General features: G+C 38.6%; 65 protein-coding genes and 1 riboswitch. Of the genes, 49 read left to right on the top strand and 16 right to left on the bottom strand.

Annotation, left to right across the window (positions count from 1 at the left end):
• Positions 1 to 420 precede the first annotated feature (420 nt).
• The 4 genes from ACOZIR_RS18860 (at position 421) to ACOZIR_RS18875 (ending at position 5,013) form a co-directional block, all read left to right on the top strand.
• Positions 421 to 771 carry an ArsR/SmtB family transcription factor gene (locus tag ACOZIR_RS18860; RefSeq protein WP_045289429.1) on the top strand — a complete coding sequence of 117 codons (351 nt, stop codon included), beginning with the start codon at positions 421 to 423 and terminating at the stop codon, positions 769 to 771.
• Positions 772 to 786: 15 nt separating this feature from the next.
• Positions 787 to 2,085, top strand: coding sequence for an arsenical efflux pump membrane protein ArsB (locus ACOZIR_RS18865; RefSeq protein ID WP_045289427.1), 1,299 nt, complete (start codon positions 787 to 789; stop codon positions 2,083 to 2,085).
• A gap of 264 nt (positions 2,086 to 2,349) precedes the next feature.
• Positions 2,350 to 4,503: a DNA topoisomerase III gene (locus ACOZIR_RS18870; RefSeq protein WP_045289425.1), complete on the top strand. Its 2,154-nt coding sequence runs from the start codon at positions 2,350 to 2,352 to the stop codon at positions 4,501 to 4,503.
• A gap of 111 nt (positions 4,504 to 4,614) precedes the next feature.
• Positions 4,615 to 5,013 (top strand): PaaI family thioesterase, encoded by a 399-nt coding sequence (locus ACOZIR_RS18875; RefSeq protein ID WP_028413673.1) that lies wholly within the window; start codon positions 4,615 to 4,617, stop codon positions 5,011 to 5,013.
• A 4-nt stretch (positions 5,014 to 5,017) separates the two neighbouring features.
• Here ACOZIR_RS18875 and ACOZIR_RS18880 read toward each other — a convergent pair whose 3' ends face one another.
• Positions 5,018 to 5,647 (bottom strand): NUDIX hydrolase, encoded by a 630-nt coding sequence (locus ACOZIR_RS18880; RefSeq protein ID WP_052942361.1) that lies wholly within the window; start codon positions 5,645 to 5,647, stop codon positions 5,018 to 5,020.
• Between the two features lie 136 nt (positions 5,648 to 5,783).
• Between ACOZIR_RS18880 and ACOZIR_RS18885 the strand changes: the two genes are divergently transcribed.
• On the top strand, positions 5,784 to 6,473 hold the full coding sequence (locus ACOZIR_RS18885) for a DUF421 domain-containing protein (RefSeq protein ID WP_237758366.1): 690 nt from the start codon (positions 5,784 to 5,786) through the stop codon (positions 6,471 to 6,473).
• A gap of 145 nt (positions 6,474 to 6,618) precedes the next feature.
• On the opposite strand, the gene ACOZIR_RS18890 is transcribed toward ACOZIR_RS18885, so the two are convergent.
• Positions 6,619 to 6,753, bottom strand: coding sequence for a hypothetical protein (locus ACOZIR_RS18890; RefSeq protein WP_421535750.1), 135 nt, complete (start codon positions 6,751 to 6,753; stop codon positions 6,619 to 6,621).
• Between the two features lie 42 nt (positions 6,754 to 6,795).
• Positions 6,796 to 8,313, bottom strand: coding sequence for an alpha/beta hydrolase (locus ACOZIR_RS18895; protein ID WP_328120734.1), 1,518 nt, complete (start codon positions 8,311 to 8,313; stop codon positions 6,796 to 6,798).
• Positions 8,314 to 8,569: 256 nt separating this feature from the next.
• Here ACOZIR_RS18895 and ACOZIR_RS18900 point away from each other — a divergent pair, with 256 nt between their 5' ends.
• Complete coding sequence (locus ACOZIR_RS18900; RefSeq protein WP_045289416.1) at positions 8,570 to 9,481, top strand: AEC family transporter; 912 nt, start codon at positions 8,570 to 8,572, stop codon at positions 9,479 to 9,481.
• Positions 9,482 to 9,606: 125 nt separating this feature from the next.
• On the top strand, positions 9,607 to 11,106 hold the full coding sequence (zwf, locus tag ACOZIR_RS18905) for a glucose-6-phosphate dehydrogenase (protein ID WP_045289415.1): 1,500 nt from the start codon (positions 9,607 to 9,609) through the stop codon (positions 11,104 to 11,106).
• 12 nt (positions 11,107 to 11,118) lie between these two features.
• On the opposite strand, the gene ACOZIR_RS18910 is transcribed toward zwf, so the two are convergent.
• Positions 11,119 to 11,796 carry a GntR family transcriptional regulator gene (locus tag ACOZIR_RS18910; protein WP_340141388.1) on the bottom strand — a complete coding sequence of 226 codons (678 nt, stop codon included), beginning with the start codon at positions 11,794 to 11,796 and terminating at the stop codon, positions 11,119 to 11,121.
• Positions 11,797 to 12,003: 207 nt separating this feature from the next.
• On the opposite strand from ACOZIR_RS18910, the gene ACOZIR_RS18915 reads away from it, so the two are divergent.
• Positions 12,004 to 13,059: a tartrate dehydrogenase gene (locus tag ACOZIR_RS18915; RefSeq protein ID WP_421535751.1), complete on the top strand. Its 1,056-nt coding sequence runs from the start codon at positions 12,004 to 12,006 to the stop codon at positions 13,057 to 13,059.
• 399 nt (positions 13,060 to 13,458) lie between these two features.
• On the top strand, positions 13,459 to 14,667 hold the full coding sequence (locus ACOZIR_RS18920; RefSeq protein ID WP_045289411.1) for an MFS transporter: 1,209 nt from the start codon (positions 13,459 to 13,461) through the stop codon (positions 14,665 to 14,667).
• A 117-nt stretch (positions 14,668 to 14,784) separates the two neighbouring features.
• Here ACOZIR_RS18920 and ACOZIR_RS18925 read toward each other — a convergent pair whose 3' ends face one another.
• The gene (locus ACOZIR_RS18925; protein ID WP_045294609.1) at positions 14,785 to 15,108 is read right to left on the bottom strand and encodes a winged helix-turn-helix transcriptional regulator; all 324 of its coding nucleotides are present in this window, start codon (positions 15,106 to 15,108) and stop codon (positions 14,785 to 14,787) included.
• A 356-nt stretch (positions 15,109 to 15,464) separates the two neighbouring features.
• Here ACOZIR_RS18925 and ACOZIR_RS18930 point away from each other — a divergent pair, with 356 nt between their 5' ends.
• The 4 genes from ACOZIR_RS18930 to ACOZIR_RS18945 all read left to right on the top strand — a co-directional run bounded on the left by ACOZIR_RS18930 (position 15,465) and on the right by ACOZIR_RS18945 (position 18,591).
• The gene (locus ACOZIR_RS18930; RefSeq protein ID WP_045294607.1) at positions 15,465 to 16,214 is read left to right on the top strand and encodes a GTP cyclohydrolase II; all 750 of its coding nucleotides are present in this window, start codon (positions 15,465 to 15,467) and stop codon (positions 16,212 to 16,214) included.
• On the top strand, positions 16,211 to 17,302 hold the full coding sequence (gene ribD, locus ACOZIR_RS18935) for a bifunctional diaminohydroxyphosphoribosylaminopyrimidine deaminase/5-amino-6-(5-phosphoribosylamino)uracil reductase RibD (RefSeq protein WP_045294605.1): 1,092 nt from the start codon (positions 16,211 to 16,213) through the stop codon (positions 17,300 to 17,302). The genes ACOZIR_RS18930 and ribD overlap by 4 nt, the downstream gene beginning before the upstream one ends.
• Positions 17,303 to 17,366: 64 nt before the next feature.
• Positions 17,367 to 17,555: a hypothetical protein gene (locus ACOZIR_RS18940; RefSeq protein WP_340141387.1), complete on the top strand. Its 189-nt coding sequence runs from the start codon at positions 17,367 to 17,369 to the stop codon at positions 17,553 to 17,555.
• Positions 17,556 to 17,715: 160 nt separating this feature from the next.
• On the top strand, positions 17,716 to 18,591 hold the full coding sequence (locus ACOZIR_RS18945; protein ID WP_014460489.1) for a helix-turn-helix domain-containing protein: 876 nt from the start codon (positions 17,716 to 17,718) through the stop codon (positions 18,589 to 18,591).
• A gap of 303 nt (positions 18,592 to 18,894) precedes the next feature.
• Here ACOZIR_RS18945 and ACOZIR_RS18950 read toward each other — a convergent pair whose 3' ends face one another.
• Together ACOZIR_RS18950 and ACOZIR_RS18955 are read right to left on the bottom strand one after the other, a co-directional pair.
• A complete protein-coding gene (locus ACOZIR_RS18950) occupies positions 18,895 to 19,041 on the bottom strand; it encodes a hypothetical protein (protein ID WP_013056671.1) in 147 nt (48 codons plus the stop codon).
• A 12-nt stretch (positions 19,042 to 19,053) separates the two neighbouring features.
• The gene (locus tag ACOZIR_RS18955) at positions 19,054 to 19,278 is read right to left on the bottom strand and encodes a DUF3892 domain-containing protein (RefSeq protein ID WP_013056672.1); all 225 of its coding nucleotides are present in this window, start codon (positions 19,276 to 19,278) and stop codon (positions 19,054 to 19,056) included.
• Between the two features lie 104 nt (positions 19,279 to 19,382).
• Here ACOZIR_RS18955 and ACOZIR_RS18960 point away from each other — a divergent pair, with 104 nt between their 5' ends.
• The 4 genes from ACOZIR_RS18960 (at position 19,383) to ACOZIR_RS18975 (ending at position 21,684) form a co-directional block, all read left to right on the top strand.
• A complete protein-coding gene (locus tag ACOZIR_RS18960; RefSeq protein ID WP_029714870.1) occupies positions 19,383 to 20,063 on the top strand; it encodes a class I SAM-dependent methyltransferase in 681 nt (226 codons plus the stop codon).
• A 65-nt stretch (positions 20,064 to 20,128) separates the two neighbouring features.
• Positions 20,129 to 20,257 carry a YuzL family protein gene (locus ACOZIR_RS18965; RefSeq protein WP_013056674.1) on the top strand — a complete coding sequence of 43 codons (129 nt, stop codon included), beginning with the start codon at positions 20,129 to 20,131 and terminating at the stop codon, positions 20,255 to 20,257.
• A 368-nt stretch (positions 20,258 to 20,625) separates the two neighbouring features.
• Entirely contained in the window at positions 20,626 to 20,904 is a 279-nt protein-coding gene (locus tag ACOZIR_RS18970; RefSeq protein WP_285843091.1) for a CD3324 family protein, read from the top strand.
• Between the two features lie 135 nt (positions 20,905 to 21,039).
• Positions 21,040 to 21,684 (top strand): FusB/FusC family EF-G-binding protein, encoded by a 645-nt coding sequence (locus tag ACOZIR_RS18975; protein ID WP_045294601.1) that lies wholly within the window; start codon positions 21,040 to 21,042, stop codon positions 21,682 to 21,684.
• Positions 21,685 to 21,759: 75 nt separating this feature from the next.
• Here ACOZIR_RS18975 and ACOZIR_RS18980 read toward each other — a convergent pair whose 3' ends face one another.
• Positions 21,760 to 22,602, bottom strand: coding sequence for a sulfurtransferase (locus ACOZIR_RS18980; protein ID WP_328120401.1), 843 nt, complete (start codon positions 22,600 to 22,602; stop codon positions 21,760 to 21,762).
• 245 nt (positions 22,603 to 22,847) lie between these two features.
• On the opposite strand from ACOZIR_RS18980, the gene ACOZIR_RS18985 reads away from it, so the two are divergent.
• Together ACOZIR_RS18985 and ACOZIR_RS18990 are read left to right on the top strand one after the other, a co-directional pair.
• Positions 22,848 to 23,597 (top strand): Cof-type HAD-IIB family hydrolase, encoded by a 750-nt coding sequence (locus ACOZIR_RS18985; protein WP_045294597.1) that lies wholly within the window; start codon positions 22,848 to 22,850, stop codon positions 23,595 to 23,597.
• A gap of 135 nt (positions 23,598 to 23,732) precedes the next feature.
• On the top strand, positions 23,733 to 24,428 hold the full coding sequence (locus tag ACOZIR_RS18990) for a peptidoglycan-binding protein (protein WP_045294595.1): 696 nt from the start codon (positions 23,733 to 23,735) through the stop codon (positions 24,426 to 24,428).
• 124 nt (positions 24,429 to 24,552) lie between these two features.
• On the opposite strand, the gene ACOZIR_RS18995 is transcribed toward ACOZIR_RS18990, so the two are convergent.
• Entirely contained in the window at positions 24,553 to 24,717 is a 165-nt protein-coding gene (locus tag ACOZIR_RS18995) for a hypothetical protein (protein ID WP_013056680.1), read from the bottom strand.
• A gap of 465 nt (positions 24,718 to 25,182) precedes the next feature.
• Positions 25,183 to 25,914 carry a polysaccharide deacetylase family protein gene (locus ACOZIR_RS19000; protein WP_045294593.1) on the bottom strand — a complete coding sequence of 244 codons (732 nt, stop codon included), beginning with the start codon at positions 25,912 to 25,914 and terminating at the stop codon, positions 25,183 to 25,185.
• Between the two features lie 159 nt (positions 25,915 to 26,073).
• Between ACOZIR_RS19000 and ACOZIR_RS19005 the strand changes: the two genes are divergently transcribed.
• Together ACOZIR_RS19005 and ACOZIR_RS19010 are read left to right on the top strand one after the other, a co-directional pair.
• Positions 26,074 to 26,484: a hypothetical protein gene (locus tag ACOZIR_RS19005; RefSeq protein ID WP_045294591.1), complete on the top strand. Its 411-nt coding sequence runs from the start codon at positions 26,074 to 26,076 to the stop codon at positions 26,482 to 26,484.
• Positions 26,485 to 26,568: 84 nt separating this feature from the next.
• Positions 26,569 to 26,757 (top strand): hypothetical protein, encoded by a 189-nt coding sequence (locus ACOZIR_RS19010; protein ID WP_080890228.1) that lies wholly within the window; start codon positions 26,569 to 26,571, stop codon positions 26,755 to 26,757.
• 257 nt (positions 26,758 to 27,014) lie between these two features.
• On the opposite strand, the gene metA is transcribed toward ACOZIR_RS19010, so the two are convergent.
• On the bottom strand, positions 27,015 to 27,926 hold the full coding sequence (gene metA, locus ACOZIR_RS19015) for a homoserine O-acetyltransferase MetA (protein ID WP_045294589.1): 912 nt from the start codon (positions 27,924 to 27,926) through the stop codon (positions 27,015 to 27,017).
• Between the two features lie 351 nt (positions 27,927 to 28,277).
• On the opposite strand from metA, the gene ACOZIR_RS19020 reads away from it, so the two are divergent.
• From ACOZIR_RS19020 to ACOZIR_RS19045, 6 genes are all read left to right on the top strand, one after another.
• Positions 28,278 to 29,966: a formate--tetrahydrofolate ligase gene (locus ACOZIR_RS19020; protein WP_340141385.1), complete on the top strand. Its 1,689-nt coding sequence runs from the start codon at positions 28,278 to 28,280 to the stop codon at positions 29,964 to 29,966.
• 279 nt (positions 29,967 to 30,245) lie between these two features.
• Positions 30,246 to 30,764 (top strand): hypothetical protein, encoded by a 519-nt coding sequence (locus ACOZIR_RS19025; RefSeq protein ID WP_045294584.1) that lies wholly within the window; start codon positions 30,246 to 30,248, stop codon positions 30,762 to 30,764.
• Between the two features lie 61 nt (positions 30,765 to 30,825).
• Positions 30,826 to 31,302, top strand: a complete 477-nt coding sequence (locus ACOZIR_RS19030) for a glutathione peroxidase (RefSeq protein WP_014460472.1) — start codon at positions 30,826 to 30,828, stop codon at positions 31,300 to 31,302.
• A 124-nt stretch (positions 31,303 to 31,426) separates the two neighbouring features.
• Positions 31,427 to 32,080: an HD domain-containing protein gene (locus ACOZIR_RS19035; protein ID WP_045294580.1), complete on the top strand. Its 654-nt coding sequence runs from the start codon at positions 31,427 to 31,429 to the stop codon at positions 32,078 to 32,080.
• Complete coding sequence (locus tag ACOZIR_RS19040) at positions 32,061 to 33,959, top strand: ABC-F family ATP-binding cassette domain-containing protein (protein WP_045294579.1); 1,899 nt, start codon at positions 32,061 to 32,063, stop codon at positions 33,957 to 33,959. Before ACOZIR_RS19035 ends, ACOZIR_RS19040 begins: the two co-directional genes overlap by 20 nt.
• Positions 33,960 to 34,022: 63 nt before the next feature.
• Positions 34,023 to 35,147 (top strand): conserved virulence factor C family protein, encoded by a 1,125-nt coding sequence (locus ACOZIR_RS19045; protein WP_421535752.1) that lies wholly within the window; start codon positions 34,023 to 34,025, stop codon positions 35,145 to 35,147.
• Between the two features lie 31 nt (positions 35,148 to 35,178).
• On the opposite strand, the gene ACOZIR_RS19050 is transcribed toward ACOZIR_RS19045, so the two are convergent.
• A complete protein-coding gene (locus ACOZIR_RS19050; protein WP_310878673.1) occupies positions 35,179 to 36,045 on the bottom strand; it encodes a polysaccharide deacetylase family protein in 867 nt (288 codons plus the stop codon).
• 241 nt (positions 36,046 to 36,286) lie between these two features.
• On the opposite strand from ACOZIR_RS19050, the gene ACOZIR_RS19055 reads away from it, so the two are divergent.
• The 15 genes from ACOZIR_RS19055 (at position 36,287) to rarD (ending at position 47,212) form a co-directional block, all read left to right on the top strand.
• Complete coding sequence (locus ACOZIR_RS19055) at positions 36,287 to 36,724, top strand: BrxA/BrxB family bacilliredoxin (protein ID WP_013056693.1); 438 nt, start codon at positions 36,287 to 36,289, stop codon at positions 36,722 to 36,724.
• A gap of 134 nt (positions 36,725 to 36,858) precedes the next feature.
• Positions 36,859 to 37,638, top strand: coding sequence for a class I SAM-dependent methyltransferase (locus ACOZIR_RS19060; protein ID WP_045294615.1), 780 nt, complete (start codon positions 36,859 to 36,861; stop codon positions 37,636 to 37,638).
• Between the two features lie 380 nt (positions 37,639 to 38,018).
• Positions 38,019 to 38,621 (top strand): YpjP family protein, encoded by a 603-nt coding sequence (locus ACOZIR_RS19065; protein ID WP_025752035.1) that lies wholly within the window; start codon positions 38,019 to 38,021, stop codon positions 38,619 to 38,621.
• A 188-nt stretch (positions 38,622 to 38,809) separates the two neighbouring features.
• Positions 38,810 to 39,124 (top strand): thioredoxin family protein, encoded by a 315-nt coding sequence (locus ACOZIR_RS19070; RefSeq protein WP_045294573.1) that lies wholly within the window; start codon positions 38,810 to 38,812, stop codon positions 39,122 to 39,124.
• A 90-nt stretch (positions 39,125 to 39,214) separates the two neighbouring features.
• A riboswitch (cobalamin riboswitch) is annotated at positions 39,215 to 39,347 on the top strand.
• 27 nt (positions 39,348 to 39,374) lie between these two features.
• Positions 39,375 to 39,539 (top strand): hypothetical protein, encoded by a 165-nt coding sequence (locus ACOZIR_RS19075; protein ID WP_310878674.1) that lies wholly within the window; start codon positions 39,375 to 39,377, stop codon positions 39,537 to 39,539.
• Positions 39,540 to 39,607: 68 nt separating this feature from the next.
• On the top strand, positions 39,608 to 40,567 hold the full coding sequence (locus ACOZIR_RS19080; protein ID WP_045294571.1) for an ABC transporter substrate-binding protein: 960 nt from the start codon (positions 39,608 to 39,610) through the stop codon (positions 40,565 to 40,567).
• An 88-nt stretch (positions 40,568 to 40,655) separates the two neighbouring features.
• Positions 40,656 to 41,264: an adenosylcobinamide amidohydrolase gene (locus ACOZIR_RS19085; protein WP_421535753.1), complete on the top strand. Its 609-nt coding sequence runs from the start codon at positions 40,656 to 40,658 to the stop codon at positions 41,262 to 41,264.
• A 4-nt stretch (positions 41,265 to 41,268) separates the two neighbouring features.
• Positions 41,269 to 42,255, top strand: a complete 987-nt coding sequence (gene cbiB / locus ACOZIR_RS19090; protein WP_045294567.1) for an adenosylcobinamide-phosphate synthase CbiB — start codon at positions 41,269 to 41,271, stop codon at positions 42,253 to 42,255.
• The gene (gene cobD, locus ACOZIR_RS19095) at positions 42,230 to 43,309 is read left to right on the top strand and encodes a threonine-phosphate decarboxylase CobD (protein WP_421535754.1); all 1,080 of its coding nucleotides are present in this window, start codon (positions 42,230 to 42,232) and stop codon (positions 43,307 to 43,309) included. The genes cbiB and cobD overlap by 26 nt, the downstream gene beginning before the upstream one ends.
• Positions 43,306 to 43,866, top strand: a complete 561-nt coding sequence (locus tag ACOZIR_RS19100; RefSeq protein ID WP_310878676.1) for a bifunctional adenosylcobinamide kinase/adenosylcobinamide-phosphate guanylyltransferase — start codon at positions 43,306 to 43,308, stop codon at positions 43,864 to 43,866. The genes cobD and ACOZIR_RS19100 overlap by 4 nt, the downstream gene beginning before the upstream one ends.
• Positions 43,863 to 44,636, top strand: coding sequence for an adenosylcobinamide-GDP ribazoletransferase (cobS, locus tag ACOZIR_RS19105; RefSeq protein WP_045294563.1), 774 nt, complete (start codon positions 43,863 to 43,865; stop codon positions 44,634 to 44,636). Before ACOZIR_RS19100 ends, cobS begins: the two co-directional genes overlap by 4 nt.
• The gene (locus ACOZIR_RS19110) at positions 44,594 to 45,208 is read left to right on the top strand and encodes a histidine phosphatase family protein (RefSeq protein ID WP_045294561.1); all 615 of its coding nucleotides are present in this window, start codon (positions 44,594 to 44,596) and stop codon (positions 45,206 to 45,208) included. Before cobS ends, ACOZIR_RS19110 begins: the two co-directional genes overlap by 43 nt.
• Positions 45,160 to 45,585, top strand: coding sequence for a bifunctional adenosylcobinamide kinase/adenosylcobinamide-phosphate guanylyltransferase (locus tag ACOZIR_RS19115; protein ID WP_045294559.1), 426 nt, complete (start codon positions 45,160 to 45,162; stop codon positions 45,583 to 45,585). Before ACOZIR_RS19110 ends, ACOZIR_RS19115 begins: the two co-directional genes overlap by 49 nt.
• Positions 45,582 to 46,151: a cob(I)yrinic acid a,c-diamide adenosyltransferase gene (locus tag ACOZIR_RS19120; protein WP_025752044.1), complete on the top strand. Its 570-nt coding sequence runs from the start codon at positions 45,582 to 45,584 to the stop codon at positions 46,149 to 46,151. The genes ACOZIR_RS19115 and ACOZIR_RS19120 overlap by 4 nt, the downstream gene beginning before the upstream one ends.
• 134 nt (positions 46,152 to 46,285) lie before the next feature.
• Positions 46,286 to 47,212, top strand: a complete 927-nt coding sequence (gene rarD / locus ACOZIR_RS19125; RefSeq protein WP_310878677.1) for an EamA family transporter RarD — start codon at positions 46,286 to 46,288, stop codon at positions 47,210 to 47,212.
• A 91-nt stretch (positions 47,213 to 47,303) separates the two neighbouring features.
• On the opposite strand, the gene ACOZIR_RS19130 is transcribed toward rarD, so the two are convergent.
• Entirely contained in the window at positions 47,304 to 47,630 is a 327-nt protein-coding gene (locus ACOZIR_RS19130; RefSeq protein ID WP_013082852.1) for a MerR family transcriptional regulator, read from the bottom strand.
• A gap of 297 nt (positions 47,631 to 47,927) precedes the next feature.
• Here ACOZIR_RS19130 and ACOZIR_RS19135 point away from each other — a divergent pair, with 297 nt between their 5' ends.
• Positions 47,928 to 48,086, top strand: a complete 159-nt coding sequence (locus ACOZIR_RS19135) for a hypothetical protein (protein ID WP_013056708.1) — start codon at positions 47,928 to 47,930, stop codon at positions 48,084 to 48,086.
• Positions 48,087 to 48,118: 32 nt separating this feature from the next.
• On the opposite strand, the gene ACOZIR_RS19140 is transcribed toward ACOZIR_RS19135, so the two are convergent.
• The gene (locus ACOZIR_RS19140; RefSeq protein WP_310878678.1) at positions 48,119 to 49,039 is read right to left on the bottom strand and encodes a CobW family GTP-binding protein; all 921 of its coding nucleotides are present in this window, start codon (positions 49,037 to 49,039) and stop codon (positions 48,119 to 48,121) included.
• Positions 49,040 to 49,290: 251 nt separating this feature from the next.
• Here ACOZIR_RS19140 and panE point away from each other — a divergent pair, with 251 nt between their 5' ends.
• The gene (gene panE, locus ACOZIR_RS19145) at positions 49,291 to 50,220 is read left to right on the top strand and encodes a 2-dehydropantoate 2-reductase (protein ID WP_045294555.1); all 930 of its coding nucleotides are present in this window, start codon (positions 49,291 to 49,293) and stop codon (positions 50,218 to 50,220) included.
• On the top strand, positions 50,220 to 51,020 hold the full coding sequence (locus tag ACOZIR_RS19150) for a GIY-YIG nuclease family protein (RefSeq protein WP_045294553.1): 801 nt from the start codon (positions 50,220 to 50,222) through the stop codon (positions 51,018 to 51,020). Before panE ends, ACOZIR_RS19150 begins: the two co-directional genes overlap by 1 nt.
• A gap of 43 nt (positions 51,021 to 51,063) precedes the next feature.
• Here the strand turns inward: ACOZIR_RS19150 and ACOZIR_RS19155 are convergent, their stop codons facing one another.
• A complete protein-coding gene (locus ACOZIR_RS19155) occupies positions 51,064 to 51,375 on the bottom strand; it encodes a hypothetical protein (RefSeq protein WP_016763842.1) in 312 nt (103 codons plus the stop codon).
• A 243-nt stretch (positions 51,376 to 51,618) separates the two neighbouring features.
• On the opposite strand from ACOZIR_RS19155, the gene ACOZIR_RS19160 reads away from it, so the two are divergent.
• The 4 genes from ACOZIR_RS19160 to proC are packed head-to-tail and all read left to right on the top strand — an operon-like array spanning position 51,619 to position 54,393.
• Positions 51,619 to 52,506 carry a 5'-3' exonuclease gene (locus ACOZIR_RS19160; RefSeq protein WP_045294551.1) on the top strand — a complete coding sequence of 296 codons (888 nt, stop codon included), beginning with the start codon at positions 51,619 to 51,621 and terminating at the stop codon, positions 52,504 to 52,506.
• Positions 52,507 to 52,552: 46 nt separating this feature from the next.
• Positions 52,553 to 52,900, top strand: a complete 348-nt coding sequence (locus ACOZIR_RS19165) for a YojF family protein (protein WP_013056714.1) — start codon at positions 52,553 to 52,555, stop codon at positions 52,898 to 52,900.
• Between the two features lie 23 nt (positions 52,901 to 52,923).
• Positions 52,924 to 53,586, top strand: a complete 663-nt coding sequence (gene bshB2 / locus ACOZIR_RS19170; protein WP_310878679.1) for a bacillithiol biosynthesis deacetylase BshB2 — start codon at positions 52,924 to 52,926, stop codon at positions 53,584 to 53,586.
• Between the two features lie 3 nt (positions 53,587 to 53,589).
• Positions 53,590 to 54,393: a pyrroline-5-carboxylate reductase gene (gene proC, locus ACOZIR_RS19175; protein WP_328120396.1), complete on the top strand. Its 804-nt coding sequence runs from the start codon at positions 53,590 to 53,592 to the stop codon at positions 54,391 to 54,393.
• Between the two features lie 158 nt (positions 54,394 to 54,551).
• On the opposite strand, the gene ACOZIR_RS19180 is transcribed toward proC, so the two are convergent.
• Positions 54,552 to 54,950, bottom strand: a complete 399-nt coding sequence (locus ACOZIR_RS19180; protein WP_045294544.1) for a thiol-disulfide oxidoreductase DCC family protein — start codon at positions 54,948 to 54,950, stop codon at positions 54,552 to 54,554.
• Between the last annotated feature and the right edge of the window lie 13 nt (positions 54,951 to 54,963).

A 54,963-nucleotide genomic window follows, 5' to 3' on the forward strand; every position in this document is an offset into this window, starting at 1 on the left:
TTTTAAAGGGATTTTAGGGGAAGCAGAGGGGGATACTTTATTGTCTCTAAGAGAGTAAGGCTTGTCTACATAATATTTACCATCTTGCGGATTATAATAGGAATAATGTTTTTTAATCGTAATCATCCTTTCTTATTTTTCTCTATATTTTATTCAAATAGACAAAATAAGTATGTATGTTTGTCCAAGGACATTAGTAGCATTTTTACGAGAAAACATACCTATATTATCGTATGCTAGATTTGACTTAAATTAGTAGGAAAAAATAATTTCTTTAAATCAAATCCTTAAACAACTACTAAATCACTTTTTGTTCACTAAAAAATTGTAAATCAGTTAGAAATCAATTATAGTAATGAAGCATTAATACATAAGCCCATTATTATACATCAGCTGAAAGGGAGTAGGAGGTGTTCATTAATGAGTACAAAATCTATAGATAGTATTGAAAAGGCAGCCCACATCCTAAAATTATTGGGGGATAAAACAAGGCTTTCGATGGTGAAATTAATAGAGAACAATGAATGCTGTGTGTGTGAGTTCGTAGGTATCTATCAAGCTAGCCAACCTTCAATTAGTCAACATTTACGAAAATTAAGAGATGCTGAGCTTGTGAAGGAAAGAAGAAAAGGGCAATGGGTTTTTTATTCTCTTAATAAAGAAAGCCAGCACTATGAATTTGTTCTGGGCATACTTGAATCTGTACCAAGTCAGGACAAACGTTTAAAAGAGCTAGAAAAACAAGGACTGCGTATTAGTTGTTGTGAATAATTGGAGGTTTAAAAAGTGGCATCAGTTGTACTAGCATCATTGATTTTTTTAGTAACATTAATTTTTGTCATTTGGCAGCCGAAGAATTTATCAATCGGCTGGTCGGCTTGCGGGGGAGCTATTCTTGCTTTACTGGCAGGCGTTGTTGATTTTCAAGACGTGCTTGAGGTAACCAGCATTGTGTGGAATGCGACTCTTACGTTTATTGCTATTATTATTATTTCTTTAATTTTAGATGAAATTGGTTTCTTTGAATGGGCAGCGCTTCATATGGCTAGAGCTGCAGGAGGGAACGGTGGGCGTATGTTTGTTTACGTGTCTCTTCTTGGAGCCGTTGTAGCAGCGCTATTTGCTAATGACGGAGCAGCTTTGATTTTAACACCCATTGTTTTAGCTATGGTTCGGGCATTAAAGTTCGACGATAAAATGGTTTTTCCGTTTATTATCGCAAGTGGATTTATTGCGGATACAACTTCGCTGCCGCTTGTTGTTAGTAACTTAGTGAATATCGTATCGGCCGACTTCTTTGGTATTAGCTTTTCTGAATTTGCATCACGCATGATTGTTCCAGATTTAGTTTCTCTGTTTGCAAGTATTATGGTCTTGTATGTGTATTTTCGCAAAAGAATCCCTAAGAAATACAATGTAGCAGATTTGCAGAAGCCAGTGGATGCCATCAAAGATGAAAAGATGTTCCGGCTATCTGGAATTGTCTTAGTTTTGTTAGTACTAGGCTATTTAATTGGAGAATTCTTTAGCGTCCCTGTTTCGATCATCGCAGGTATTATCGCTATCCTATTTTTGATGATGGCCAAAAAAAGCCGAGCGGTTCATACAAAAAAAGTGTTACAGGGAGCTCCGTGGGCGATTGTCTTTTTCTCTATCGGCATGTATGTTGTTGTATACGGCTTGCGTAATGCTGGTTTAACAGAAATTCTGGCTGACGTGATACAAGCAACGGCCAGTCATGGACTGTTTGCAGCAACGATCGGTATGGGATTCACTGCGGCTATTCTTTCATCGATTATGAACAATATGCCAACCGTTATGATTGATGCACTAGCAATCGATGCCACACACGCAGCTGGAACAATCAAGGAAGCGCTCGTTTATGCAAATGTCATTGGATCGGATTTAGGACCAAAAATTACCCCGATAGGCTCTTTAGCGACGCTTTTATGGCTTCATGTTCTGTCAACAAAAGGCGTGAAAATTTCCTGGGGAACGTATCTTAAAACGGGGATTATCTTAACGATTCCGACATTGTTTATTACGCTTGTTGGTTTGTATATGTGGTTATTGATTATTTCATAACGCGTGCTAAAGGAGATTTGTTTTAGTCGATATGATAATGACTGTGCCAGAAAAATTCAGATGTGTATCGAAGCTGTAGAAAATGATCTACAGCTTTTTTATTGAAAAATTATAACGGACACTGACACGCTTTTAAAATGGAATATGTATTTCTCATTGAAACTACTTTTCTCCCCATTCATACTCCAACAGCTCTTTCTATGATAAAATAATAAAACTGACTAAGTTTCACATGGAAATTTGAAATGTAAGGTGATTAAATACATGAAGTTAATTATTGCAGAAAAGCCGGATCAAGGATCGACGCTAGCTTCACAGTTCAAGCCGAAGCGTCACGACGGCTATTTAGAGATTCCACCGAATGAAGTGTTTACAGACGGAGCATATGTGACGTGGGCAGTGGGGCATTTATGTCAGCTTGTAAGTCCGGAAGATTATAAGCCGGAGTGGAAAAAGTGGTCAATTGACACGCTGCCAATGATTCCAGACCGTTTTCAATATGAAGTGACGCGCTCAAAAGCAAAGCAGTTTCAAGTGGTAAAAAAATTGCTTAAAAAGCCGACGGTCACAGAAATCATACATGCGGGAGATGCGGGGCGCGAAGGAGAATTAATCGTCCGTAATATCATTCAGCTGTCAGGTGTTCATAAGCCGATGAAACGATTGTGGATTTCTTCTTTAACGCCAAAAGCCATTTATGATGGTTTTCAACAATTAAAAGATGAAAGCGATACGCGCAACCTTTATTATGAAGCCTATACAAGAGCATGTGCAGATTGGGTCGTTGGGATGAATGCTTCACGGGTGTATAGCATTTTGTTAAAAAAGCATGGCATGTCAGATGTTTTTTCAGCAGGACGCGTGCAGACGCCAACGCTTGCTTTAATTGTAAAGCGTGAAAAGGAAATTGATAACTTTAAATCAGAGCCTTTTTGGGAAGTGCTTGCTAAGTTTGATATTGAAGGAAAGAAGTATGAAGGCAAATGGCATCAAGACGGAGAATCACGTCTCAAAGAAAAAGAGATGGCATATAAAATTGCTCAGTTTTGCGAAGGAAAAGACGCGGAAGTTCATGAACTCGTAACGGAGCGAAAAGAGTTCCAGCCGCCTTTATTATTTAATCTATCATCACTTCAAGCAACGGCGAATAAAGCGTTTAAGTTTTCACCTAAAAAGACGCTTGATGTGCTGCAAGGGCTGTATCAGAAAGGAATTGTTTCTTATCCGAGATCAGACTCAAACTACGTAACAGAAGGTGAAGCAGAAACGTTTCCTGAGATTTTAGAAAAGCTGAGCGCTTTTTCTGAATACGAACATTTATTTCCGCTTCCTTACTCTTCGATTCTAGGAAATAAACGCTATGTAAATGCAAAAAAAGTGAGTGATCACTATGCGATCATTCCAACGGAACAAGTGAAGGACCCGAGCAAACTGTCAGGAGACGAACAGAAAATTTACGACTTAGTCGTAAGACGGCTAATTGCAGCACACTATGAAAAAGCGATTTTTGACTATACAACCATTACGACACTGGTGGAAAAGCGAGCCGCCTTTATTTCAAAAGGAAAGCAGCAAATTCAAGAAGGCTGGCGCAAAGTAATTTTTCAAAATGAGAAAGACGATGATGTTATCCTTCCGAATGTCCAAGAAGGTGAAGAAGGTAAAGTTGTTAAAGTAGACGTAAAAGAAGGTAAAACACAGCCGCCAAAACGCTACACGGAAGGTCAATTGATTACACTGATGAAGACGGCGGGTAAGCATTTAGATAATGACGAGCTTGAGAAGATTTTAGCAAAATCAGAAGGCTTAGGGACGGAAGCTACGCGCGCTGGAATCATTACAATGCTTAAAGATCGTAAATATATTGATGTGAAAAAAAACCAAGTATTTGCGACTGATAAAGGAAAGGTATTGATTGACGCGATTGGAGATAAAATTTTAGCTTCTCCAGAAATGACGGCTAAGTGGGAGCAGCGTTTAGCTGAAATTGGTGAAGGAACAGCATCAGCCGCTGCCTTTATGGAACAAACAAAGAAGCTGTCAGCTAAAATTATCGAAGATGCTGTCGAAGCAGAAAGCAAGTGGAACTTCAGCGGATACGATACTGAATCCATTCAGCGAAAAGGTAAGGGCAAAGGTAAAGGTTTTTCTTCTAAATCGTTTGGTTCATGTAAGCTTTGCGATGGAAAAGTAGTCGATAAAGGCTCCTTTTACGGATGCTCAAACTATGCAAAAACAAAATGCACGTTTACCGTATCAAAAAAGATTTTAGGTAAAACAGTCACGCAGGCTAATTTAAAAAAGCTGCTAAGCGAAGGACAGACAGATTTGATTGAAGGGTTTAAAAAAGGTGATAAAACCTTTAACGCTAAGTTAGAATGGAAAGAAAATAAAGTGCAGTTTTTATTTGAAAAATAGAAGGATAAAAAGCGCTTGCTAAAGAGCAAGCGCTTTTTGTATGTAAAAAACAGGAGTTTTCCAGCCTTTCTAGAATTTCTTACATAGTTATTTATGCAAAGGATGAGATTGATGAAACGAACGAGTAAAGGGATGATTCCGTTTTGGGATTATATAGGTATTGAAGAAAAGCTGCTTGAAAAAGGATATGCGGAGTTAAAAATCACGATTCAGCCGCAGCTTCTGCAGGGAAGAGGAACGGTTCATGGAGGCGTTATTGCTACGCTTATCGACGCGGCGGTTGGTTCAGCTGTGCGGTCTTCTCTTTCTGAAGAGGAAAGTGCCAGTACAGTTGAGTTAAAAGTAAATTACACAAGGCCGGGTATAGGTGATTATTTAGTTGCTAAATCTACACTGTCTCACCGCGGCAAAACGCTTGCTGTTGGAGAAGTGAAAATTGAAGACAGCAGCGGCAAGCTTGTTGCGCTTGGCAGTGCAACATATATGATTTTTTCAGCAAAAAAAGCTTAGGATTCTAAGCTTTTTTTGCTGAATTCAGCTGCTGACTAATACATGCAATAATTGTTTTATAATAAGCTTCGGGATGAGGAGCAAATTCACTTTTATGTGCTGTACGGTGGATAGGCTCTTTTTCATTTGTTATCCCTTCAACGATAAGTTCTGTTTGATTTCCAAGCCATAGTTCGCAAAAGTTAGAAAAAGGTGCTTTTACAAGTCCTGATACTTCTTCTTGCTGCAACGTAAAAGCACTAAGAGGATAAGAGTTGTGGTATAAAAATATGTGTGCAAATTCTTTATCAATATAGTGCGGCTGAGATACTTCGTATTTAAAGACATCTAAAGGAAGCAATTCATCAAATGAAATGTTGACGCCGAGCTCTTCGTGAATTTCTCTTACACCGTCCTCAGCGGTTTCTGTATGAAGCAAATGTCCGGCAGCTGTGATATCAAGCGCGCCGGGATAATCTTGTTTTTGTTCGCTGCGAATTTGGAAGTAAATATAGTCTGTATCATTTTCGCGGCTGACAAACCAGCAGTGAAACGCTTCGTGCCAATAGCCTTTTTCGTGAACTTCTTTGCGAGACGCTGTTCCTATGCGATCCTGTTGGTCGTTAAATATGGTTAACACTTCATCGTTCATCATAAGTCCCCCAATTTGTTTCCTACTTCTTTCTACTCTAACCTGCCGTGAAAGGTATGTAAATAATGGAAGATGAAAATCTGCTTTGATACGTACAAATATGCACAAAATAAAAGATACATCAATTTTAGTAAAGAAGGTGCATGCGTTGAATCATTGGATGGAAGTAGTACTTCGTTCAGTGTTGATTTTACTTGGTTTGTTTTTTATTACAAAGCTGTTAGGTAAAAAACAGTTATCCAAACTTTCTTTTTTTGAATATATCGTTGGCATTACAATTGGAGATATTGCAGGAACAATTTCAATGGATGTAGATTTACAGGCAAGTCATGGCGTAGTAGCAATTTTAGTTTGGGCATCATTTCTTATTGTTGTCTCAAACATATCGTTAAAAAGCATCACCTTTCGAAAAGCGGTGGAAGGCACGACAACGATCCTCATTAAAGAAGGAAAAATCCTTGAGGAAAATGTAAAAAAAGAAAAATATACAGTAGATGAGCTCATGGAGCAGCTTCGGAAAAAAGACATTTTTTATGTGGAAGACGTCGCTTTTGCCATGCTGGAAACAAACGGCGAATTAAGCGTGCTGTTAAAAAAAGAAAAGCAAAACGTTACGAGAGAAGATTTATTAATAAAAGGAGAGGCGACACGATTACCTCAAACGATTATCATGGACGGAAATATAATGAAAGAAGCGGTTCATGAGCTGGGATATAGCGTAGCGTGGGTTAAAGAGCAGCTTAAAAAGAAAGGTGCCAAAGTCGATAAGGTATTTTTAGGGCAAGCAGACTCAACAGGCCATTTGTATCTTGATTATTATGAAGACTGAGGCTAGGACAAACGTATTTTAGCCTAAGTGAAAAACGAACCACTAATCAACATGTTGATTAGTGGTTCGTTTTTTTGTGATGGTAAGTATAGTTTTATCTGTTTCGTTCCCCCTAGCAGTTGATTGGAGGGCAAGGTGAAGACTCCTACGGGAAAAGCGGATCAGGTGAGACCCCGCAGGAGCGCAAGCGACGAGGAGGCTCAGCGGCCGCCCGCGGAAAGCGAAGCCTTGCACGAAAATCAACTGCGGTGTCACAAGCAGTCCAGCTCATGTATCTCATTTGTTCGCCTTTAGGCTGGATTCATTTCGTTATATCTCAGCCTCAGCGGGGATCTACTTCTCGTTCAGATTTTATGTCGATGACTTTAAGGCTGTCTTTTGGTGCTTTAATATCTTTACTTGCAGGCGCTGCTTTTTTATTTTCTACCCAGTCTACTAACAAATCAAAAGATTGATGAGCATATGGAAGTAGGGGCTGAAGCTCTTGATTTGGATCCGTTTGTTTATTCCACACTAAGCTATCAACGTGATTTCCGTTTTTTACGGTATAAAGGCGATGAAGATTTGCCTTGCCAGCTTTTTTAACGAGTTTTTCATAGCCTTCCGCGTGAATAGACGGGAAGATAAGTGAGTCGAGAGAGCCGGTCATACTGATAAGAGGTACATCGATATCACCTGTATTTTCTACTTTTGCTACATTTTCTTTTACGCTTTTTGGTCGGGTTTGGTAGCGATAATTTTCAAAGATGTAGTCCCATGAGCGGTCCCGTAGGCCTGATGAAGTAAAGTTTAAGTAGTTGTGCCAGTTTGTTCTTCCGGGAGCTGTTGGATCAAAGTGATCACGGTAAATATTTAAAGTGATCGCCCAGTACACTTGATCATGATAATTCCATAGTTTTTCTGATCCTTTCGGAAGGCCGGCTTTATACATTTGTTTAATCGCTTTTTTCTGCTCTTTTCCCGTTCCGTACAGCGCTTCTTCTGCGTTGTTGACAACAGGTGTTAGTGAACTGATTAAATTTGGCGCTTTTGCACTCCACAATACGCCTTCCCAATCGACGCCTCCATCAAATAAACGAGGCTCTTTTGTTTGTTTTGGATCATCGTGCTCAAGTGCGTATCTGACGACATATCCACCGTTTGAAATGCCAATTGCATATGTTGGTACTTTATGATCGTTTCGAATCAAATCGCTTGCAGGGTTTTTTCGATTGGCCGGGTCGATTAGTTTGTCCGAATAATGAGTAGTCAGATATTGCTGGGCTGCTTTTGTCATTTGGCGATAGCGCATATTCCATTCTGCTACGCTGTCGTCTTCATTGGCAAGTGCATTTTTTACTTTAGCAAAAGGATCGGTAGGATCACTTTCTCCTTGTGTTCCTTTATCAATTGCAGCAAACGCATAGCCCTTTTTAAGAACGTAATCGCTGAATAATAAATCGGTGGACGTTTCGTTACGCGTAGCAGGAATGCCTGCTACCACAAGTTTTCCATTCCAGTTATCAGGAACCCGGATGACGAACTGAGCGTCTTCAAAAATTCCATTTACTTGCGTTCCTTTAACCGCAGCTGGCTGATTGATTCGATACCAGCCTGATTCATTTTCAGCTTTTCCCCAGTTATAAGGAGTAAGCCCGATGTTTCCATAGAGCGTAGCCTGCTGATATTGAGCCGGGTTTTTAGTCGTCAGCCAGTTCCCGTTCGCTCCGTCAAAATAGGTTTCTGCTGATTGATCAGCATTTGGAATTACATTTGTTTTGTTAGCAGCTTCAGCAAGAGATCCTGAAGCGGAAAAACAAAGAGCAGCAGAAAAAGTAAACGCTATCATTTTTCGTTTCACGTTTTTTCCTCCTCATAAAAATACTCATACCTTTTAAGTAAATTCCATAAAAAAGAAAAATGTCCTGTTTTAAAATCAATTTAGAAGAAAGTTTTTTCGTTTGTTACTAAGCTGTTTTTGTCTAACAAACAGGTAAAGTGCATCCAATTCTCTAGTTTCTTTTTAGGCTGCTTATATTATAATGAAACAAGGATTAAAAAAGACAGGGTAAAACAATCGATTAAATAAGTATAAAAGAAGGTAAGGGAGTAGGTCTATGAGTAGCTTTAACAGTCAGTTTTTGTATTCCATTACAATTATTCTATTGGGATACATACTAAAACGAACAAACCTCCTTCAGCAAAAAGACGGGGAAGCGTTAGCAAGAATTATTTTTAATATTACAATGCCTTGCTTGATTATCGTTACATTCAGCAGTATTAAAATTGATGGATCGCTTATTTTACTGTTAGTTATTGGGATTGTCTATGGCTTGCTGTTAGCTGCTGTCGGAGTTTTTGTTTTTCGAAAAGATGAGCGAAAAGTGAAAGGTATGCTAACGATGATGATTCCAGGGTTTAATATTGGAATGTTTGCTTATCCGTTAGTAGAAGGCATTTGGGGAAAAGAAGGGCTTAAATACTTTGGTATGTTTGATGTCGGAAATGCTTTTGTTATTTTTGTTTTATGCTATGTAATTGGCAGCTACTATTCAGGGGATGATATTGACATTGAATTTAAAAAGATTTTATACAAAGTATTAAAATCGATGCCGCTTCTTACCTATGTAATTATTTGTCTTCTTGCGATTATAGGTATTCATTTACCAGCATATGTATTAGACGTCTCAGGTATTATCTCTAAAGCGAATATGCCGCTTTCTCTTTTGCTTTTAGGCGTATATTTAAATTTTTCGTTCCAAAAAAGCTACTTGAAAAAAATTATCATGTTTTTAAGCATTCGCTATGTGATCGGACTTGGCGTAGGAATTGCGCTGTTTTTCTTGCTTCCATTTGAAGATATGTTCCGGTATACAATCTTAGTTTGCTTCATTCTACCCGTAGCGGGATCAGTTTTACCTTACGCAGTAGAATTCAAATACGATCAAAAATTTGTCGGAACCGTTTCAAATATGACGATTCTGCTGAGCTTTTTGCTGCTGTGGGGAATGACAAATATTTTAATGTGAATAACAAAGGACGCTCGCACTTGTGAGCGTCCTTTTTGATGAAAAAAGGATATTCCCAAATAAACAGAGGTAAGCTAGGAGAAGAGAAAATCCATCATACATACAACCTGACGGGAGGAAAAAACGTGGAGTCCTTAACTTTTGTTTTATTTGGCGCAACGGGTGATTTAGCAAAAAGAAAAATCTTTCCCGCTCTTTATAATTTATTTACAGACAAAAAGCTCCCTGATGCTATTTCTATTATTGGATCAGGGTACGAGCAGATGTCTCATGAGGATTTTAAAGAGCGTGTAAAGCAATCTATAAACGATTTTTCGAGACGAAAAATGGAAAGTAACGAAGAAGAATTTTTGTCCCTTTTTCATTATCAAGCAGTAGACGCAAGCAAAACAGAAGATTACAAACAGCTATTAAAGGTTGTGAATGAGCAAGAAACAAATCAAGGAAGTAAAGGAAATCGTTTGTTTTATTTGTCCGTAGCACCAGAATACTTCGATGTAATTGCTCTGCATATAAAAAAAAGCGGCTTGGATCAAACTGGAGGCTGGAAGCGTCTTATGATTGAGAAGCCGTTTGGACATGATCTTGCTTCAGCAAGAGAGCTTAATGAAAAGCTAAGCAGTACGTTTAAAGAAGAAGAAATTTATCGAATTGATCATTATTTAGGTAAACCGATGGTACAAAATTTAGAAGCGCTTGAATTTACGAACCCCGTCCTGCAATCGCTGTGGAATAACAAACACATTGCAAATGTGCAAATTACGGCAAGTGAAACAGTCGGTGTTGAAAATCGTGCAGGGTATTATGATCATACAGGGGCCATACGTGACATGATTCAAAATCATATGCTGCAGGTTCTCATGATGACAGCTATGCATCTTCCAAAACGAATTTGCTCAGAAAACATTTTAGAAGAAAAGCAAAAAGTCATGGAGTCACTAAGAAAAATCCAAGCGGAAGAAGTAGCTCGCGATGTTGTGCGGGGACAATATGGAAGCGGAGAAATTGATCACAAATCTGTTAGAGGATACAAAGAAGAGCCCGGCGTAGAAGGAGACTCTAAAAATGACACGTTCGTAGCAGCTCGCTTATGGATTGATAATCCATTTTGGAAAGGTGTTCCTTTTTATATTCGAACGGGCAAGCGAATGAAAGAAAAATCAACTCGTATCGTCATAGAATTTAAAGATTCTTTAAAAGGTCTGTATGAAACTCCTTATGATAAAGTAGCACCAAACTTATTTATTATTGAAATTAGCCCAAGCGAAAACGTCGCTTTGCAGCTTAACAGCAAAAATCCATTAAAAAATGGCGTTATTGAGCCGGTTCGTATTACGTTTTCAAGGGAAGAAGAAAGTGTGCCGGAGGCATATGAACGAATCATTTACGACGCATTAATCGGCGACTCCACATTTTTTGCGCATTGGAAAGAAGTTGAGCTATCTTGGCAATGGGTGCAGCCTGTATTAGATGCATTTGAGGCTGACATGCTGCCGCTTTATGAATATCCATCCGGTTCACAAGGCCCTGAAGAAGCGCAAAAATTAGTTGCACAAGAAGGCTTTAAATGGTGGCTCGATGACGATGAGCATGGGGAAGCACCTGGAGTGTTTTTGCCAATTTGAAAAAAGCGCCTCTTATTTTAAAGAGGCGCTTTTGATGGTTAAACGTTTTTGTAAATGAACAAGATCATGATGTAAATGTTTTTGCATATGTTCAACAGCTTTTAAACTGCGTTTTTTCATAAAGGTGAACACTTGTTGATGACCATCTAAAATCTCAGCAGCTCGTCCTTTGCCTTTAAAATTAAGCACGCGGCAAAAATAAATCAATACATTTACGCTATCAAGCTGTTTTTTTAAATGTTTATTATGACTGTATTGAAGAATCAGCTGATGAAAACGTTCATTTAGTTCGATAAGCCTAGAATCTTCGGCTCCTTGCTTTATTTCTTCAGCCGTTCTTTCTAACAGCTGCTCAATGAAAAGAAGCTCTTCATCGGAAGCGCGAGTGATACATAGCTCAACGGCTAAAGACTCTAAAGCGGTACGGATTTGGTAAATTTCTTCTACGTCTTCAGTAGACAGTGAATAAACAATAAAGCCTGTTTTTTGATCTGCAACTAAAAGGCCATCTTTCTCTAATAAACGCATTGCTTCTCTTATGGGAGAGCGGCTGACCCCAAATGCTTTAGCTAGCTGGGTTTCATTGATTCGCTGACCCGCTTCATATTCACCGTTCACAATCATTTGCTTAATTTTTTCATAAAATTGAAGATAGTATGGTAACGGCTTATGTAAATCAAAATTATTCATTGATATACCTCGTTTATTTATAATCATTTATTTCCTAATTATAATACGCTTGTTCATAAGAGTCATAATAATTTTGAATTTTTGAAGAGAATGAATATATTCAGAATTTTCTTGATGAAAGCGTTATTTTTACGTATAATCAAATAGATCATATCAGTCGACGGTCGACCGATAATTTTTTACATAAAAGACGCAGGGGGATTTTTGATGAAAACGTTAGAAATAGCTAACATACCAGGAGATGGAGTAGGGAAAGAAGTTGTTCCAGCGGCGGTTAGAGTTCTTCATACGATTGCAGATATTCACGGAGGAGTAAAATTTGAATTTACAGAATTTCCTTGGAGCTGTGATTATTATTTGAAGTATGGACAAATGATGCCTGAAGATGGGCTAAAACAGCTTCAGGACTTTGAAGGAATTTTTTTAGGAGCCGTAGGAAATTTAAATCTTGTGCCAGACCACGTGTCGCTATGGGGTCTGCTCATTAAGATTCGTCGAGAATTTCAGCAGGTAATTAACATTCGTCCGGCCAAGAGGCTAAAAGGCATTGCATCTCCACTAACGAACCCAAAAGACTTTGATTTAATCGTTGTTCGTGAAAATAGTGAAGGGGAATACAGTGAAGTAGGAGGCCGGATTTATCAAGGAGAAGATCAAATTTCGATTCAAAATGCGGTTTTTTCTCGAAAAGGAACAGAACGAGCGATGCGCTATGCATTTGAATTAGCTTCTAAAAGAAAAGCAAGGGTTACAAGCGCAACGAAGTCAAATGGAATTGTTCATTCCATGCCGTTTTGGGACGAAGTGTTTCAAGATGTTGCAAAGAGTTATTCGCATATTGAAACAGACTCACAGCATATCGATGCGCTGGCGGCTTTTTTCGTCACAAATCCAAGTCGTTTTGATGTCATTGTGGCAAGCAATTTATTTGGAGATATTTTAACAGATATCGGAGCTGCTATTATGGGGAGTATCGGCGTTGCTCCTGCTGCAAACATTAATGTAAATGGAAAATATCCTTCGATGTTTGAACCGGTGCACGGGTCTGCACCTGATATTGTCGGAAAAGGAATTGCAAACCCAATCGGACAGATTTGGACGGCAAAAATGATGTTGGATCATTTTGGTGAGCAAGAATTAGGCAGTCATTTGTTAGAGGTTATTGAACAAGTCACGGAATCGGGAATTGTTACACCAGATGTTGGAGGCAGCGCAACTACTAGTGAAGTAACGGATCAAATTATTTCTCATTTAAAGAAGTGAAGGTTCTAAAAGAGGCTAGGACAAAAGAATATTAGACGAAGTGAAAAACGAACCATGAATCAAAGTGTTTGATTCATGGTTTGTTTTTTTGTGGTAAACGTAGGTTTCATGTGTGTAGGTCTTTCTAGCAGTTGATTGGAGGATAAGGCGAAGACTCCTACGGCAAAAGCGGAGCAGGTGAGACCCCACAGGAGCGTATGCGACGAGGAGGCTCAGCGCCGGCCCGCGGAAAGCGAAGTTTTGCATGGAAATCAAAATCGATAAATACATGTTGACACTTACATATATGAACCCTATAATAGTTTGAGTTAATATAATTCGTATACATATTATTTCTGGACTATGCTTTAGTTTGTTTTAATAAATAGGTACGAATGAAAAGATAAAAGGAGGAAAATCATGCAGAAATCGAAATTATGGACAAAAGATTTTTTAGCGGTCTCACTGACTAGCTTTTTTGTTTTTGTCATTTTTTATATGTTAACTGTCACATTGCCGCTGTTTGCAACAGATGAACTTCATGCAAGCAAACAAAGCCTAGGGCTAATTGTGACAATCTTTTTAGTGTCCGGTATTGTGTTCAGGCCGCTAGCCGGTAAGTGGATGACAACATTAGGACAAAAGAAAGTCCTGTTAATAGGTGTCTTCATCTTTTTAATTGGTTCTATTCTATATATGAATATCCACTCATTATCAGCGCTGCTGCTGCTTCGTGTGCTTCATGGTATTGGTTTTGGAATGAGCACAACTGCTACAGGGGCAATTGTTGCAAATGTAATCCCAGAACAGAGAAAAGGAGAAGGGATGGGGTACTATGCGACGTTCATGAACTTAGCGATGGTAGTGGGTCCGTTTGTAGGATTAACGTTAACAAATAGCTTGAGTCATACAGCGGTCTTTACCGTTGCGGTTGTATCTTCTGTTTTAGCAGTAGTATGCAGTCTAGTACTTCGTGTACCCGAGGTGCAAGCTTCTTCTGCAACAAATGAAATACAGCCAGCTAAAGGTCTTGCGGCGTTTTTTGAATACCGTTCGCTGCCTATTTCTGTTGCTGGCCTTGTGGTAGCTTTTTCATATGCAAGTGTTATTTCGTTTGTGTCTATTTATGCAAAAGAAATGGGCTTTACGCAAGCTTCAAGCTTTTTCTTTGTTGTATACGCGGTGTGCTTATTAGCTTCTAGACCTTTTACTGGAAAATGGTTTGACCAATACGGAGAAAACAGCGTGGTATATCCATCAATTTTATCTCTAGCTATCGGTATCTTTTTGCTTAGCCAAGCGACAACAAGCTGGGTATTTTTATTAGCTGGAGCATTGATTGGATTAGGCTTTGGAACGATTACATCAAGTTTTCAATCCATTGCTGTAAAAAAAGCTTCTCCTCATCGCCGAGGTGTTGCCACAGCTACGTTTTTTGTGTTTTTTGACTCTGGAATGGGCTTAGGGTCCTTTTTGCTAGGTATTCTGTCCACAGCAGCCGGGTACAAAGGAATGTATATGTTCTGTTCCATTATTGCTCTTTTAGCTATAGCAGTATACCTTGTATTGCACGGCCGAAAAAGCCAGAAGCAGCGTATTATTTCTCAAAATGAGTCATTAGGAAAATAACATAAATAAAAAAAGACGTGCTCTTTAAGCACGTCTTTTTTTATTTATGGAGCTCTAAAGAGAACGGTCGTGAGCTTATCCGTGTACAAGCCCTCCTGATTTCTTTAGAGATTTCTTTTATTCCACTTCTTCTTTTGTAATCCACTCACTGGACCATATTTGAATTTCCTGAATCACCGGCGCCAGAGCTAATCCTTTTTCGGATAACGAATACTCGATTCGAACAGGAGTTTCCGGAATAACCGTACGAATGACGATTCCTTCATGCTCTAATTCTTTTAAGCGCTCGGATAAGAGCCTTCCGCTTACTGGAAGTGCTTCTTGCATTTGAGAAAACCGTTGTGAGCCGGAAAGCAGCTGAAAAATGATCAAACTCGTCCAACGTTTCGTTAGTATAGTAACAGCCTTTTCAAAACGCGGGCAGAGTGCTAAACCGTCCATGTTATTACCTCCATTCTCTTCCTATAGTATAAAGCAAAGTCACTATTTTATCTAGTGTTGTGTAATTTAATTACTTAAAGAATATAAATTACTTTACGTATTTATATTTTAATTATATAATTTATATAATTATAGAAGTTAATTACTAAAAGTAACCAAAAGAGCATAAAAGCTTTACAAGATAAATATATCGTCATATAATACTTTAAGCAAGTAAAGTTACTTACTTTTAGTAAGCTGATACATCAATTAAAAAAGATAAATGTAGTGAAGTGCTAGAAAAAATATTTGTTCATGTGAGAGATTGAGCACAATGTGAAAATAGTAGATAAGTGAAAGACACATAAGAGGAGGAAATGACTGTGATTAACGAAAAAGTTGTTTCAATTTTAAAAGATAAAATTAACGTCGTAAAAAATGATGATCATTTTATTTATATAGTAGGACCTATCACGCTTCCTGTGAATCTAGAGGGCGAGACACAAGTATTTAGTTGGTATTCATGGCTGCGTTCTGATAATGTAAAAGAAGGAGCCTTAAGTACAGAACAGCTCATTGAAAAAATGCAAGGAGCTAATTTGGCAGATATGCAGCAATCGAGTGTTCTTGTGTACGGAGATTTTGAAGAGTCGCATGACGCGCTCATTCGTATGCACAGCATCTGTCATACGGGAGATATATTCGGAAGCAAACGCTGCGACTGCGGTTTTCAATTAAAACAATCTATGAAAATGATCGTCGAAAATGGAAGCGGAGCGCTATTTTATTTAGCAAATCACGAGGGACGCGGCATTGGCTTATTCAGCAAAGCAATGGCATACGTGCTTCAAGAAAACGGATTTGATACGGTAGAGGCGAATGAAGGGTTAGGATTTGAAGATGATACTCGCAGCTACAGTGATGCCATCAGCGTGTTAAAAGTGCTGCGTCAAAAACCGGTTACGCTGATTACGAATAATCCGAAAAAGCTAATCGCGCTTGAGAAAAACGGCGCACTTTTATCAGGGCGCGTTCCACTTTGGGGAGATGTATCTCAGTTTAATGAAAAGTATTTAGATACTAAAGTTAAACGTTCAGGACACTTAAAAGAGGAGGTTCTTCTTTGATCAATCACGAATTTTATATGAATATAGCTTTACAAAACGCAAAAGCAACAAAAGGACAAACAGAGCCAAATCCGCTTGTAGGATCGGTCATTGTAAACGATAATCGAATCGTTGGAATTGGTACGCATTTAAAAGCTGGCGAACCGCACGCTGAAATTCACGCGCTGCGAATGGCTGGTGAACAAGCAAAAGGGGCGACTGCTTACGTAACGCTAGAGCCTTGTTCACACCACGGACGTACAGGTCCTTGTGCTGAAGCGCTAGTTGAAGCCGGTGTAAAAAAAGTGGTCATAGCAACTTTAGACCCCAATCCTTTAGTAGCAGGTAATGGAGTTAAAATTTTAGAAAACGCAGGCATTGAGGTCATAACAGGTGTATGTGAAGAAGAGTCACGTCAAATGAATGAAGTCTTCAATAAGTATATTGTAACGAAGAAGCCGTTTGTTTCATTAAAGTCAGCGATTACGTTAGACGGTAAAATAGCAACTGCCTCTTCTCACAGCAAGTGGATTACGTCTGAGGAAGCTCGTTTGGATGTACATCAGCTGCGTCATGAAACGGCGGGTATCTTAGTAGGGGTGAACACGGTCATTAAGGATAACCCCGAGCTGACAACTCGCATCGAAGGTGGCCGAAGCCCAATTCGTATTGTGATGGATTCGAAGCTGCGTATGCCCCTTGATTCCAAGTTAGCAACGGATTCTTTAGCCCCAACGTGGGTATTTACAAGTCAAAGCTATTCAAAAGAAAAAAAAGAACAGCTCGAAAAGCAAGGCGTCGAAGTATTTGTCACAAGCGGTGAGGACAAAGTAAATCTTGAAGATATGCTTTCTGTACTAGGTGAGAAATTCGTTTCGTCTCTTTTAATTGAAGGAGGCGGGGAAGTGAATGCCGCATTCTTGGAAAATCGCTTAATTGACAAATTGGTACTATATATGGCACCAAAGCTTTCAGGAGGAAAAGAAGCTCCTACTTTCCTAGAAGGAAAAGGCGTAGAAAAAATGTGGGACGCAGTGGACGTGGAGCGTCTTTCTGTTACTTCAATCGGTAAAGATTTTAAGTTTGTTGGATATCCTGTTTATAAATGAAAAATGTAAATGTGGCGGATAAAAAAGTAGTTTAGTTAAAGGAAAATCCGAGCGAAGCTGATTCTTGATTAAGAATCAGCTTCGCTCGGATTTTTTTATTGGTGTGATGAACGTAGGTTTCATGTATACAGGTGCTTTTAGCGGTGTAATAAGTAGTTCAGATCATTTAACCTATTGTTCGTCTTTAGATTGGATTGATGTAGCTATGTCTCAATCTCATTTTTTTGCAGGATTTTTTAGAGAAGAGGAATAATACACTATTTTACTCTTATAGATTAATTTGCTATTATAGGGAATGGTCAATTTCGAAACATTGTATAAATTTTTAACGTGTTTACAGTTGACTATCTAAATAAAAGCACTATATGTTTATAGAGAGAATATATTATGTGAAAGTAAGGGTGAGAAAAGAGATGAGAGAGTATAGAATTGGGAGTGTTATGAGAGACCTTCGCAAAATGGCAGGGTTGACACAACAAGAATTATCAAGAGACATTTGTACACAAGCGCAAATCAGCAAAATTGAAAATGGTGAAGAATATCCATCAAGCATTACCCTCTATAAAATTTCTAAGCGCCTTGGCGTAGATGTTAACTACTTTTTTGATAGTGTAGAATCACCTCGACTTGATTACGTAGATGCGGTCCAATCGTTAATTCGTCAATATATTCGTCAGAGAGATTATGATGCTATTCATAATATCATTGTAAAAGAAAAAGAAAGTCCCCTGTTTCAAAATCCGCTGAACAAGCAATTTTTAATGTGGCACGAAGGTATTTGCGTGTATTACATTCATCATAATAAAGAAGATGCGCTGTCTAAAATGTACCAAGCGATCGAGCTTACTAAGCAATCGGCAACGTTTTATAAAGAAAGAGAAATTGAAATTTTAAATAGCATTGGGATTATTCTTTATGAAGAGAAAGAGTATGAACAGGCTCTAGATACATATCAAACAGCACTCAAAAGCTTAAATGAGCTGCCCCAAACAAAAGACGAAAATATAAAAATTAGAATTTTAAATGCACTTGCCAAAACGCTTGGAGATATGAGTAACTATGATGAATCATTAATATATAGCAACCGAGGAATCGATTTGTGCATTAGTAATGAATCAATGTATTTATTTGGAGAACTTCATTACCAAGCAGGAGAGAGCTTAATCAAATTAGGTAAAATTGAACAAGGTAAAGAATATATGGAAAAGTCTATGACCATTTTCACCTTGCAACGAAACGAGCGATTCGTCAAGCTAGTAGAAAAAGAACTTGAAGCTCTATTTGTTTAAAATATTCCTATCATTATAATTTTTGAGAAATTTCTATCAAAATGGAGGAAATCCATGGTTTTAAGGTGATAAATGCTGATAGAAAGGAATTCATCTACTTTTATCCTGTGATACACTAGAGTCAAATCAAAGAAAGAGGAGGAAATAATTATGAAAAAAGTATTAGTCGGTATGGCATTAGCGTTTACATTAGTAGCAGGTGTTGCTTCAGTTGGAACAAGCGTCGCAACAGGAGATTTTTCAACATTAGGTCTTCCTAGCCAACATTAATAAAAAAGCCGTGCTTTTTCGCACGGCTTTTTTTTATTGTGTTTTACTTGACTGATCTTTGTTGCGTTTGTTTCCCTTTGAATTATCCCCGCTTGAAATTTCTTCACCCATTTCTACAAGGTGGTGCTGGGTTTTTGGATTACTTTGATTAGCGCTTCCTTTGTTATTCTTTTTAGTCATCTTCATTCTCCTTTAAAACGATGGCAATGCATCGAGATTATTTGTTTTGTCATGATCAGGAATGCTGCGAATATACGTACCGCCGTCTTTCCCTACAAAGGTACTCACATGCTCAACGTCCCCGGCTTCTACTTTCTTTAACGCTTCTTCATAGGTTAAAACGTCTCCTGAAGCCGTTTGGAATTCTAAGAGGTCACCGTCTGCATTTTTACGTACTGCAACGAAACGTTCTTTCATACACATAAACACCTTCCTTTACATCTATATGGTTGCTGAAATAGTCGTTTTTATTCATTATAAAAAGTGATAAGGTAAAGAAAAGAGTGCAAAGGGGATAAAAAATGACAACATTTAATTGGCATGATCAAGCTCAAGACGAGTGGAATCAAAAAGTATCATTTTGGAATAGCCGAAGTGAAGAAATGTGGAAAAACGGAAGCCGGAAAACAGTGATTCCATTTATTCAAAAACATCTTAAAAAAGGCGCTTTGCTAGCAGACGTCGGCTGTGGTGATGGGTTTGGAACTTCTCTTCTAGCAGCTTCTGGATATAAAGCAATCGGTCTTGATTTATCAGAAGAAATGGTTCAAAAAGCATCCGAGCTGCATAAAAGTGAAAATTTGTCGTTTGCTCAAGCTGATATTATGAAGCTCCCGCTGTCTTCTGAATCAGTAGAAGGGGTTATGGTAATCAACGCTTTAGAATGGACGGAGCACCCGCGATTAGCTCTGAAGGAATTGCACCGAGTTGTAAAAAGAGGAGGATATGCATGTGTAGGTATTCTTGGGCCAACTGCTCAGCCACGTACCAATAGTTATCAAAGACTATATGGGGAAGACGTTATTTGCAATACGATGATGCCGTGGGAGTTTGAACAGCTTGCAAAAGAAAATGGATGGGAAGTAATTGATGGCGAAGGTGTATATAAGCGAAATGTTACAGATAAGCTGATTGGACAGCTTCCACAGGAATTAAAACAAGCCTTAACGTTTCTATGGTTATTTATGCTCAAGAAACAATAAAAACAGCACGCGTCTCCTTATATGTAGCTGTACAAAGGGTACACTACAAACTGGAGGTGAGTGACATGAGTAAAATTAAAAAAGACCGCTCAAAATCAGAGCTAGGTTCACCAAATGTAGAAGGACAAGGGACGACCACTTCTGAACAAGGTGTTCAAAGCAGTTCAGCTAACAAAAAACAGAAGCGTTCATAACAAAAACAAAACGAACTTGCAGGGAAAACAACGAGCTCACTGCAAGTTCGTTTTATTTATGGTGTCATCTTTATAAGTAAGAAGGTGTTGTGTGCAAGATTATAGATAGTTTATAATAAAATATGAGCCAATAATTGTAATTTTCTACAAGTTTGGTTTACATTCGATGTAAAGCGGAGGTGTAATAAATGGTAAATAAAAGATATTTACCAGATACTGCAGCGTCTCATGCAAAGCCTGATATTAGAAAGGCGATACTTTGCATGGGGTGGACGGTTTAGTAAGATACATCGCCTAACCAAGGATATCTCATTTCTAATATATATATGGCTTTGCCCCTTATTGTATAAGCAAAATCACATAAGGAGCTGGCAGAAATGACATATGTAAAAGCAACAAATATTTTACCTGAAGAGCTGATTAGTGAAATTCAAAAATACATTCAAGGAGAAACCATTTATATTCCAAAGCCGCAGAAGGCAAAAAGAAAATGGGGAACTTGCTCTGGTGGAAGAAAGTTGATCGATGAACGAAACGAACGTATTAAGAAGTTGTTTAAAAAAGGAACTTCAATTGAAGAACTAGCCCGTGAATACTTCTTATCAACCGAAACCATCAAAAAAATTGTATACAAAAAGCAACGGTAAAAATCAAGCGCTGGCGGCTGAATGCCCGCGCTTTTTTAGGTAGAGTTTAATTCTGATTTATTTTTTACATTTCGTAAGAGGAGTCCATACGGTAAAGTAAAAAGTAGCTGATTAAATGAAGAAGGAGTGAAGAACGTGGAAGCGTTTATAAGAAATGATCAATATAACTTTATCAAAAGCCAAACGCAAATCCTTATCAATGGGTATGGAACAGTGAATAATTCCGATGTGCTGCTGGCCTTAAAAGCTCTTGCAAAAGAAAAAGTCTTACATGCGTTTGATGTTCTTAGCGAGGAACAGGAAGAATTGCTGCTACCAGTTGCTGAAGTTAGAACTAAGGAACAAGCAGAAGTTTTTTTAGAAACGATAAAGCCTTACGTGATTCCATTTAAATCTTTTACAGAAGCTGGCGTGAAAAAATTGTTTCCGAAAGTGAAAAAGTTAAAGGTTCCTTCTGCTGATAGCATTGATCTAACGAGCATTTCCTATATTAGCTGGATCGATAAAGGCTCAAACAGAAAGTTTATCGTAGCGCAGGATCTCTATACTCAGAAGCTAAAAGGTATTCAAGGAACGTTTAAGCCTATCAACCAGAAGGGAATATGCACACTTTGTCACAGCTACGAAGAAGTCGGTATGTTCACTGCTGAAATCAAAGGAACTGTTCAAGGAACATTTACCCAACGAGGAAATTATATTTGTCAAGATAGCGAAGCATGTAATCAAAATTTACTTACCTTAGATCGGCTTCATGACTTTATGTTGAGGCTCAGTAAATAGCATGCGACTAATAAGAAAAGTACAAAAAAAGAAGGTTCAGTCCCTATACTTTTGGTGAGACTGAGCCTTCTTTGTCTATCTGTTTTTCTCAATGGGATTGTCACGATAGCTAATCCAATCGCTCCAGCTGCCGGCATATAATTTTACATTTGGAAAACCGGCTGATTTTAAAGCTAAAACGTTAGGGCAGGCAGATACACCTGATCCGCAGTATACAATGATTTCAGCGTGAGAATCAATAGCTGAAAACATCTCCTTCCACTCTTTATCTGTTTTCCATAAACCTTCTGAAGTTAACACATCTTGCCAAAAAGAATGAATGGCGCCTGGAATATGTCCTGCTACAAAATCAATGGGTTCTTCTAAGCCGAGATATCTCTTTTTTTCACGAGAGTCGACAAGAACAACATTAAGATTATGAAGATTCTCTTTTACGTATTCAACTCCTACAAGTCCCCAATCTTGTTGAATGAAAGGTACAAAAGTTTGAGGAGAAGCTGCTGGAACGCTCTTCGTTGTTTCATATCCCGATTGTTTCCAGTTATTAAAACCTCCATTTAAAATTTGGACGTATTCAATTCCTATATATCGCAGTAGCCACCATGCTCTTGAAGCCATCATTCCGTTTTGTTCATCATAAACGACGACTTTTGAATCAGCATTAATTCCTAAGCGGCCGAGCTTCTGAGCTAGCTTTTGAACATCGGGCAGCGGGTGTCTGCCTCCGTGAGAAGCAGCCACAGAGGACAAATCTTTTTCTAAATCCAAATAATGAGTATCCGGGAGGTGCTCATTCTGATAAGCATCTGCGCCTGCCTCAGGCTTTCCAAGGGTAAATCGGCAGTCGAGCAACACAATGGAGTGTTGAGGTTGTTGTAATGCAGTATGTAAGTCAGCCGGTGAAATAATAGTGTTCATAACATTCACATCCTTTTACCAAAATTCTAGTTGAAATAAATAAAAATGAAAAGCGTTAAATATAAATTACGGCAAAGGTATGCTGCTTTCCTTCAATTATTCCCCATAAAATAATTGACCATTTTAGCGCTTATCTGATGCAGAGTGAAATGCTCCTGTGCTACAGTTATAGTAAGAGTTACATAGTATAAGCCAAATGCTCAGGGTAATGTCATACTTACTACTGATGAGAAGGAGAGAGAAAGATGCAAACAAATGAAAAGAAAGAATTTAAACTGATTGCACTAGATATGGATGGAACCCTGCTGAACAATCAGCAAGAAATTCCTGAAGAAAATCGCGCGGCCATTGCTAAAGCTCAAGAACAAGGTGTTCATGTGGTATTAAGCACGGGGCGATCTCTTTTAACATGCCGTGAATACGCGCAATCTCTTCAGCTGTCTTCTTACCTTATTACAGTAAACGGAAGTGAAATTTGGGATGAATCTGGACAGCTTGTAGAACGAAAGTTAATTGATGCTTCACACATTGAGAAAATGTGGAATTTAACGCAAGAGCATAAGCTTACCTTTTGGGCTGTGACTACGGATAAAGTATGGAGAGATGAATTTCCAGAAGATATTGCTTCACAGGAATGGCTGAAGTTTGGCTACGATATTCCAGATGATGCTTTACGAGAAGAAGTGCTGAAACAAATAGCAGGCATTTCAGATTTTGAAATCAGCAACTCTAGTTTAACGAATTTAGAAATTAATGCACTTGGTATTAACAAAGCAAAAGGGATCATGACTGTATGTGACCGTTTGGGCATTTCAATGGATGAAGTCATTGCAATGGGAGACAGCTTAAATGATATGGCTATGATTGAAGCGGCAGGTTGTGGAATAGCCATGGGAAATGCTCAGGAAGCTGTAAAAGAAGCAGCGGACTGGGTGACAGATACAAATGTCAATAATGGAGTAGCGAAGGCTATTAGCCACTGGGTACTGAAATAACAGCAGCTCTACACAGCAGGCGGCACTGTTGCACCACTTAACTACTTCCCGCATAAACTGATACTGGATGCCTCCCTTAGAGTTCGTCTTATACGTATATATAAGGAGAAGCCATCTAGTTAAGGAGTGGGGAGTATGAGCGATTTATCATTAGACAAGCTGTTAAAAAAAGCAGAAAATAAGTTGCAGAATGTACATGAAATGGTGCAAGAAAAATCGTACGAGCTCATTAGGCAAGCATATAAAGAAAGCATATTTGTTGTGATCACTGAAGGATTTAGATCGATAGAGCAGCAGCATAAACTATATTCACAAGGCCGAACAACACCAGGAAGTATCGTGACTAATGCCAAAGGCGGCTATTCTTATCATAATTATGGACTAGCTTTTGATATTGCGCTGCTTGATAACAACGGAGAAGTTGACTGGACCATTGATCGAAGATGGAACAAAGCGGGAGAGATAGGAAAAAGGATCGGGTTGGAATGGGGAGGAGATTGGAAAAGCTTAAAAGATTATCCTCATTTTCAATATACATTCGGTTTATCTTTGTCGGAGCTTCGAAGTGGAAAATCATCTGAGAAACAAACGGAAAAGGCTTCAAGAGTGCTAATTAAATACGGAGATCGAGGAAATCAAGTACAGTTAATTCAACGTATGCTTATTCACTTAGGCTATTCTCTTTTTAGCGGAGCAGACGGTATATTCGGGTCTTCGACTCTCAAAGCGGTCAAAGCTTTTCAACAAGCACTTTATCTGCAGGTAGATGGAATAGTTGGACCGAAGACACTCGAAAAAATCTATAGTAATTTTAATAAAACTATGTTCTAAATAACTATAAAAAACACGAAAATGAGAAAAGGAAGAAAAGAGATGGATGGAAATCTTCTCTTTTCTTCCTTTTCTGTAGTTATAGTAGAAAAACTGAAATTTATAAAGAAATAAAAAAGATTTTCTAAGCGTAAGAAACGTTCACGTGATCTAACTGGATAACATTGCTCAACAACACGATATCTTTATATATTTCACTTTTTACAGAGGCGTTTGAACAGTTTTGATAGTCTTTCAACAAGCGGCCAAGTTCTTTAATAAATAACAACGTCTCTTGTTCATTAATCATAGTCAAAACTCCTTGTTTAGAAATGAATCCAGGTCATTATATAGGAATTCTATCATATCTATACGCACCTGTTGACAAAAAAAGTTCGTCAATTTTTTTGTGAGAAGAAGAAATTTAGGGATATGTGGAATACGTTCGACTCTCTCATTTTATACATATGCAGCTTGTCTAAAAATATGAGAGTAGTTATAGTAATATTTACTCCTAATCATGCAACTTAAAACCTATTTTAGAGGTTATCCGTAAATTCCCTCTATTGTAGAGTGATGGAACAAGAAAAGAATGCTTCTTTTTGTATCTTTAGTATGGCAACGTTTTGAAGAAATAAGGTATATTTTTGAGTTTTAAGATGGATTTGAATTAGATCTTTTGACACGCTCTTTTTGTAGGGGGAGGCATATTTACTTTCTATTAAAGAAAATTGTAAAGCTCCAACGAGTTTCTAAATCAGAAACTCGTTGGAGCTTAATTTTTTGGGTAAGGAATGTGCAAAAGTTCTGGGACGGTCACAAAATGATATCCTTCTTGCTTAAGTCTAGGAATGATAGTATCCAGCGACTTTGCGGTGTTGGAAAGATCCATGGTCCAATGGCCGCCGTCGTGCATCAACACAATTGTTCCGGCGTGCATGTTCTTAAATACATTCTTGGTGATTTCTGTTTCTGGTATTTGTTTCCAGTCTAATGAATCAGAAGACCAGTTAATCGCATAGACATTTTCATTTGGCAGCTCGCTGATCATTTCTTGCGTTAAATTTCCATATGGAGGACGAAACAGCTGTGTTTCAAAACCGGTAATATTTTTAATAATAGCCTGGGTTTTGGCAATTTCCCAGTGAAACTTTTCAGTCGATTCTTTTAATAAATTGGGGTGCCAATAGGTATGAATTCCAACAGCATGACCTTCAGCTACCATTCTCTTCACTAGCTCAGGATGTTCGTGAGCTTTTGCCCCAATAAGAAAAAAGGTTGCTTTAATACCATGCTTTTTCAATTGGTCCAATACATGTGGAGTAAAGCGCGGATCCGGTCCATCATCAAATGTTAGGGCGGTTTGCTTTAGGTGGTTATTACCTTGATAAAGCAGACGGTCACGCACAGCTACATTTTTTTCTTGTTCCGCTTTACATAGTGCAGGAAGGGCTCCATTAAATAAGAAGCACAGTGTGAAAAGCAGTATACTAATTCTTCGTATCATGTACATGCACACTCCTTTCTAGGGCAAAGTATAACGTTATGATACCCGATTAAAAATTTTGTATGAACTGAGTTTCCCTTTTGTGTCAAAACGTATGATATGCATGAAACAGCGCACTATAATAAACAGTTACTATTAGGTGAAGAAAGGAAAAAGCAGATGAAAAAAATAATGATTGCTGTAGCATTGATTTTTTCGCTAAGTTTATCTCCCTTAGCTGAATATATTTCCTATCACGATGACTATAACGTAAGTGCAAGGTCGTATCGTTCGGGGAAGCGGTCGTTTAATAGACAGCCAAGCGTTAGACAAAATGAGCCGAGATCTAATTTTTCAAACCGCAGAAATGGAACTGTAAATCGAGGCTTTACCCGTTCAAAACGAGGAGGATTCGCCCGTGGACTGCTGTATGGCGGGCTGGCAGGGATGTTATTTGGCGGTTTGCTTGGTCATATGGGTGCACTGGGTGGAATTTTTGGATTATTAATTAACATTTTGGCTATTGTACTTGTAATTAATTTAATTCTGCGTTTATTCCGCCCTTCTCGTCGCGACAATAATTGGAGATAGTCCGTAATTGCTGTCATAAACTAATAAGAAAGCTCCATATAAATAAGAAAACGCTTTCTATGGTTAATCGAAAGGATGAAACGTATGTCAGCAAACAGACAGCGCAGCAAATACCTGGCGTTTTGCACAGAATGCGGTATCCCAAACAGGTTAACATTGTTTCTTTTAAGACAGTACGTTGCGACAGACGAATATAGCGGATTTTATTGTGGGAATTGCGGAATTCGAAACGAATTTCCAGATTCGGTCATTGTATATATTAAAGAACTGTAAAACACAATCTGTTAGAAGATTGTGTTTTATTTATTTGATAAAACTATGTTCTAAATGAAAATTTAAAAGAAAAACATAGCTATTTACAAAAAAGAAATGTTGAATCTGGAGGAGGAAAATACTTCTTTATAGCGGTTTGCGAGAAGAATATACATATAATTATCCACGTTAAAAAGAGAACAGCAGGACATAAAAAACGACAAATCCATATAAGGACTTGTCGTTTTTTATGTTTGAAATACGGCCGCTCGATTCTTTCATTCCCACAGATAAGGAGTCTCTTGGTAAACATAATAGTTCAACCAATTCATAAACAATAGGTTGGCATGAGAGCGCCAAGTTTTTAAAGGTTTTTTGTCGGGATCATTGTTTGGGAAATAGTGTTCCGGAAGCTTTGGCTCTAGTCCTTTTTCTGTATCTCGAAGAAATTCTTCTTGCAGTGTTTGAACGTCGTACTCTGGGTGCCCTGTAACGAAAACAAACTTTTCGTCTTTAGACATCGCCATATACACACCGGCTTCTTCAGAATAGGAAAGAAGCTCAAGGCCAGGATGATTTTGTACTTCATTCATGTCTACATCAGTGTGACGGGAATGAGGAGAATAAAAGACATCATCAAATCCTCGCAGCAGCTTAATTGGTTCTTCACTCGATACAACATGTGTAAATACACCCGTGCATTTATCAGAAAGAGGTCGCTTGTCAATGCCGAAGTGATGATAAAGTCCGGCTTGAGCTCCCCAACAGATATGAAGGGTAGAAGTCACATTTGTTTTACACCAATTCATAATTTCTTGAAGTTCTTTCCAGTAGTTTACTTCTTCAAATGGTATATGTTCTACAGGTGCTCCTGTAATAATCATTCCGTCATATTTTCGTTCTTTAATTTGTTCAAACGTTTTATAAAACTGATCTAGGTGATTTTTACTCGTTGTTTTTGCTTTATGGCTTGCCGTGTAAAGAAGTGTAATATGCACTTGCAGCGGTGAGTTCCCGAGTAAACGTAATAATTGCGTTTCAGCTTTTTCTTTTTCCGGCATTAAGTTTAGGATAACAATATTAAGCGGGCGAATTTCTTGGTTAACCGCGCGCACGTCGTCCATAATGAAAATTCTCTCTTTTTCTAAAATTTCTTTTGCCGGAAGATCACGTGGAATATTAATAGGCAATAAAATTCCTCCTATTCGATTTCGAAGTAATGACGCGTATAAATGTTCTTTCTCACGTGAAGATGAGGTTCAACATTTATGTACAATATACTATTATAGGAATATACAGAATATTAAGCAATTGAATTTTGAAAAAAAAGAGCATTAATATGCGTAATGGCTAAAATGAAATGGTACAATAAGGTTAAACTGGAGCGTTGCTATGCTTTTTTAGCGTGACTGAAACTCATTAAAATTTATAGCGCAGTCGTTCCTGTATTTAATAAACTTCATATCTCCCCCAGAAAACGGATTTTATCCTTTTTTGATGAAGTGTTTAAAAAGAATTCTCAGCAGAAAAGGGGTTATTATATGACAACTAAGAAGCAAATAAAAAGTGATTTGCAAATTGCACAAAAGGCAACGATTAAACCGATTAAAGAGATTGCCGAGCAGCTGGATATTTTAGAGGCCGAGCTAGAGCCGTACGGACATTATAAAGCCAAGCTTTCTTTGTCCGTTATGGAACGTTTACACACAAAACAAGATGGAAAAGTGATTTTAGTTACAGCTATTAATCCAACTCCAGCCGGAGAAGGGAAGTCGACAGTGACGGTTGGCTTAGCTCAGGCATTACATAGATTAGGTAAAAAAGCGATTGTCGCCATGCGTGAACCATCTCTTGGTCCGGTAATGGGAATTAAAGGAGGCGCCGCTGGCGGCGGTTATGCTCAAGTGCTTCCAATGGAGGATATTAACTTGCACTTTACTGGAGACCTGCATGCCATCACAACAGCTAACAACGCGCTGGCAGCTATTTTAGATAACCATATACATCAAGGCAATGAATTGCGTATTGATACACGTAAAATCACGTGGAAACGAGTGGTAGATTTAAACGACCGCGCGTTGCGTCAGGTCGTCATTGGATTAGGTGGTCCGATGCAAGGTGTTCCTCGAGAAGATGGATTTGATATTACGGTGGCATCAGAAATTATGGCTATTTTCTGCTTAGCGTCAGATTTACAAGACTTAAAGCGCCGCTTAGCGTCTATTGTGGTAGCTTATAACATGGACAATGAGCCTGTAACGGTTGCAGACTTAGGTGCACAAGGAGCGCTTACTCTTCTTTTAAAAGATGCGATTAAACCAAACCTTGTACAGACGTTGGAACATACTCCAGCCCTCATTCACGGAGGTCCTTTTGCTAATATTGCCCACGGCTGCAATAGCGTCATTGCAACAAAAATGGCTGCAAAACTAGGCGACTATGTAGTAACAGAAGCGGGATTTGGGGCAGATTTAGGCGCAGAAAAATTCCTAAATATTAAAGCTCGTATGGCAGATATTAAACCAGAAACGGTAGTAATCGTTGCGACAATTCGCGCTCTGAAAATGCATGGAGGCGTTCCTAAAGAGCGTTTAAATGAAGAAAACATTGAGGCTTTAGAAGCGGGAATTGAAAATCTTGAAAAACATATTGAAACGATTCAGGCATTCGGCGTTCCTTATGTGGTAGCCGTGAACCGTTTTGTAACAGATTCAAAAGGTGAAGTAGAAGCGCTTATGAATTGGTGTGCTTCAATGAATGTTCCAGTTGCTTTAACAGAAGTATGGGAAAAAGGTGGAGAAGGCGGCGTCATGCTTGCTGAAAAAATTCTTGAAGTCATGAACAAGACAGAAAGTCAGTTTTCTCCTCTTTACGATGTGTCAGCTTCGATTCCAGAAAAAGTAGAAACTATTGCTAAAACCGTATACGGAGCACAAGGCGTAGATTTTGCTCCAAAAGCGTTAAAGCAAATACAGCAATTTGAAGCAAACGGATGGGATCACCTGCCAATTTGTATGGCCAAAACACAGTATTCGTTAAGTGATGATCAGACGAAGCTTGGGCGACCAGCTGATTTTAAGATTACGGTGAGGGAATTCCGTCCTTCGCTCGGAGCTGGCTTTCTCGTTGCGCTAACAGGTTCAATTATGACAATGCCTGGACTTCCAAAAAAACCTGCTGCGCTCAATATGGATATTGACGAGAATGGACATGCACTAGGGATTTTTTAAGAGAAGAGGCTAGGGTAAGAGTATTTTAGTTGAAGGAAAATCCGAACGGTGAAGCAAGATTCTTGATGGAGAATCAACCTCGTTCGGATTTTTTCGTAGTTATGGTAAAAGTAGGCTTCATGGGTGTAGGGGCTTCTAAGCTGTAGATTAGATGGACTTAGTTGTGTCTCAATCTCTTTCTTACAATATAAAACAAAATAACAGGTATGTTATGAATTAATTTGGCAAGAAAGAAGAAGAGCTGACTGTTCGTATTTTATAAAAAAGGAAGTAGTTGAAATGTTTGATCCAATTGTATTTGATAATTTAAAAGTTGTTGTAGAAGGAGAGATCTATGATCTTGACTTGTCTGGGCAAGTATCTGTTACGAATCGCGAAGATTTTGTAGACTTAGCTCAGTTTACTCGAACGTACCGCATTTCTTTTCAACAGCATTTTTGCTGTACCGCGTCGCTAACTTTATCAACCGACTTAGACAACATTCATGCCGAATTAACGCCTTCCCGTGTAGAAAAACCAGGGTGTACAGTTTATATTCACTTTCAGCTAAAAAAACAAAAACCGTTTGAAGAAGCTGAGTTTCAAAACATACAGGAAATGTGTGAGCGGATCTGGGGAACAACAAGAGTTGTGAAGCAGCGTATTACTCATGAAGTCGGAGGAAGCGAATATGAAAACAATATTGAGGTAACCTTTAACCGATTTATTTACGAAGATCAAGTAGCAGATTTAATTGAGATGATTGATTACATGCTGCAAACGACTGATCAGCTAAAGGTTCTTTACGACAAATCATAAGAGCGTTTCAGTTGTACTTCCGAAATAAAGTGAATTACAATAGGGAAAAGGAGGCGTTTTGATGAGCGTGTATGAATACTCGGCAAAAACAATTAAAGACGAAGACGTATCGCTATCTAACTATCAAGGTGACGTGCTGTTGATTGTGAATACAGCTAGCAAATGCGGCTTCACCCCTCAATATAAAGATTTGCAGGCGCTGTACGAAGAAGAAAAAGAAAACGGCCTAACGGTTCTAGGTTTTCCTTGTAATCAGTTCGGTGGTCAAGAGCCAGGAAGTTCAAACGATATTGAACAATTTTGCGAGTTAAACTACGGCGTTTCGTTTCCGATGTTTGCAAAAGTAGATGTAAAAGGCGAGCATGCACACCCGTTATTTACATACTTAACAGAACAAGCACCGGGTCTGCTAGGTTCCAAAGCGATAAAGTGGAATTTCACAAAGTTTTTAGTGAATCGTCAAGGTGAAGTCGTGAAGCGATATGCACCTCAAACTGCACCAAAAGATATTCAAAAAGATATAAAAGAATTGCTGTAAAAGCAGGTGGATCTCCATCTGTTTTTTATTTTTCAGCAAGGGTTTTCAAGGGGTGCTCAGCTGTCAGTGAGACGAGCGTCTTACTTTGTGCTAAAATAATGATGGATATAATTGAGGTGAGTAAATGAATAAAATAGCAGAGACGGAAAAGTGGGTTCAAGCAAAGCTTGCACATGACACGACGGGTCATGACTGGCAGCATATCGATCGCGTGCGTCGAAATGCAGTGCTTTTATATAAAAAAGAAGGCGGCAATCGGGAAGTTATCGAACTAGCCGCGCTTTTACACGATGTGGTAGATGATAAGCTAGTGGAAGATGTTGAAAAGGCGTATGAGGAAGTGTGGGAGTGGCTGAAGAGTCAGCAGGTAGAAGAAGAGAGCTGCAAGCATATCGTTCACATTTTACAAACGATGTCATTTAAAGGCGGAAACCGTCCGGCTATGGCTACGCTTGAAGGCAAAATCGTTCAAGATGCAGATCGTTTAGATGCGATCGGTGCAATTGGAATCGCACGTACGTTTATGTATGCAGGTTCTAAAGGCACGGCTTTGTATGATGAAAACATTGCGGTACGAAGCGAGATGACGGCAGAAGAATATAGACACGGGAAATCAACGGCTATTGCACATTTTTATGAAAAGTTATTAAAGCTGACTGCGTTAATGAATACTCAAACAGCACGGTCTCTAGCGCAAGAGCGACATACATATATGAAAGAATTTTTAGTTCAATTTAAGAAAGAGTGGAATTATCATTATGAAAATGCTGACTGTTGAAAACTTAACAAAAACATATGGAGAAAAAGAGCTGTTTCATCAACTAACATTTACAATTACGGAAAATGAGCGAATCGGCTTAATCGGTGTAAACGGAACAGGGAAATCAACGCTTCTTAAAATTATCGCAGGTTTAGAGCTTGGAGACGAAGGAGATATTGTTCATGCTAAAGACTACAGCGTGACATATTTACCGCAGCATCCGGATTTTGATGAAAACTTAACTGTTTTGGAGCAAGTTTTCAGCGGAGATACGCCTCTTCTTAACTTATTAAAAAACTATGAGCTAGCTCTGTATGCGTTAGAGCAAGACTCTGCAAACGAAAAAAACCAGCAAACATTGTATGATTTACAGCAGAAAATGGATGCGATGAACGCGTGGGAAGCCAATTCTAACGCACAGTCGATTTTAACGAAGCTGGGAATTTCAAATATGAGTGCAAAAATCGGTGAGCTTTCAGGTGGACAGAAAAAGCGCGTGTCCATTGCGCAAAGCCTAATTCAAACACCTGATTTATTGATCTTAGATGAGCCGACTAACCACTTAGATTATGAGACCGTTAAATGGCTCGAAGAATATTTATCCAAATATCAAGGAGCCGTTCTGCTTGTTACTCATGATCGTTATTTCTTGGATGCTGTCACAAATCGAATTTTTGAATTAGACGGTGGAAATTTATATAGCTATAAAGGAAACTATGCTGCTTTTCTAGAAGGAAAAGCGATTCGAGAAGAGCAGGAAAAAGCAACTCAAGCAAAATTAAGCAACTTATATCGCAATGAATTGGCTTGGATTCGCAGAGGAGCAAAAGCGCGTACGACTAAGCAAAAAGCGCGTATTCAGCGATTTGATGAATTAGAGGGGAAAATCGATTCCTCTGAAAAAGAATCACTGGATTTAAGTTTAGCAGGCAGTCGCCTTGGGAAAAAAGTGTTTGAATTAAAAGATGTGTCTAAGACGTATGAAAATAAAATTATTCTTTCAGACTTTACGCACATCGTGAAAAAACAAGATCGAATTGGAATTGTCGGAAAAAATGGAAGCGGAAAGTCTACCCTTTTGAATATGATTGCAGGACGTATTGAGCCAGACAGCGGTGAAATTGACAGAGGACAAACGGTTAAAATTGCTTACTATACTCAAGAAAGCGATGATATGGACTTGAATCAACGCATGCTTGAGTATATTAAAGAATCCGCAGAAGTTGTGCATACGACGGATGGAAAAATGATCTCTGCGTCGCAAATGCTTGAGAGATTTCTATTTCCTTCACATACGCACGGAACACCGATTCAAAAGTTGTCCGGAGGAGAGCGCCGTCGTTTATACTTGTTAAAATTATTGATGACATCGCCGAATGTATTGCTTCTAGATGAGCCGACTAATGATTTGGATACTCAAACGCTAACGGTGCTTGAAGACTATCTCGAAGAATTTCCAGGTGTCGTTATCACCGTATCACATGATCGCTATTTCTTAGATAAAGTAGCAGATTACTTACTTGTCTTTGAAGGAGAAGGGAATATTTCGACTTATTTTGGCGCTTATACGGATCAATTGGAAGAAGCGATGAAGAAGAAGCAGGCAATGGTTCAGCAGGCTAAAGTGAAAGAAGAAAAGCCAAAACAGCCAGAGAAAACGAAAAAGCGTCGCTTAACGTATAAAGAACAAAAAGAATGGGAAGAAATCGAAGATAATATTGCAGCAAAAGAAGAAGAAATTGAACGCTTAACAAGCGAAATTGAACAGGTAGGCAGCGATTATACAAAAGCGCATAATCTATCGTTAGAACAAGAAAAAGCAAATGAAGAATTAAGTGCACTGCTTGATCGCTGGGCAGAGCTTTCAGAGCTGATTGAAGAAATTGAAAACGCGTAAACAAGTCGTTAGACTGAGTATAAGCCACATGCTACAATTTTAATGAGAGGAGTACGATACGACATGAACATTAAATCAATTGAGCCAACGCCAAGTCCGAATACAATGAAAATTAATTTAGACGAAGTGTTATCAGGCGGAAAAAGCAATAACTATACGGAAAAAAATGCTGAAGCAGCCCCTGAAGTTGTTCAAGACATCTTGAAAGTAGAAGGGGTAAAAGGAGTCTACCACGTAGCGGACTTCTTAGCAGTAGAGCGAAATGCCAAATATGACTGGAAGCAAATTTTGCCGCAAGTTCGTGCAGCGTTTGGTGAAGATTTGCAAAGCAACAGTGAACAGCACAAAATGAATGAGCATTTTGGTGAGGTAAATGTGTCAGTTCAAATGTTCAAAAATGTACCGATGCAAGTCAAGCTAACGGACGGAAATGAAGAAAAGCGCTTTGGTCTGCCCGAACGATTCGCAAAAGCGGTAGCAGAACTTCAACGTTTTTCAGATAATGTGGTATTAGAACGGAAATGGAGAGAACAAGGCGTTCGTTACGGAGAGCTAGCGGCTATCGGAGACGAAGTTGTAGAAGAGTTAGCAGCGGCATATCCGCAAGAAAGATTAACTCGCCTTGTAGCCAATGCACAAGAAGAAAAAGAAGGCGGAAAAACGGTACAGCCGCGTAAAACCTATAAAGTTACAGAAGAGATGCTAGAAGACAAAGATTGGTCAGTACGCTATGCCCATTTAGAACAAATGGATCCAACAGAAGCTGACTTAGACGTTTTAAATAAAGCGCTTGATGATGAAAAAGCATCTATTCGCCGCTTAGCTACCGTCTATTTAGGAATGATTGAATCAAAAACGGTACTACCTTATTTATACAAAGCATTAAAAGATAAATCAGTCACTGTGCGCCGTACTGCTGGAGACTGCATGTCAGATTTAGGCTTTGAAGAAGGTATTCCGGCAATGTGTGAAGCTCTTGGTGATAAAAACAAGCTTGTGCGCTGGCGTGCAGCTATGTATTTATACGAAGTAGGGGACGAGACGGCTCTTCCTGCATTAAAAGCAGCAGAGAACGATAAAGAATTTGAGGTAGACTTACAAATCAAGCTAGCGATCGAACGTATCGAAGGCGGAGAAGAAGCAAAAGGTTCTATTTGGAAACAAATGACAGAAAGCAGAAAAGCATAAAAAAAGATCATTCACTTGAATGATCTTTTTTTTACGACTGTTTTGCAGCGGGAGTTGGAAACTGCATAGGTTGCATGGTGTTATCAATTTTAATAGGCTGATAGCCCGACTGCTTTAAGTAAGTTAAAATAGCAGGAAGGGATTGTGCCGTAAAGGGTTTATCATGAAATAAAATGACTGGTGTTCTTCCATTGGAGTTGACCCCTTGAATATGAGGTTCAAGGCCCTGAATAATTCTAGGTGCAGAACGAAGTGCCCAGTCTTCACTGTCTACATTCCAGTCCCATAATTTAAAGTGGCTTAGCAGCTCTGTACGGTGGGGCTCTTTTAAATAAGGAACGCTGCCGTAAGGAACGCGGATTAACTTACTGTCAACACCGGTTACTTTCTTAACTGTTGCTTGACACTCCTGCATTTCTTTTAACGCGGCGCCGTCTTCACTATACATGACATGAATATCATGAGAGACGCCGTGACAGCCGATGGCATGTCCTTCCTGTGCTACTTTTTTAGCAATTTCAGGGTGAGCGTCAATTTGATACTTTAACATAAAGAAAGTTGCTTTTACGTTATATTGACGCAAAGCATCTAAAATATGAAGGGTATCAGGTGTTGGACCATCGTCAAACGTAAGGTAAACAGGCTGTGTAAGAGCTTGATTTTGATCGTTTAACGTATTCGCTACATACATATTATGGTGAAGTGTATTAAGCAGCTTCTCAGGTTGTGCTGAAGATGCAGCTTCTTTCAGCGGCAATGCAGTAGATGCTAAGACTTGCTGAGATGCAGCAGGTTCACTTCCTTTGGCTTCTGTAATAAAAAACAAAGAAGCGACAATCACTAACACTAAAGACAAAAATGCATAAAATCTTTTGTTCGGCTTAAATCGCTGGTTCAATTTGAAAATCCTTTCTACTAAACTACTATTTACTACTATAGTACAAAAAATGGAATATTAATAGTAAAAATCGACATTTTTATGGAAAAAAATTAGATAATATGACTCGGTTTTAATCTTTTTTTATCAAATGGAAAAGGAGAACGGGACAACGATAAGGATTTGAAGAGTGAGTAGCTAGATTTTTCCTGGCTTTTATAGTATGCTTTTAGCGTGAATGATTGTTAGGAGGAATGTTAATATGTCAATGGCATATGAAGAATATATGCGTCAGTTAGTTAAACCAATGCGTCAAGAATTAACTCAAGCTGGTTATGAAGAATTAACAACAGAGGAAGCCGTAGTTGATTTTATGGAAAACGTAGAAGGAACAACTTTTGTTGTCGTTAACTCAGTTTGTGGATGCGCTGCTGGTTTAGCACGTCCTGCAGCAACGCAAGCGTACTTACAGTCTGAGCAAAAACCAGATCAAGTGGTAACTGTTTTTGCCGGTCAAGATAAGGAAGCAACAGCTAAAATGCGTGAATATTTTGGGGACATTGAGCCTTCATCACCGTCTATGGCGCTTTTAAAAGGAAAAGAAGTCGTTCATTTTATTCCTCGACATGAAATTGAAGGTCAGCCTTTAGAAGTTATTTTTGAAAACATTTTAAATGGCTTTAAGCAGCACTGTTCGTAAAGTGTCCTGCTTTTGTCACATCTAGTATATAGATTTTTAGAGAAAAATCACATATACTTTATAAGAAAAAGGATGTCTATGGGCATCCTTTTTCTTTATGTAAATAGCCAAACAGTGTAGGGGGAGTTATGAAAGTGATTGTTACGACTGCTGGTCGAACAAATGAACAGATGATTGTAAAAGCTAAACAAGTAGCCGCTGATTTAAGTATACCTTTTGTAGTAAGAGAGAAGAAATCTGTTGCAGACCTTCAAAATTTTGAAGCGGCAGACGTGCTGGTCGTGGGTAAGAATAGAGTAGAATTGCACGTCCAAAATGAAGAAGAACCTATTTTTTTTCATCCAAATTCCGCTATGTTTAGAGTGAAGAGATGGCTGCGCGGAGAACGTGATCCGTTTATTGAAGCCGCTAGTTTGGAAAACGGAATGAGCGTGCTTGACTGTACACTTGGTCTTGCATCGGATAGTATGATGGCGAGCGCAGCGGTAGGGAAAAGCGGAAAAGTTGTCGGACTAGAAGGCAACCGCTATGTAGCTTATTTAGTCAAACAAGGACTTTTAAATTGGGAAAGTGACGTACAAGAGTTGAATGATGCAATGAAGCGTATAAACGTGGTTCATCAAAATTTTGAATCGTTTTTGGCGTGTTGTGAAGATAATTCTTTTGATGTTGTATACTTTGACCCCATGTTTCAAGAGCAAATTGAGGAATCGAATGGAATTAACGGTATTAAAGCAATAGCACTGTATACCACGCTGACGTCCATGGCTATACAAGAAGCAAAAAGAGTAGCCAAACAAAAGGTCGTGCTAAAAGATCATTGGAAAAGCAGTCGTTTTGAAGAGCATGGATTTACCGTGCAAAAACGAAAAACATCAAAATTTCATTACGGGACAATTGATATACAAAAATAAACAAAAAAGTAAAATGAATCACACTCATTGAAAAGACTTCTAAAACCTTTTAGGAATTAAAAAGTTTTGGAAGTTTTTTTTGTGAATTTCATCTAAAGTTCATAAAAGTATGATATATTTTTGAACATAAAAATACTTTTGTGTTTAAGCATCCAGCAAAAAAGGAATATCTTGTATAGGTTTCCGCTCGGTGTGACAACCTCAAACAGAAGAAGGAAGGTGCTAACTAAAAAGTCGTCGAATGCCCGTAGACAGCATAAATGAATAAGCAAATATAGGTAAAAAATTAATAAGTATGTTACAATACCTAGTGAGTTATGATAATAAATTTTACGATATGAAAAGACCATATGGGAAAAGATGAGAAAGGAAAGATACGAATGCCTAGATGGATAAAAAGAATGCTAGTTGTATTTATTACAGTATTTACATTTGGGCTTGTCACTCCACCAGAATATTTATACGTTGATGATGCAAAAGCGGACAAGCAACATAAAGCAGGGTATGTAAGAGAAACAACTCCTGTCACAGCTGTTATAGAAGATATTCATTTGCCATATGAAGAACCAAAATATGAAGACGTTTCATCATTTGTTACGTATGCAATGGAATCAGCTGAAAAACAGTCAGTGGAAAAATTCGGAACAAAAATTGGGCCCGTCATTGAAGATGAATTTCGTCAAGCAGTGTTACCTAAAATTGAAGAAGTGCTGACCGACATTGGCACTGAACGTGAACAGTCAATTCAGAATCTCGAGATAAGCGAGCACCCTGCTGCTGGCTACGGTGAAAAGATTTTCCATGTATATGACCGGGAAACCGGTCAGGACTTAATACGGTTTCATGTACGGCGTGAAAATCCTCCAAAAGATGGATACTGGTTTAATTTTCACTATCATGCGGCTGCAGATAATTTTCAAAAGCATTATGATTTAGGAAAAATTTATTGGAACCGAAACATGCCGCCTAAGTGGTTCAGCTGATAATAGACACAACATTCTATAATTTCGAAATGTTAGCTTTTTTAAGCTAGCATTTTTTTTCGTCTAAAACCGTTATAGTCTAAATAAGCTCAAACATTAGCACAACGATAAAAAAATCGTTTATAATGAAGTCAGACTTCTTACCATAGAATAGTGAGAAGGAACGAATAGATGCTGGAGGTAACACAATGAAACAATTTATGGAAGAAAAACAATTTCGCGAACAAATTAAGAACGAAACACTAAGCGTTGGGATCTTTACGACAACGTGGTGTCCTGATTGCAAACGTTTGGATATGTTCATTGATGAAATCGTTGACGAAAATACAGATAAAGCATGGTTTAAAATTGACAAGGATGAGTTTGAAGAACTTTCTGCTGAAAACAATGTAATGGGCATTCCTTCTCTTCTTGTATATAAAAATGGTGAAAAAATTGCGCACCTGCACAGCGCAAATGCTAAAACGCCTGAAGCGGTCCGTGAATTTTTAGCAACTCTTTAATTCCCTAAGCTGCGAGAGCATTCTCGCAGCTTTTTTTGTGAGAATGGCTATTTCCATTTTTCGATGAGTGGGGTATACTAGGACAAGTGAATAATCGTAAAGCAATAAGGTCTCAATTTAAAGATTGAGTGAAAAGGGAAGTCTGGTGAAAAACCAGCACGGTCCCGCCACTGTAAGCGCTTTGTGCGTAAGTCAGGAGACCTGCCTTATTGTTAGCTGTGAAACCTTCGAGGAAGGGTGAAGCAGGGTAATGAACATACATATCAAGTATAGTGAACGGGTTCTTTTCCTGCCTACCTTGACGTTACCTGCTTTGCTTTCAATTGAAAGTAAAGTTTTTTTTATTTTGAAGCTGCCGGCGAGCAGTATACATAGTCAAAGCGGAAAAAACGGGATAGCGCTGCTTTTTGCATGATCATTTGCTTTTTCTTTAACGTGGAGGTTTCGTATTCACAATGAACAATATATAGGGGGAGTATTTAGATGAAAAAATGGCTTTCGTATTCCATTATTGCACTGTTAGTCATCGTACTTGCTGCATGCGGTGCAGGCAGCCAAGGCAACAGTGATAAAAAAACGAAGCAAGATACAGCACAAACGTCACAAGCTGCGTTTCCAGTGAAGGTAAAAGACGCGCGTGATAAAGAAATTACGTTGAAAAAACAGCCTAAGAAAATTGTTTCATTAATGCCAAGTAATACGGAGATTGTATATGCCCTTGGCCTTGAAAAAGAATTAGTCGGTGTCACAAGCAACGACGATTATCCTAAAAGCGTAAAGAAAAAAGCGCAGGTAGGAGATATGAACGTTAATGCAGAAAAAGTTATTGCTTTAAATCCTGATTTAGTGCTGGCACACGCTTCAAGTATGGGCGTTTCGGATGAAGTATTTAAACAAATTGAAAGTGCGGGTATTCCGGTATTTGTTGTAAAAGATTCAACAACGTTTGATACGGTTTATGATTCTATTACGCAAATCGGTAAATTAACGGGTAAAACAAAAGAAGCTAATCAAACAATTAAAGACATGAAAGAAAAAGTAGCTTCAATTGAGAAAAAAGCAAAAACGATTTCAAAAGAAGATCGTAAAAAAGTATGGATAGAAGTATCAGGAGCTCCTGAGATTTATACAACAGGAAAAGGTACGTTCATGAACGAAATGATTACTATGATCGGTGCTGACAACGTAGCGGCTAGTGAAAAGGGTTGGGTTAAGTTTTCTGAAGAGCAAGTTGTTAAGTTAAACCCTGATGTTATTATCGCAACGTATGATGCAGACAAAAATGAGATTATGAAGCGTCCCGCTTGGAGCAGCATGACTGCTGTAAAAGAGGGTAACATCGAGAAGGTTGATCAAAACAAAATCAACCGCTTAGGACCTCGTATTGTAGATGGCTTAGAGGACTTAGCGAAAGCAGTATACCCTGAGGTGTACAATAAATAAAAAGAGGGACCATATTCCAGTTCGAATTGAAAAGGGGATTGGTCCCTTTTCACATCTTAAAATTGAAGAACGGTCTGAGCTTTTAATCATGAAAACCGAGACTTCTTATAAAACATACAGCTCAGGGGTTTTAGGAACAGGCATTACGGAAACGGACACCTTTTACAATCGATTTGTTCACAAAGACTATTATTCAGATACTCCTTCTTTGGAGTATGAGCAATATTTGATGAAAGAAAATGTGCGTCATAATCAAATCGTAGGGTTGATGACAGCGGTCTGGTTAAAAGAAAGAGCGGTTTACTGTTATGAAGGATACGGAGTAAGAGTAGCTTCAGTGATAACGGCTGGAGTAGGAAACGCAGTGGATATTACAGCGGATGAAGCTGTTCCGTTCTATTCCACTCCTGGTACAATTAATATGTTTTTTTTCGTTGAAGGAACGCTTACGGATGCTGCGTTTTTACAGCTTTTTATTGCCGCTACAGAAGCTAAAACAAAAACGCTGTCACAGCTGGGTGTCATAGATCCCTATACAAAGACGGTTGCTACAGGAACATCTACGGACAGTATCTCAGTTGCAGCGTCTCAACAAGGACCATTATATGAATATGCAGGCTCTATGACCGCTTTAGGTCAAGCGGTAGCCAAGCTGGTAAAAATAAGCTTAGAGCAGGCACTTAAGGAAAAGAGGTGAAGAAATGAGTATTGCACAAGCAATGATTGCACACGTGACGGCCATGACCATTGCTTTACTAATTGACCGAATCATAGGCGACCCCGAAAATTGGCCTCATCCCGTTCGCTGGTTTGGCAAGTGGATTTATTGGATGGATTCCAGATTAAATAAAGATACAGGAAAACGTTTCAAAGGATTGCTTCTTGTGATCAGTATGGCTGTGCTTGCAGGAGTTGTTCCTTTCTTATTCCTCCATGCTTTGTACGGAGTTCATTTTATAGCAGGTGTTTTAGTAGAGGGCGTAATGATTGCGACTACTATATCCACTCGTTCTTTAAGCGAAGCTGCCTATAAGGTGCAAAAGCCGCTTCAGCTAGGAGATATGGAGAAAGCTAGATATGAAGTAAGCATGATTGTGGGACGAGATACAGATCGTTTGTCAGAAGGAGAAATTGCCAGAGCGACGGTAGAGACCGTGGCTGAAAATACAAGTGATGGTATCACAGCTCCGCTTTTTTATGCATTTATAGGAGGAGGAGCCCTAGCCTTTTTTTACCGAGCTATTAACACATGTGATTCAATGGTGGGGTACAAAAATGACCGCTACTTTCTGTTCGGTTACTTTAGTGCAAAAACCGATGACGTATTAAACTATATTCCAAGTCGGTTAACTGCAGTAGTGATGACGGCTGTTAATGTAGCAAAAAGCCAGTATTCTTTTTGGCATGTAACGAGTTTGATTAAGCGTGATGCTAAGAAGCATCCAAGTCCAAATAGCGGATACGGGGAAAGCGCAGTGGCTGCTCTTTTAGGTATTCAACTCGGCGGGCTTAATACATATAAAGGCATAGAATCTAATCGTGCAAAGATGGGCGAACCACTGATTCCCCTGCAAGCCGGTCATATTGAACAAGCTGTTTTCATTATGAAGAGGACGGTCTATGCTACGTGGTTATTATATCTTTTGTTAGGAGGAGTTATTAGTGCTATTACCTACACATGGAGCTAATCCCAATGTCTTTTTAAAAGCACTAGGGGCCGAGAATTTGTCGCATATAAAAGATTTTAGCGTGAACACAAATCCTTTAGGGGCTCCCCTTGTGCTTCACGAAAAGTGGAACGAATTCAAGGATGCAGCGTTTAGTTATCCTGATCCTCAAGTAACAGAGCTGAAAAATAAACTTGCAGCTCATCATCATGTTTCAGCTGCTCAAGTGCTGCCTACAAATGGCGCCGCTGAAGCGTTTTTTCTTATTGCTTCGTTATTTTCAGAAGAGAAAGTAGGGATTGTACAGCCGACTTTCGTTGAATATGAACAGGCAAGTAAAGCTTATGGATGTGAAGTGAGATACGTTCCTTTAGCTGAAGAAAATGGCTGGAGCTGGGATATAGAGTTGATTATGAGCATTCTTCCGGACATAAAAGTACTTTGGATTTGCCACCCAAATAATCCAACAGGCGTTATGTATAGTCATGAGGAATGGATGAAAGTAGTAAAAGCTGCTGTTCATCATGGTACATACTTAATGATTGATGAGGCATTCATTGATTTTGTCGAACATCAGCCTTCATTTGATTCTCTTATTCTGGATTATGAGCATATCATTGTTGTACGTTCTATGACAAAGATGTTTAATATTGCCGGGCTTCGTCTTGGCTATATCTTGGCAAATGAAAAAATCATTAGCAAGATGTCTAAAAAGCAGCCTCCTTGGAGTGTAAATGGATTGTCGCAGCAAGTAGGGATGATATGTGTGGATGAAAAAGATTTTGTAAAAAAAACCGTACATTATATTAAACAAGAACGAAAACGAATCTTGAGTCAACTAAAGGAATGGGGGCTTTTGCTTTCTCCTTCTCAAACAAACTATTATCTTTGCAGCGTTCCGTCTCCTATTAATACGCGCGATTGGCTTGTCTATTTAGCAAGCCGTGGCGTGGTAGCTCGGCATACTGAAAACTTCCCATTTTTAAATGGGCGCTATATCCGTTTGGCTGTGAAAACGAAAGAAGAAAATGACTATCTGCTTAAAGTAATCAAACAAGGACTCGATGAAATATGATCATCTTTATTAGCGGAGGCGTTCGAAGCGGAAAATCACGTGCAGCGGAGAACATGGTTCAAACTTTTTGTACAAAGCGCGCTGTTTATATTGCCACAAGCCAGCAAACAGATAGTGAAATGCAAAAACGCATCCAGCTTCATCAAAAAGAACGCCAAGCAGCGAACACGCCTTGGGTAACGATCGAACAGTCAGTAGATTTACAACAAATTTTTCCAAATCTTCAAAGTGATGATGCTATACTTTTGGATTGTGTCACGAACTGGCTTGCCAATGAGCTTTTTTTAACAGAAAAAAGGTGGCAAACAAAAGAAGGCAAACAAGAGGTTTTTCTTCATATGAGAGAAGCGCTCGATAAGCTGTTTGCGCAGTCTCAGACGGTTGTGCTAGTCTCTAATGAACTGTTTGAAGCGGGCGTGTTACAGGAGCCTACATATAGCTATATGAAGATGTTAGGAAAATTACATCAGTATATTGTAGAAAAAGCAGATGTGGCTATTTGTGTAGAAGCAGGAATTTATCGTTTTAAAAAAGGAAAGGAATGTGTAGATATATGAAAGAATGGATAGCCATACTGCGAATTTCTCTCCAGTTTTTTACGATCTTACCACTGGCTAAAACCGTTCAATGGACTGAAAAAAGAACGGCACGCTCACTTTTTGTGCTGCCGTGGATTGGTATGTTACTAGGCTTGATGTTCTATAGCTTTTTACAGCTGCTTCAATCTTCACCTATCACTACGATTGTTGATAGTATTTTAGTTTTGCTTTTACCGCTTGTCTTAACGGGTGGCCTTCATTTAGACGGCTGGATGGACGTAAGCGATGCGTATTTTTCTCATCAGTCAAAGGAAAAAAAACTGCAGATTTTAAGTGACCCGCACGTTGGGTCTTTTGCTATTCTTTCTCTTATGGTTCTGCTGCTGCTGCGTTTTAGTGCGATCTATGAATTAGCGTCTCTTTCTTCTTTATCAATTTGGGCATGCTTAATTGTCTTTACACTTCCAAGAATCGGAGCAGCCTTTTTATTGATGAGAGATAAGCCTGCTAAAGATACGGGTCTTGCTGCTTATTTTCAAAAAGGAGTCACCAAACGGTCTATTTATGGATTTATCATCATGAGCCTATTCTTAGTTGCTATTTTCGCTGTTTTTATAGACAATAAATTCATTATCCTTTTCTTTGCCGGTTTTTTATGGCTCTGGATACGATTTTATCGTTCGCAGTTTGGTGGCGTAACGGGAGATGTTATAGGGGCAACCATTGAAGGAGGAGAAACGTTTCTATGGATAATTCTTTGGTTATCACATGTATTCGTCACGGCATGACGCTTGAAAATCAACAGAAAAAATATATAGGGTGGAGTGATCCGCCTTTAAGTATAGACGGAAAAAATGAATTAAAAGAGCTTTTTCTAGAACCTCAGCTCGTTATTTCCAGTGATTTAAAAAGGGCGCTAGAAACAAGTTCAATTGTTTTTCCTAAATCTCAGGTGGTTAAAAGTGAGAATTGGCGTGAGCTGCATTTTGGAGATTGGGAAGAGAAGACGTATGAAGATTTAAAAAACATACGGGCGTATAGAAATTGGATTGATCATTGGACAGAACATACGCCTCCGAATGGTGAAAGCTTCTCAGGCTTTTCAAACCGAGTTTGGGAAGCGTGGGAAGAAGCGGTCGATTTGGCGGCCAGTCAGCAATTGCATCACATTGCTATTGTTTCACACGGCGGACCACTGCGTTTACTTGCATCCCATTTTAAGCAAACAGCGTCGCTTTGGGATGTTTCTTTTTCTTATGGAGAAGGCTTTTCAGTAACATCTACATACAAACGGGCAAGGGAGAGAAGAGCATGCATTTCGTATTCGGCGGTGCATTTACCGGCAAAAGAAAATGGGTGAAGCAGCATTATGCGGGTGAGTCGGTAAAATGGCATTGTTTGTATGAAGACCCTGTTTTACCAGCGTTTGAATTCGAAGAAAGTTACATTGTGCTAGAAGGATTTGAGGACTATGTTAAGGAATTAGTACATAGCGAGCTGGAGGCTCCGCACCTTGTTGTTAAAAAGTTAATACAGAAGTGGAGAGACAGCGGTGTATGGGAACAGTTAATAGTGATTGGAACTGAAGTCGGCAAAGGGATTGTTCCTTTAGATCCAACAGAGCGGCAGTGGAGAGATGAATGCGGGTATGCGTATCAGCATTTAGCGACACATGCCCGGAAAGTAGATCACATTTGGTACGGAATTGCTAATCGATTGAAGGAGGACATACAATGAACATTTACACAAAAACAGGTGACAAAGGGCAGACAAGCTTAATTGGAGGACGAGTAAATAAAGATGATATTCGAGTGGAAGCATACGGTACGATTGATGAGCTAAATGGCTTTGTAGGTCAAGCGATTTATCAGCTGGATGAAACCACATTAAAAGATGTAAAAGAAGAGCTAATTACGATTCAACATGAGCTTTTTGACTGTGGAAGTGATTTAGCATTTGCAAAAGATGATCATCCGTACAAAGTAACAAACGATATGATATCAGTACTTGAAAAGCGCATTGATGTCTATATGTCAGAAGCGCCGGCCATTGAGCGTTTTATTTTACCAGGGGGCACACCTGCAGCGACAACGCTTCATATTTGCCGGACGATTACACGCCGCGCAGAACGGCTTGTTGTTGGCGTGCAGCGTGAGCATAAAATTAATGCGGCGGTGCTTCAGTATTTAAATCGTTTATCCGATTACTTCTTTGCTGCGGCTCGAATCGCTAACGCGCGAGAAAACGTACAAGATGTAGAGTATATTCGCAGTGCCAAAGTATTTAAACAGCCTAAAAAATAAGGTATAAAAAACGGTCGAGCTAAAAGCGATCGTTTTTTTATGAACTATTTCGATAGGCAAAATAAAGCTATAAAAAAGAGGTAAATGCATCTATAATGATAAGAGACAGAGAGATGAAGAAAAGAGGTTGAGAAATGAATCAAGATTCTAAACGAGCAGGTATTGTTTATACGGCCAGCGCTTACGTTATGTGGGGGCTTTTTCCGCTTTACTGGAAGCTTCTTGGCGAGGTGAATGCGAATGAAATACTCGCTCACCGTGTTATATGGTCATTTGTTTTTATGCTTTTACTTTTGCTTGTGACAAAGCAAATGAGTTCTTTAAAGAAGACCCTTGGTTTATTATTTCGTAATACGAAACAAGCGGTCATTTTATTTGTGGCTTCAGTGCTGATCAGCATCAACTGGTTCGTTTACATTTGGGCGGTTAACCATAATCATATTATTGAAACAAGTTTAGGTTACTACATCAATCCGCTCGTTAGTATTTTGCTTGGTATAGTCGTTTTAAAAGAGAAGCTTAATTTTTGGCAGAGTGCTTCTGTTGGATTGGCTGCTATAGGTGTTATCGTTATGACAGTTACATACGGGCATATCCCATGGGTATCATTAAGCTTAGCGTTTAGCTTTGGTTTGTACGGTCTTGTAAAAAAGACTATTCAATTAGAAGCAAAAGTAGGATTAACGATTGAAACGATGATGGTTGCACCTATTGCAGTTATTTATTTTATTTTTCTTTTAGTGAAAGGATCTTCAAGTTTTTCCCTTCAGTCGCTTAATCTGAGTGCTCTTTTAATTGGAGGCGGTGTTGCTACAGCTATGCCACTATTGTATTTCGCTAAAGGGGCCCCGCTTATTCCGCTATCGATGGTCGGTTTTTTACAGTACATTGCTCCTACCATGACGCTTTTATTAGGGGTATTCGTGTATCATGAACCGTTTTCTAGCGTGGAGATGATTGCCTTTTTGTTCATTTGGGGCGGATCTGTTATGTTCATTTTATCTAAAACTAAGTTCATGAGTTCTCATCAGCCGAAATTCTTTAAAGGGCGCTCAGCTTAACGGACAAAAAAGCGGATATCTTTAGATATGCGCTTTTTTGTCTACCGTAAAGAAATAAAAACGGAGACGGGAAAGTCACCGTATGTATACTTTATAGCTTCCGCTTGAAATGAGCGTTCAACTGACCTTGAAGCATTTGGTTTTTTACTTCTTTCATTTTTCTCGCTTCATCTTTTTTAGCCAGTTCTGTGCGTATTTCACTCGTTTGAACTCCTTCTTCTATGCGATCGGCAATATCCATTAATCGTTCGACGTCTGAAAACGAATATTTCCGGATACCCGTATTGGTTCGGTCCGGAAAGAGCAGGCTTCTTTTCTCGTAGTAGCGAATTTGCCTTTCTGATAAACCGGTTAATTCTTTTACAATCCCAATAGACATGACTTTTTTATCTCGATATGACGCTTCATTCGTAGACAATCTCTCTCACCCCTGAGTACGTAGTAGTATGTTATTATTATAAAGGAAAAAAATACAAAAAATTATAACATGTAATACATTCTAACATATATATGTTATATTTTTGAATTACTATGTGAGAAAAGGTGACATAAATAATGAAATAGGGAAAAGAGTCCTATAAACTAATGATTAACTCGATCCCAAGTGGTTGACCATACAGGATAAAGCCTTGTGGTTAATCACTTGCTTTCAAAATGATGAATAGAAAATAAATGTGAGAATATACATAAATTCTAAAAGGGAAGGGCGTTTTACATGGCTGTGCAACAATTGAAAAAAGAAGAGATTATTGAGCTGGCAAAAGAAATTATTGAACTTGATTTGAAAAGAGATGAAAAATTTGAAGAATTGACAGAGTTAGCCGGAAATCGTGCATATGAAATTTTGCGCAGAGTACAAAATGCCTGTTTATAAGTAATAAAAAAATCCCGCCTAGAGCGGGATTTTTAATGAGATTGCTGTTCAAGATTAAATAATTCTTGTTTCATCTTAGCGTGGTCGAGGTTTTCCCCTATAAAGACAAGAGTGGTGGGCAGCTTCATCATTTCTTTCATATATAGAGGCATGCCGTATGAATATTGAAACGAATACGTATCATTCGAATGAGTAAAGCGCATATAGCCTTTAATGCGATAAATGGTATCTGGCATTTGACGCAGCCAATTTTCAAATAATTCAAGATCCACTTTTTTTGTAAACTCATATACAAATGTTTTTAAATGAAGGTGATCTTCAACATGAGCCTTATGATGCGGCTGTTTTTGAGACAGATGAGCTTTTTGAATCACGTCAAGCTTCACGCGGGAAAATGTCGTCAATAATGTTATTGCACGAGCGTTAATGGATTGAACTTCAAAAAGCAGGGAAGACTTTTCCGACTCAGACAGCATGTCCGTTTTGTTTAATAAAATTACATCCCCATGTTTTACTTGTTCTTGAAGAAGTTTTTGAAGTTGAATGCTTAAGGACCCACGTTCTTTCCACCTTGTTGCATCAAGTGTGGTGATAATACTTTTAATCGTGACTTGATGCGCAAAAAGAGGAGACATACAGGCATCTAATACTTCAATGGGATGTGCAACTCCGGTTGTTTCTATATAGATAGCATCCAATGTGTTCTCCTGTAGAAGTGAATGAAGCTGCGTTTCAAATTGACCTTGAATAGTACAGCACACGCAGCCGTTTAGCAATTCTTTTAAAGGCGTGTCTTTTTCTACTTCATTTGAGTCAATCGAAACTTGGCCAAGCTCATTCATCACAACAGCAATGTTGCGATTGCGATCTTTTTCTTGCTGAAGCAGCTGTTTAAGTAACGTTGTTTTTCCGCTGCCTAAAAATCCAGATAAAATGTAGATTTCTGTTTTCATTTCAGTCTCTCCTATGTAAATAACATTGTCTAAATCGAAATTTTTCCGATTATGGATTGGTAAATAGTATATCCAAGAGGGGATAAAAGTCTAAACGTAAATTTTTATGCTTTTTTGTATTCATTATAACAACTTTAAAAGCGCTATGGCTATCTTTTGTAGAAAACTCAAAATACAATGAAATAAGAATATTATAAAATTTCAAACTAGCTGTGCTACAATAAAAGAAAAAGAAAAGGGGAGCAAAGGTTATGCGAATATTAGTTTTAGGCGCAGGCGGCGTTGGCGGTTACTTTGGAGGCAGACTTGTGGAAAAAGGGGAAGATGTGACTTTCCTTGTCAGAGAACGCAGAAAAAAAGAGCTGGAACAAAACGGACTTGTGATTAAAAGCGCACACGGTGACTTCACTTCACCTGTACAAGCTATTACAAAATCTGAGGTAAAAGGACCTTATGATGTTATTTTGTTCACGACGAAGGCTTATCATCTTAAACAAGCAATTGAGGATGTCCGTCCTTTTGTAGGGAATCAGACAGTTGTAATACCTTTGTTAAATGGTATGGCTCACGTCGCTCCATTGCAGGAAGCTTTTGGGGAAGAGAAAGTCATTGGAGGGCTGTGCTTTATTGAAACGACTTTAAACCAAGATGGAGATGTCGTCCAGACGAGTCCTGTGCACAGACTTGTATTTGGTGAATTTAAACAGAAGGAAACAGAACGATTACAACTGATTGAGCAAGCGTTCAGTGGTACAAAAGCTTCGTTTGTAAAAAGTTCATATATTGAACAGGATATGTGGCATAAGTATTTATTTATTACGGTTATGTCAGGTATGACCACTCTTATGCGCGCACCTGTTGGTCCAGTGCTAGCGGCAAAAGGCGGGCGTGAATTTGTACAAGAGCTTTTTAAAGAAGTTGAAAATATTATGATGGCCTACGATGCACCATTAGCAGAAGGAATCATTGAACAGCATATGAATACGATGGATAAAATGACGTATGACATGAAGTCATCGATGCAGCGTGACATGGAAAAAAGTTCTCAAATTGAAGGAGACCACCTTCAAGGATATTTGCTGACATTAGCTGAAAAATCGTCTATACACGTACCGCTTCTTCAAACTGTGTATACGCATCTAAAAGTATATGAAGAAATGTTAAAAGGTTATCAGAAATAATGACAGCAAAAATCGATTTAGCAGTCATGCAGGTACTGCAGAAGCTGCTAAGTACAGCAGAAATGGGACAATTGCCTTCAGCTCCCGGCATTTATTTTTTCTTTGATAAACCCGGCAGGCTTTTGTATATCGGAACCACGACGGGCTCTCTATCAGAAAGAGTAAGAGCTCACGTTGCAGGAAAAGGTGTTAGCAACACAAAAAAATTCCACAAAGAAATTCATGCTGTTGGATATATTGAAGTTCATGGATTAAAAAAAGAATTAGATATGCTGAGAACGATGCTTGTAAATGGTTATTTCCCAAAATACAATAAACAAGATGTGAAAAGAAAAAATGAATACGACATTTACACCGTTCACGGCAGAGTCCTTAGGGATACAGGAGTTGATAAGAAAAAAGTCTCCAAGCGGAAAACGGTGCTAAAGCCAACGTTAAAAGAGATAGAGATCTGCCAAGAAAACAGCGATATTACATATGCACGAGTCGCAAATATGAATGCTGAAGATCGAGTGAAAAAATTGTGGTCTTGTCAAGAAGCAGGAGCGCAGCTGCATCTTCCGGAGTTGAAAGTGTTAGCAATAAGTGACCGGCTTTTAAAAGAGCAGTATACATTTCAGCGAGATATGAAAAAGAATATGATGTTTACGATGCGAGATTTAGTTGTTATTCAAGTGTTGTTAAATTTAAATCCAACTCATGATTTAAAAAAGCGAGAAATAAAGGAAGCCATCAGCTTAGTGCGTAAATTTGGCATAGAAGAAGCTCTTCGCATTTCTGAAAAATTGCTCAAAGCGTAATAAAATCCATGATCACAATGATCATGGATTTTATCATTTACACTTAAGCTAATTCGTCAATAACTTTTGGTAAGGCCATAATAGAAATAACGCAAAGTGAACTGACAACTTGATGCATTTCAAAAATGGCAATGATGAATAACATCAGTGATATATATAATTGAAGGCCTTTTAATCCCCACGGCTTGCGATCGAAAAAAAAGTCGCTAAGTACAAATACAAAGAAAATGAGCGAACTGAACAAAATAATCATGGATGTAGACATGGAACGATCATAAGCAATGATAAATAACAAAGCGAGCAGCGACACAACAGATATAACTTTTAATGTTTTAATCATCGTGTTTTTATTCACTTTTTTCACCTTCATTTGTAGGATTGATCTTTCATCCTCATTTTATAGGATAGTCAAAAGTTCTAAAAGTCAAACGAATAAATCATAACAACAATTTAACATCTTTATACTACATTTACATTGAGAGAAAAAAATGGGCGGGGTTTGAGCTTTGTGCACTTCATTGACGCGTCCAAAGAACAAGTGCTATAGTATGTTTGCTCTAAAAGCTAAAGGAGCAAAGTTTTCAAAGGACGTGACTATGTGAACGAAACACTATTAGTAATTGATGGATTTAATTTATTAAGCCGCTGTTATTTTGCTACTTCTTATGGTAGAGATGAAGCAGCGTTGACAAGAAACAGCAAGGGCCAATTTACGAATGCCCTGAGAGTAACGATTCAAAAAATGCATGCATTGATTCACCAATATGAGCCAAGCCATATTTTCGTCGCTTGGGATGTTAAGCGCGAGGATACAAAACGTAAAGATACATATGCCTTATATAAGCAAACAAGAGCAGAGCTGCCTGAGCCGCTGATTCAGCAGTACGAAACGTTAAAGCAATTTTTTGACACAGTAGGCATTTATCAAATGTCATTGTCTTCTTACGAAGCAGATGATTTAATTGGTGCACTTGCAAATAAGTGGAGCAAAGAAAAGCAAAGCCCAGGATATATTTACAGCAATGACCGAGACTTGCTTCAGCTCCTAGATCAACATATTTCGCAAATTATTGCCAAAAAGCAGGTTGGCGATCTTGTTTATGGTTTTAAGCACTTTCAAGAAGAATACAATATTCATCCTCGTCAATGGGTGGACGTAAAAGCATTGCTTGGTGACAAATCTGACAATATTCCGGGCGTTCCAGGTGTAGGAGAAAAAGCCGCACTGCCTCTTATTCAACAATATGGCTCTATCCATGAAATTTATGCACAAATTGAACAATTAGATCCAGCTTTTAATCGTTATAAAAAAAAGCTGGCCGAAGGAAAAGAACTAGGTATGCTTAGTCGTGAACTCGCTGAGATTATTATAGACATTCAGGAAATCAGTATGTTGACTTGGGGAGAATTAACATTTATGTATGATTATGAACAATGGAATAAAGAAATTCAAAGTCTAGAACTAAACATTAGGATTCGCTCATGATTTTTAGTACAATACAATTTATGAACATGAGAAAGGAGTAACAAGCGTGCAACCAATTCATAAAGAAACAGTCCAAAAAAAAATACAAACATTTTTAAATAAAGACGTATATGTACACCTTGAAACGACAAACGGTGCATATGCTTCACACGTGAATGAAAAAGTAATGACAGTTGGGGCTTTTATTCGCAATGGTAAAGTCACTATTTCAAACGGGAAGATAACTGGAGAAGGTCCTTATCGTGTAGGTCTTCAAATTGATTTAGGATGGATTTATGCAGAGGGATTAACAGATTGGGAAATTGATGAAGAAGGCCGACTTCTTCTAGCTGGGCATGACTTTGAAGGTCGTTTAGCAGTTGCCCTTCAATTAAGTGAACATCCGTTTTCATAACAGTAAAGAGAGGAGAATAGAACATGGAAGAAAGATTATTAATTGTATTTCCGCATCCTGACGATGAAGCATATGGAGCAGCAGGAATGATCACGCAAGCTAGACAAAAAGGAACGCCCGTTACATATGCCTGTGTTACGCTAGGTGAAATGGGACGAAATATGGGTAGACCGCTGTTTGCTAACCGTGAAACTTTACCTCAAATCCGAAAAAAAGAACTTTTAGATTTAGCGAACGTTTTAGATATTCAAGACTTGCGTATGCTAGGGCTTCGTGATAAAACGCTGGAATTTCTTGATATCGATGTTTTTGCAGATAAAATTGAAGAAATCATTAACGATGTAAAGCCGACTCACATTTTAACGCATTATCCTGGCTTTGCGGTACACCCTGATCATAATGCTACGGGAGCAGCTACGATTCAAGCGGTAAAACGTATGCCAAAAGAAAAGCGTCCGGTTGTTTGGTGTCATGCGTTTTCAAAAGATCGTATTGAACATATTGGAGAACCAGATATTATTTTTGATGTAACAGCGATGAAAGATAAAAAAATTGAAGCGTTAAAAGCCCATCGTTCTCAAACAGAAGGAATGATGAACGCAATTGACTTCGACCGCTTATCTGACTATCCGCAAATGGAACGTTTATTAACTAGAGAAGAATTCTGGACATATAACTGGGAGTAACAGATGAAAAAACAGCGAATTTTATTTATTGGAGCAGGACGAATGGCTGAAGCTGTAGCGGCTGGTTTGGTTACGAGCAGCGCTGACAGTATTGAGGCAGTGGTGATGTCAAACAACAGAGATATTGAGCGGTTACAGCGTGTTGAAAAAACGTACGGTGTACAAACGACGCAAAATTGGCGCCAAGAAGTTGACAATTCGGATGTTATTATTTTAGCGATGCCTCCCGAGGCCCATCCTTCCGTGCTCAAGGAACTTTCGACTCATTTAAATCAACAATTTGTCGTAACGCTAGCGGCAGGAATTGGTCCGAGTTACTTAGAAAATCATCTTCCGCAGGATACGCCTGTCGCTTGGATTATGCCAAATACAGCTGCTATGATTGGACAATCGATGTCTCTGTATACACTTGGAACTTCTGCCACGAAAGAGCATAAACAAGTGCTTCAAATGATTTTAAAAGGAATTGGTGAAGCGCATGAGTGTTCAGAGAAAGAAGTACATGAGCTAACGGCTGTAACGGGCAGTGCACCTGCGTTTTTATATTATTTTGCAGAATCGTTAATTGATGCAACTACTGCTTACGGTGTGGACGAAAAAACAGCCAAAGATTTAGTTATTCAAATGATGTATGGCTCTGTACAAATGCTGCATGAAACTAAAGATCCTGCGTCTTTAAGAGAGCAAGTAACAACTCCAGGCGGCGCTACTGCCGAAGGGTTAAAAGTGATGAAAGAACAAGACTTTTCCTTAATAATGAAGCAGGCAATTGAAGCAACGAATAAAAAAGCAATGGGTGGAAGCTAAAAAAGCTCGTACAACCATATGTTAGCTAAAAAATCCGAACTATAGTTCAGCATTCTTTCATTAGAATGTTGAATCAGTTCGGATTTTTTAATGAATAAACTTTCTTAACATAAAAATATTCCTTTTTGGAACTTTTTTTTCGCTATGTGCCAAGCTTTTTAGTCATCGACAAACCGTTTTTTCGTATCAGAAGTTGGGAGCATGCAGTGCTGCTGTTTGCCAAACCACTTATATCGGTTGCGAGCGATCCAGTTGTATACTATATCTCGAATAGGCGCAGGAATGATAATAAGTGCATATAACAATTTAACGGGTCCATCTAAGCGCTTGGCAATTTTTAAAGCAGCCGTTGATTTTATATATCTTTGTTTGCCATGAATATATACAATGCTGTCTAATTGCTCAGGAAGTAAGCCGTGAGAGGCTAGCTGCTGCTTTCCGAAATCTGATTGAAGAGAAGCGAAAGAAAACAAAGCTTGTTCATCATGTTTAATAATAAATTGAACACTGCCATTACATAAATTACATATGCCATCAAAAAGAATCAAATGTTTCATTGAACAATTTCGC

Origin of the sequence: Priestia sp. D3YE.R1, from assembly GCF_049199565.1 — a bacterium.
GTDB lineage: Bacteria > Bacillota > Bacilli > Bacillales > Bacillaceae_H > Priestia > Priestia aryabhattai.

Coding starts and splice junctions, on each gene's coding strand:
- ACOZIR_RS18860 (WP_045289429.1), top strand. CDS start 421: ATGAGTACAAAATCTATAGATAGTATTGAAAAGGCAGCCCACATCCTA.
- ACOZIR_RS18870 (WP_045289425.1), top strand. CDS start 2,350: ATGAAGTTAATTATTGCAGAAAAGCCGGATCAAGGATCGACGCTAGCT.
- ACOZIR_RS18875 (WP_028413673.1), top strand. CDS start 4,615: ATGAAACGAACGAGTAAAGGGATGATTCCGTTTTGGGATTATATAGGT.
- ACOZIR_RS18880 (WP_052942361.1), bottom strand. CDS start 5,647: ATGATGAACGATGAAGTGTTAACCATATTTAACGACCAACAGGATCGC.
- ACOZIR_RS18890 (WP_421535750.1), bottom strand. CDS start 6,753: ATGAGATACATGAGCTGGACTGCTTGTGACACCGCAGTTGATTTTCGT.
- ACOZIR_RS18900 (WP_045289416.1), top strand. CDS start 8,570: ATGAGTAGCTTTAACAGTCAGTTTTTGTATTCCATTACAATTATTCTA.
- ACOZIR_RS18910 (WP_340141388.1), bottom strand. CDS start 11,796: ATGAATAATTTTGATTTACATAAGCCGTTACCATACTATCTTCAATTT.
- ACOZIR_RS18915 (WP_421535751.1), top strand. CDS start 12,004: ATGAAAACGTTAGAAATAGCTAACATACCAGGAGATGGAGTAGGGAAA.
- ACOZIR_RS18920 (WP_045289411.1), top strand. CDS start 13,459: ATGCAGAAATCGAAATTATGGACAAAAGATTTTTTAGCGGTCTCACTG.
- ACOZIR_RS18925 (WP_045294609.1), bottom strand. CDS start 15,108: ATGGACGGTTTAGCACTCTGCCCGCGTTTTGAAAAGGCTGTTACTATA.
- ACOZIR_RS18930 (WP_045294607.1), top strand. CDS start 15,465: ATGACTGTGATTAACGAAAAAGTTGTTTCAATTTTAAAAGATAAAATT.
- ACOZIR_RS18945 (WP_014460489.1), top strand. CDS start 17,716: ATGAGAGAGTATAGAATTGGGAGTGTTATGAGAGACCTTCGCAAAATG.
- ACOZIR_RS18950 (WP_013056671.1), bottom strand. CDS start 19,041: ATGACTAAAAAGAATAACAAAGGAAGCGCTAATCAAAGTAATCCAAAA.
- ACOZIR_RS18955 (WP_013056672.1), bottom strand. CDS start 19,278: ATGAAAGAACGTTTCGTTGCAGTACGTAAAAATGCAGACGGTGACCTC.
- ACOZIR_RS18960 (WP_029714870.1), top strand. CDS start 19,383: ATGACAACATTTAATTGGCATGATCAAGCTCAAGACGAGTGGAATCAA.
- ACOZIR_RS18965 (WP_013056674.1), top strand. CDS start 20,129: ATGAGTAAAATTAAAAAAGACCGCTCAAAATCAGAGCTAGGTTCACCA.
- ACOZIR_RS18980 (WP_328120401.1), bottom strand. CDS start 22,602: ATGAACACTATTATTTCACCGGCTGACTTACATACTGCATTACAACAA.
- ACOZIR_RS18985 (WP_045294597.1), top strand. CDS start 22,848: ATGCAAACAAATGAAAAGAAAGAATTTAAACTGATTGCACTAGATATG.
- ACOZIR_RS18990 (WP_045294595.1), top strand. CDS start 23,733: ATGAGCGATTTATCATTAGACAAGCTGTTAAAAAAAGCAGAAAATAAG.
- ACOZIR_RS18995 (WP_013056680.1), bottom strand. CDS start 24,717: ATGATTAATGAACAAGAGACGTTGTTATTTATTAAAGAACTTGGCCGC.
- ACOZIR_RS19000 (WP_045294593.1), bottom strand. CDS start 25,914: ATGATACGAAGAATTAGTATACTGCTTTTCACACTGTGCTTCTTATTT.
- ACOZIR_RS19005 (WP_045294591.1), top strand. CDS start 26,074: ATGAAAAAAATAATGATTGCTGTAGCATTGATTTTTTCGCTAAGTTTA.
- ACOZIR_RS19010 (WP_080890228.1), top strand. CDS start 26,569: ATGTCAGCAAACAGACAGCGCAGCAAATACCTGGCGTTTTGCACAGAA.
- ACOZIR_RS19020 (WP_340141385.1), top strand. CDS start 28,278: ATGACAACTAAGAAGCAAATAAAAAGTGATTTGCAAATTGCACAAAAG.
- ACOZIR_RS19025 (WP_045294584.1), top strand. CDS start 30,246: ATGTTTGATCCAATTGTATTTGATAATTTAAAAGTTGTTGTAGAAGGA.
- ACOZIR_RS19030 (WP_014460472.1), top strand. CDS start 30,826: ATGAGCGTGTATGAATACTCGGCAAAAACAATTAAAGACGAAGACGTA.
- ACOZIR_RS19035 (WP_045294580.1), top strand. CDS start 31,427: ATGAATAAAATAGCAGAGACGGAAAAGTGGGTTCAAGCAAAGCTTGCA.
- ACOZIR_RS19040 (WP_045294579.1), top strand. CDS start 32,061: ATGAAAATGCTGACTGTTGAAAACTTAACAAAAACATATGGAGAAAAA.
- ACOZIR_RS19045 (WP_421535752.1), top strand. CDS start 34,023: ATGAACATTAAATCAATTGAGCCAACGCCAAGTCCGAATACAATGAAA.
- ACOZIR_RS19055 (WP_013056693.1), top strand. CDS start 36,287: ATGTCAATGGCATATGAAGAATATATGCGTCAGTTAGTTAAACCAATG.
- ACOZIR_RS19065 (WP_025752035.1), top strand. CDS start 38,019: ATGCCTAGATGGATAAAAAGAATGCTAGTTGTATTTATTACAGTATTT.
- ACOZIR_RS19070 (WP_045294573.1), top strand. CDS start 38,810: ATGAAACAATTTATGGAAGAAAAACAATTTCGCGAACAAATTAAGAAC.
- ACOZIR_RS19075 (WP_310878674.1), top strand. CDS start 39,375: ATGAACATACATATCAAGTATAGTGAACGGGTTCTTTTCCTGCCTACC.
- ACOZIR_RS19080 (WP_045294571.1), top strand. CDS start 39,608: ATGAAAAAATGGCTTTCGTATTCCATTATTGCACTGTTAGTCATCGTA.
- ACOZIR_RS19085 (WP_421535753.1), top strand. CDS start 40,656: ATGAAAACCGAGACTTCTTATAAAACATACAGCTCAGGGGTTTTAGGA.
- cbiB (WP_045294567.1), top strand. CDS start 41,269: ATGAGTATTGCACAAGCAATGATTGCACACGTGACGGCCATGACCATT.
- ACOZIR_RS19100 (WP_310878676.1), top strand. CDS start 43,306: ATGATCATCTTTATTAGCGGAGGCGTTCGAAGCGGAAAATCACGTGCA.
- cobS (WP_045294563.1), top strand. CDS start 43,863: ATGAAAGAATGGATAGCCATACTGCGAATTTCTCTCCAGTTTTTTACG.
- ACOZIR_RS19110 (WP_045294561.1), top strand. CDS start 44,594: ATGGATAATTCTTTGGTTATCACATGTATTCGTCACGGCATGACGCTT.
- ACOZIR_RS19115 (WP_045294559.1), top strand. CDS start 45,160: ATGCATTTCGTATTCGGCGGTGCATTTACCGGCAAAAGAAAATGGGTG.
- ACOZIR_RS19120 (WP_025752044.1), top strand. CDS start 45,582: ATGAACATTTACACAAAAACAGGTGACAAAGGGCAGACAAGCTTAATT.
- rarD (WP_310878677.1), top strand. CDS start 46,286: ATGAATCAAGATTCTAAACGAGCAGGTATTGTTTATACGGCCAGCGCT.
- ACOZIR_RS19135 (WP_013056708.1), top strand. CDS start 47,928: ATGGCTGTGCAACAATTGAAAAAAGAAGAGATTATTGAGCTGGCAAAA.
- ACOZIR_RS19140 (WP_310878678.1), bottom strand. CDS start 49,039: ATGAAAACAGAAATCTACATTTTATCTGGATTTTTAGGCAGCGGAAAA.
- panE (WP_045294555.1), top strand. CDS start 49,291: ATGCGAATATTAGTTTTAGGCGCAGGCGGCGTTGGCGGTTACTTTGGA.
- ACOZIR_RS19150 (WP_045294553.1), top strand. CDS start 50,220: ATGACAGCAAAAATCGATTTAGCAGTCATGCAGGTACTGCAGAAGCTG.
- bshB2 (WP_310878679.1), top strand. CDS start 52,924: ATGGAAGAAAGATTATTAATTGTATTTCCGCATCCTGACGATGAAGCA.
- proC (WP_328120396.1), top strand. CDS start 53,590: ATGAAAAAACAGCGAATTTTATTTATTGGAGCAGGACGAATGGCTGAA.
- ACOZIR_RS19180 (WP_045294544.1), bottom strand. CDS start 54,950: ATGAAACATTTGATTCTTTTTGATGGCATATGTAATTTATGTAATGGC.